This is a genomic window from Thiomonas intermedia (genome assembly GCF_002028405.1).
Taxonomy (GTDB): Bacteria; Pseudomonadota; Gammaproteobacteria; order Burkholderiales; family Burkholderiaceae_C; genus Thiomonas; species Thiomonas intermedia.
Genome location: NZ_CP020046.1, coordinates 2,941,404 through 2,998,038, shown reverse-complemented (window position 1 = coordinate 2,998,038; position 56,635 = coordinate 2,941,404). Strand labels below are relative to the sequence as shown.

Annotated in this window: 48 protein-coding genes and 1 riboswitch (2 of these 49 only partly in view); of the genes, 23 read left to right on the top strand and 25 right to left on the bottom strand. The window is 66.9% G+C overall.

The annotated features are described in order from the left end of the window. Nucleotides 1-399, bottom strand: partial view of an acyl-CoA thioesterase gene (locus BVH73_RS13990; protein WP_079419654.1) — the 5' portion only. It extends 45 nt beyond the left edge of the window; the window shows 399 of its 444 coding nt (coding positions 1-399); its start codon is at nt 397-399; the stop codon falls past the left edge of the window. Nucleotides 400-410: 11 nt separating this feature from the next. Further along, nucleotides 411-1,193: an SDR family oxidoreductase gene (locus BVH73_RS13985; RefSeq protein ID WP_079419652.1), complete on the bottom strand. Its 783-nt coding sequence runs from the start codon at nt 1,191-1,193 to the stop codon at nt 411-413. A gap of 122 nt (nt 1,194-1,315) precedes the next feature. On the opposite strand from BVH73_RS13985, the gene moaA reads away from it, so the two are divergent. The 3 genes from moaA (at nt 1,316) to BVH73_RS13970 (ending at nt 5,534) form a co-directional block, all read left to right on the top strand. After that, a complete protein-coding gene (moaA, locus tag BVH73_RS13980; RefSeq protein ID WP_079419650.1) occupies nt 1,316-2,452 on the top strand; it encodes a GTP 3',8-cyclase MoaA in 1,137 nt (378 codons plus the stop codon). Between the two features lie 86 nt (nt 2,453-2,538). Continuing rightward, complete coding sequence (asnB, locus tag BVH73_RS13975) at nt 2,539-4,455, top strand: asparagine synthase (glutamine-hydrolyzing) (RefSeq protein WP_079419648.1); 1,917 nt, start codon at nt 2,539-2,541, stop codon at nt 4,453-4,455. A gap of 23 nt (nt 4,456-4,478) precedes the next feature. Continuing rightward, on the top strand, nt 4,479-5,534 hold the full coding sequence (locus BVH73_RS13970) for a GNAT family N-acetyltransferase (RefSeq protein ID WP_079419646.1): 1,056 nt from the start codon (nt 4,479-4,481) through the stop codon (nt 5,532-5,534). 219 nt (nt 5,535-5,753) lie between these two features. On the opposite strand, the gene hemH is transcribed toward BVH73_RS13970, so the two are convergent. The 11 genes from hemH to BVH73_RS13915 all read right to left on the bottom strand — a co-directional run bounded on the left by hemH (nt 5,754) and on the right by BVH73_RS13915 (nt 17,207). Continuing rightward, on the bottom strand, nt 5,754-6,866 hold the full coding sequence (hemH, locus tag BVH73_RS13965) for a ferrochelatase (RefSeq protein ID WP_079419644.1): 1,113 nt from the start codon (nt 6,864-6,866) through the stop codon (nt 5,754-5,756). A gap of 25 nt (nt 6,867-6,891) precedes the next feature. Next, nucleotides 6,892-7,812, bottom strand: coding sequence for an adenylate/guanylate cyclase domain-containing protein (locus BVH73_RS13960; protein ID WP_079419642.1), 921 nt, complete (start codon nt 7,810-7,812; stop codon nt 6,892-6,894). A 67-nt stretch (nt 7,813-7,879) separates the two neighbouring features. Continuing rightward, complete coding sequence (rpoD, locus tag BVH73_RS13955) at nt 7,880-10,225, bottom strand: RNA polymerase sigma factor RpoD (protein ID WP_079419640.1); 2,346 nt, start codon at nt 10,223-10,225, stop codon at nt 7,880-7,882. Nucleotides 10,226-10,648: 423 nt separating this feature from the next. Then, nucleotides 10,649-12,529 carry a DNA primase gene (gene dnaG, locus BVH73_RS13950; RefSeq protein WP_079419638.1) on the bottom strand — a complete coding sequence of 627 codons (1,881 nt, stop codon included), beginning with the start codon at nt 12,527-12,529 and terminating at the stop codon, nt 10,649-10,651. Nucleotides 12,530-12,579: 50 nt separating this feature from the next. After that, entirely contained in the window at nt 12,580-13,338 is a 759-nt protein-coding gene (locus BVH73_RS13945) for a 3-hydroxyacyl-CoA dehydrogenase (RefSeq protein WP_079419636.1), read from the bottom strand. A 16-nt stretch (nt 13,339-13,354) separates the two neighbouring features. Then, a complete protein-coding gene (gene adk, locus BVH73_RS13940) occupies nt 13,355-14,005 on the bottom strand; it encodes an adenylate kinase (RefSeq protein ID WP_079419634.1) in 651 nt (216 codons plus the stop codon). 77 nt (nt 14,006-14,082) lie between these two features. After that, nucleotides 14,083-14,880: a 3-deoxy-manno-octulosonate cytidylyltransferase gene (kdsB, locus tag BVH73_RS13935; RefSeq protein ID WP_079419632.1), complete on the bottom strand. Its 798-nt coding sequence runs from the start codon at nt 14,878-14,880 to the stop codon at nt 14,083-14,085. 8 nt (nt 14,881-14,888) lie between these two features. Further along, the gene (locus BVH73_RS13930) at nt 14,889-15,104 is read right to left on the bottom strand and encodes a Trm112 family protein (RefSeq protein WP_079419630.1); all 216 of its coding nucleotides are present in this window, start codon (nt 15,102-15,104) and stop codon (nt 14,889-14,891) included. Next, entirely contained in the window at nt 15,085-16,134 is a 1,050-nt protein-coding gene (gene lpxK, locus BVH73_RS13925) for a tetraacyldisaccharide 4'-kinase (RefSeq protein WP_079419628.1), read from the bottom strand. The genes BVH73_RS13930 and lpxK overlap by 20 nt, the downstream gene beginning before the upstream one ends. Next, entirely contained in the window at nt 16,134-16,553 is a 420-nt protein-coding gene (locus tag BVH73_RS13920) for an ExbD/TolR family protein (RefSeq protein WP_079419626.1), read from the bottom strand. The genes lpxK and BVH73_RS13920 overlap by 1 nt, the downstream gene beginning before the upstream one ends. Nucleotides 16,554-16,586: 33 nt before the next feature. Beyond that, nucleotides 16,587-17,207, bottom strand: coding sequence for a MotA/TolQ/ExbB proton channel family protein (locus BVH73_RS13915; RefSeq protein ID WP_079419624.1), 621 nt, complete (start codon nt 17,205-17,207; stop codon nt 16,587-16,589). A gap of 502 nt (nt 17,208-17,709) precedes the next feature. Between BVH73_RS13915 and xseA the strand changes: the two genes are divergently transcribed. Both xseA and BVH73_RS13905 read left to right on the top strand, forming a co-directional pair. Next, nucleotides 17,710-19,083, top strand: coding sequence for an exodeoxyribonuclease VII large subunit (gene xseA, locus BVH73_RS13910; protein ID WP_245800351.1), 1,374 nt, complete (start codon nt 17,710-17,712; stop codon nt 19,081-19,083). A gap of 74 nt (nt 19,084-19,157) precedes the next feature. Beyond that, nucleotides 19,158-19,739 carry a superoxide dismutase gene (locus BVH73_RS13905; RefSeq protein ID WP_079419620.1) on the top strand — a complete coding sequence of 194 codons (582 nt, stop codon included), beginning with the start codon at nt 19,158-19,160 and terminating at the stop codon, nt 19,737-19,739. Between the two features lie 60 nt (nt 19,740-19,799). Here BVH73_RS13905 and BVH73_RS13900 read toward each other — a convergent pair whose 3' ends face one another. The 5 genes from BVH73_RS13900 to ispD all read right to left on the bottom strand — a co-directional run bounded on the left by BVH73_RS13900 (nt 19,800) and on the right by ispD (nt 25,314). Then, nucleotides 19,800-21,014 (bottom strand): DUF1501 domain-containing protein, encoded by a 1,215-nt coding sequence (locus tag BVH73_RS13900; RefSeq protein ID WP_079419618.1) that lies wholly within the window; start codon nt 21,012-21,014, stop codon nt 19,800-19,802. Nucleotides 21,015-21,025: 11 nt separating this feature from the next. Continuing rightward, the gene (locus BVH73_RS13895; protein ID WP_154048501.1) at nt 21,026-22,729 is read right to left on the bottom strand and encodes a DUF1800 domain-containing protein; all 1,704 of its coding nucleotides are present in this window, start codon (nt 22,727-22,729) and stop codon (nt 21,026-21,028) included. A gap of 565 nt (nt 22,730-23,294) precedes the next feature. Then, on the bottom strand, nt 23,295-23,759 hold the full coding sequence (locus BVH73_RS13890; protein WP_079419616.1) for a DUF192 domain-containing protein: 465 nt from the start codon (nt 23,757-23,759) through the stop codon (nt 23,295-23,297). A gap of 338 nt (nt 23,760-24,097) precedes the next feature. Then, nucleotides 24,098-24,580, bottom strand: a complete 483-nt coding sequence (gene ispF / locus BVH73_RS13885) for a 2-C-methyl-D-erythritol 2,4-cyclodiphosphate synthase (protein ID WP_079419614.1) — start codon at nt 24,578-24,580, stop codon at nt 24,098-24,100. Beyond that, a complete protein-coding gene (gene ispD, locus BVH73_RS13880; RefSeq protein ID WP_079420665.1) occupies nt 24,577-25,314 on the bottom strand; it encodes a 2-C-methyl-D-erythritol 4-phosphate cytidylyltransferase in 738 nt (245 codons plus the stop codon). Before ispD ends, ispF begins: the two co-directional genes overlap by 4 nt. A 43-nt stretch (nt 25,315-25,357) precedes the next feature. Between ispD and mfd the strand changes: the two genes are divergently transcribed. Both mfd and serB read left to right on the top strand, forming a co-directional pair. Then, nucleotides 25,358-28,852, top strand: a complete 3,495-nt coding sequence (mfd, locus tag BVH73_RS13875; RefSeq protein WP_079419612.1) for a transcription-repair coupling factor — start codon at nt 25,358-25,360, stop codon at nt 28,850-28,852. A 69-nt stretch (nt 28,853-28,921) separates the two neighbouring features. Further along, the gene (gene serB, locus BVH73_RS13870; protein WP_079419610.1) at nt 28,922-29,803 is read left to right on the top strand and encodes a phosphoserine phosphatase SerB; all 882 of its coding nucleotides are present in this window, start codon (nt 28,922-28,924) and stop codon (nt 29,801-29,803) included. 205 nt (nt 29,804-30,008) lie between these two features. On the opposite strand, the gene BVH73_RS13865 is transcribed toward serB, so the two are convergent. The 3 genes from BVH73_RS13865 to BVH73_RS13855 all read right to left on the bottom strand — a co-directional run bounded on the left by BVH73_RS13865 (nt 30,009) and on the right by BVH73_RS13855 (nt 33,301). After that, entirely contained in the window at nt 30,009-30,557 is a 549-nt protein-coding gene (locus tag BVH73_RS13865; protein ID WP_079419608.1) for a glycine zipper 2TM domain-containing protein, read from the bottom strand. 173 nt (nt 30,558-30,730) lie between these two features. Continuing rightward, nucleotides 30,731-32,056, bottom strand: coding sequence for a DUF2254 domain-containing protein (locus BVH73_RS13860; protein ID WP_079419606.1), 1,326 nt, complete (start codon nt 32,054-32,056; stop codon nt 30,731-30,733). A gap of 12 nt (nt 32,057-32,068) precedes the next feature. Beyond that, nucleotides 32,069-33,301 (bottom strand): cystathionine beta-lyase, encoded by a 1,233-nt coding sequence (locus BVH73_RS13855; RefSeq protein WP_079419604.1) that lies wholly within the window; start codon nt 33,299-33,301, stop codon nt 32,069-32,071. A 310-nt stretch (nt 33,302-33,611) separates the two neighbouring features. Between BVH73_RS13855 and BVH73_RS13850 the strand changes: the two genes are divergently transcribed. The 8 genes from BVH73_RS13850 (at nt 33,612) to BVH73_RS13810 (ending at nt 42,361) form a co-directional block, all read left to right on the top strand. Then, nucleotides 33,612-34,952 (top strand): hemolysin family protein, encoded by a 1,341-nt coding sequence (locus BVH73_RS13850; RefSeq protein WP_079419602.1) that lies wholly within the window; start codon nt 33,612-33,614, stop codon nt 34,950-34,952. A gap of 338 nt (nt 34,953-35,290) precedes the next feature. Beyond that, on the top strand, nt 35,291-36,190 hold the full coding sequence (locus tag BVH73_RS13840) for an AEC family transporter (protein ID WP_079419598.1): 900 nt from the start codon (nt 35,291-35,293) through the stop codon (nt 36,188-36,190). A gap of 141 nt (nt 36,191-36,331) precedes the next feature. Continuing rightward, nucleotides 36,332-36,823 carry a SixA phosphatase family protein gene (locus tag BVH73_RS13835; RefSeq protein ID WP_079419596.1) on the top strand — a complete coding sequence of 164 codons (492 nt, stop codon included), beginning with the start codon at nt 36,332-36,334 and terminating at the stop codon, nt 36,821-36,823. A gap of 116 nt (nt 36,824-36,939) precedes the next feature. Further along, the gene (locus BVH73_RS13830; protein WP_079419594.1) at nt 36,940-37,737 is read left to right on the top strand and encodes a GNAT family N-acetyltransferase; all 798 of its coding nucleotides are present in this window, start codon (nt 36,940-36,942) and stop codon (nt 37,735-37,737) included. Between the two features lie 116 nt (nt 37,738-37,853). Then, nucleotides 37,854-39,236, top strand: a complete 1,383-nt coding sequence (gene bioA, locus BVH73_RS13825) for an adenosylmethionine--8-amino-7-oxononanoate transaminase (RefSeq protein WP_079419592.1) — start codon at nt 37,854-37,856, stop codon at nt 39,234-39,236. Further along, the gene (bioF, locus tag BVH73_RS13820; RefSeq protein ID WP_079419590.1) at nt 39,202-40,422 is read left to right on the top strand and encodes an 8-amino-7-oxononanoate synthase; all 1,221 of its coding nucleotides are present in this window, start codon (nt 39,202-39,204) and stop codon (nt 40,420-40,422) included. Before bioA ends, bioF begins: the two co-directional genes overlap by 35 nt. Then, nucleotides 40,419-41,138: a dethiobiotin synthase gene (gene bioD, locus BVH73_RS13815; protein ID WP_218919034.1), complete on the top strand. Its 720-nt coding sequence runs from the start codon at nt 40,419-40,421 to the stop codon at nt 41,136-41,138. Before bioF ends, bioD begins: the two co-directional genes overlap by 4 nt. Beyond that, nucleotides 41,135-42,361 carry a cytochrome P450 gene (locus tag BVH73_RS13810; protein WP_079419586.1) on the top strand — a complete coding sequence of 409 codons (1,227 nt, stop codon included), beginning with the start codon at nt 41,135-41,137 and terminating at the stop codon, nt 42,359-42,361. The genes bioD and BVH73_RS13810 overlap by 4 nt, the downstream gene beginning before the upstream one ends. A gap of 15 nt (nt 42,362-42,376) precedes the next feature. Here the strand turns inward: BVH73_RS13810 and fumC are convergent, their stop codons facing one another. After that, entirely contained in the window at nt 42,377-43,810 is a 1,434-nt protein-coding gene (gene fumC / locus BVH73_RS13805; RefSeq protein WP_245800350.1) for a class II fumarate hydratase, read from the bottom strand. A 178-nt stretch (nt 43,811-43,988) separates the two neighbouring features. Next, nucleotides 43,989-44,060, top strand: a riboswitch (Fluoride riboswitch). 42 nt (nt 44,061-44,102) lie between these two features. Here fumC and BVH73_RS13800 point away from each other — a divergent pair. From BVH73_RS13800 to BVH73_RS13765, 8 genes are all read left to right on the top strand, one after another. Next, nucleotides 44,103-45,047: a respiratory chain complex I subunit 1 family protein gene (locus tag BVH73_RS13800; protein WP_079419584.1), complete on the top strand. Its 945-nt coding sequence runs from the start codon at nt 44,103-44,105 to the stop codon at nt 45,045-45,047. Nucleotides 45,048-45,060: 13 nt separating this feature from the next. After that, the gene (locus tag BVH73_RS13795; protein WP_079419582.1) at nt 45,061-45,741 is read left to right on the top strand and encodes a hydrogenase; all 681 of its coding nucleotides are present in this window, start codon (nt 45,061-45,063) and stop codon (nt 45,739-45,741) included. 4 nt (nt 45,742-45,745) lie between these two features. After that, nucleotides 45,746-47,203 (top strand): proton-conducting transporter transmembrane domain-containing protein, encoded by a 1,458-nt coding sequence (locus BVH73_RS13790; RefSeq protein ID WP_079419577.1) that lies wholly within the window; start codon nt 45,746-45,748, stop codon nt 47,201-47,203. Between the two features lies 1 nt (nt 47,204). Beyond that, the gene (locus tag BVH73_RS13785; protein WP_079419575.1) at nt 47,205-48,803 is read left to right on the top strand and encodes a hydrogenase large subunit; all 1,599 of its coding nucleotides are present in this window, start codon (nt 47,205-47,207) and stop codon (nt 48,801-48,803) included. A gap of 14 nt (nt 48,804-48,817) precedes the next feature. Next, on the top strand, nt 48,818-49,645 hold the full coding sequence (locus BVH73_RS13780; protein WP_079419573.1) for an NADH-quinone oxidoreductase subunit B family protein: 828 nt from the start codon (nt 48,818-48,820) through the stop codon (nt 49,643-49,645). Further along, a complete protein-coding gene (locus tag BVH73_RS13775; protein ID WP_079419571.1) occupies nt 49,632-51,647 on the top strand; it encodes a proton-conducting transporter transmembrane domain-containing protein in 2,016 nt (671 codons plus the stop codon). Before BVH73_RS13780 ends, BVH73_RS13775 begins: the two co-directional genes overlap by 14 nt. Nucleotides 51,648-51,758: 111 nt before the next feature. Then, entirely contained in the window at nt 51,759-52,142 is a 384-nt protein-coding gene (gene crcB, locus BVH73_RS13770) for a fluoride efflux transporter CrcB (protein WP_079419569.1), read from the top strand. Continuing rightward, nucleotides 52,139-52,465, top strand: a complete 327-nt coding sequence (locus BVH73_RS13765) for a DUF190 domain-containing protein (RefSeq protein WP_079419567.1) — start codon at nt 52,139-52,141, stop codon at nt 52,463-52,465. The genes crcB and BVH73_RS13765 overlap by 4 nt, the downstream gene beginning before the upstream one ends. An 80-nt stretch (nt 52,466-52,545) precedes the next feature. Here the strand turns inward: BVH73_RS13765 and BVH73_RS13760 are convergent, their stop codons facing one another. The 3 genes in view from BVH73_RS13760 to BVH73_RS13750 are tightly spaced (at most 17 nt apart) and all read right to left on the bottom strand, a layout consistent with a single transcriptional unit that may run on beyond the window. Next, nucleotides 52,546-54,060: a MutS-related protein gene (locus tag BVH73_RS13760; protein ID WP_079419565.1), complete on the bottom strand. Its 1,515-nt coding sequence runs from the start codon at nt 54,058-54,060 to the stop codon at nt 52,546-52,548. After that, on the bottom strand, nt 54,057-55,673 hold the full coding sequence (locus tag BVH73_RS13755; RefSeq protein ID WP_079419563.1) for a MutS-related protein: 1,617 nt from the start codon (nt 55,671-55,673) through the stop codon (nt 54,057-54,059). The genes BVH73_RS13760 and BVH73_RS13755 overlap by 4 nt, the downstream gene beginning before the upstream one ends. Before the next feature lie 17 nt (nt 55,674-55,690). Next, nucleotides 55,691-56,635, bottom strand: the 3' portion of a protein-coding gene (locus BVH73_RS13750; protein WP_079419561.1) for a class I SAM-dependent methyltransferase. 402 nt of this gene lie beyond the right edge of the window; the window shows 945 of its 1,347 coding nt (coding positions 403-1,347); its start codon lies off the right edge, out of view; the stop codon is at nt 55,691-55,693.

Below are 56,635 nucleotides of genomic sequence, written 5' to 3'. Positions count from 1 at the left end.
CATATCGGGCAGCGGGGCGCTCTTGCGCTTGGGAAAATCCACCCACACCACGCGCGACCCGCCGCCGGCGTAGATCGTGTCGGGATCGTCGGTGCGGCTGAGCAGGGTGTAGGTATCGAAACTCGAACGTCCCACGTCGGTGGTGTAAAGCCGCGCCAGCACTTCGCCCGGATACCGCAGCTCCGTCTGAAAGTTACAGAACGCATTGACGATCACCGGTCCCAGACCGTGGGGATTGGCCGGAACGCCGGTTTCGCGCAGCCATTCCAGCCGGATGATCTCCATGAAGCGGAAATAGATCGTGTTGTTCACATGGCCCATCACATCCATGTCGCCCCAGCGGATGGGCATGGTCATGGTGTGGACCAGTTGTTTTTGTTCAGGGATTTCGAATCGCATGGGGATGCCCGTCAAACGCCCATGCCGTCGTCGGCTGTGAGGATGGCGCCGTTGACCAGGCCGCTCTGTCCACTGGCCAGCATGACCAGCAGGGCATCGAGGTCTTCGGGCTTGCCCAGGCGCTTGCGCGGCAGCATCTGCAGCAGCCGCTGGCCGGATTCCGTCTGCCAGTGATGGTGATTCATCTCCGTATCGATATAGCCTGGGCACAGCGCATTCACGTTGATGCCGTACTTGCCCCACTCCAACGCCATGGCCCGCGTCATGTGGACGACGGCCGCCTTGCTCATGGCGTACACACCCAGCTTGGGCATCACCCGCAGCCCCGCGACCGAAGCCACGTTGATGATGCGCCCGCCAGCCCAGGTGCCCGGTGTCACCCCCAGGGAACGCGCCACCATGCGGCGTGCCACCTCCTGCGCCACGAAGAACGCGCCGCGCACATTGGTGCCGAAGACCTCGTCAAAGTCTTCCGGCACGGCATCGAGCAGTTTCTGCTGCGACGAGATGCCCGCGTTGTTCACCAGAATATCGATCGGTCCCATCTCGGTCTCGGCGTGCGCCACGGCCGCCTTGATACTGGCCGTATCGGTGACATCGAGTTCGACCACGTGGGCATCGCCCCCCTCGCCCTCGATGCGCGCGCGCAGTTCCTTCAGACGCTCCATGCGCCGACCACTGAGGACCACCGCAGCCCCGGCCTGCGCCAGCACTTCGGCGAATCGCCAGCCCAGGCCGCTGGATGCGCCCGTCACCAGGGCCACGCGGCCCGAGAGTTCAATTGTGTACGCCATGGATTCTTCCTTGAGGTGGATACGCGAACGCCTGTCCCGGCACGGCCGTCCTGCGCAGAGTCCCCCAATGGTAGGGCCACGCACCTGTCGCAAGGTCGGCGCGCATTGCCGATAATGGCGATATGTCCGAACGAATCATTCCCATCGTCGATCACCAATACGCCGCGAGCGTGCCGCCCGTACCTGCGGACCCTGGTTCGGCGTCCGCGCTGCCGATCGACCGGTTTCGCCGTCCCTTGCACGACCTGCGGATTTCGGTCACCGATCGCTGCAACTTTCGCTGCACCTACTGCATGCCGAAAGAGATTTTCGACAAGCACTACGAATTTCTGCCGCACGGCGATCTGCTGAGCTTCGAGGAGATCACCCGCGCCGCGCGGGTCTTCATCGACCTGGGCGTGCGCAAGATCCGCCTCACCGGTGGCGAGCCCCTGCTGCGAAAAAACCTCGAACGGCTGGTCGAGATGCTGCACGCGCTGCGCACCCCCGAGGGTTCGCCGCCCGAGCTGACCCTGACGACCAACGGTTCCATCCTCGCCCGCAAGGCGCAGGCCCTGAAGGCCGCGGGGCTGGACCGCGTCACCGTCAGCCTCGACGCGCTCGACGACGCCGCCTTCCGCCAGATGAACGATGTGGATTTTCCGGTGGCCGAGGTGCTGCGCGGCATCGACGCGGCACTGGCGGCGGGATTGGGGCCGGTGAAGGTCAATATGGTGGTCAAGCGCGGCACCAACGATGCGCAGATCCTCCCCATGGCCGAGCATTTTCGGGGGACAGGTGCGGTGTTGCGTTTCATCGAATACATGGACGTGGGCAACACCAACGGCTGGCGCATGGACGAAGTGCTGCCATCGCAGCAGGTCATCGACCGCATCCATGCCGTTCACCCGCTGCACCCGCTGGAGGCCCACAGTGTCGGCGAGACGGCCCAGCGCTGGGCCTTTGACGACGGCGCGGGCGAGGTCGGCGTGATCTCCAGCGTCACCCGCGCCTTCTGCGCCGACTGCAACCGCGCCCGGCTGTCGATGGAGGGCAAGCTCTACCTCTGCCTCTTCGCCACCCATGGGCACGATGTGCGCGCCCTGCTCCGCGGCGATCCGCGCAGCGGCCTGGCGCCGGTCAGCGACGCCCAGCTCCGAGCTGCGCTGGCCCAGGTCTGGACCGAGCGCGACGACCGCTACTCCCTGCTGCGCGGCACTGCGGCCGGTGCCGCCCTGCGCACCGAGCGCAGGGTCGAGATGTCCTACATCGGCGGCTAGGATGAAGCCATTCCCGCGCTCGCTGCGCTGGCTGCGGCCCGAAAGGACGGTCAGCGCCTTCGAAACGGCGGGGCGGAGCTGACACCATGTGCGGCATCGCCGGGCGCTTGAACTGGAACGCACCGATCGATCCTTCGCAACTCGCGGCGATGATCGGGCGCTTGCATCATCGCGGCCCCGATCAGCAGGGCTTCTACAACAAGGGGCCGATCGGTCTGGCCCACGCCCGGCTGAGCATCATCGATCTGTCCAGCGGCGATCAGCCGATGTGCAACGAGGATGGCTCCGTCTGGGTGGTCTTCAACGGCGAGATCTTCAATTACGTCGAGCTGCGCGCCGAACTGCAGCGGCGAGGTCATCGCTTCGCCACCCAGTCCGACACCGAAGTGCTGGTGCATCTGTATGAAGACCATGGCGACGCCCTGGTCGACCAGCTCAATGGCCAGTTCGCCTTCGCCCTCTGGGACGTGCCGCGCCAGCGCCTGCTGCTGGCGCGCGACCGCACCGGCATCCGGCCGCTGTTCCACACCCGCGTCCCGGGCGGCCTGGCCTTTGCCTCCGAGGTCAAGGCACTGTTCGCCCTGCCCGAGGTGCCGCGCCGCCTCGATGCGCAAGCACTGGGCGAGGTCTTCACCTACTGGGCGCCGCTGCCGCCGCACGCCATATTCGAGGGCATCGAGTCCCTGCCCCCCGGCCATGTGATGACGGTGGATGCCCGTGGCACGCAGGTTCGCCGCTACTGGGACTGGACCTTTCCGGACGCGCCCATCGAGGCCGATCGCAGTGCAGACGCCTACGCCGAAGCGCTGCGCGACCTGCTGATCGACGCCGTGCGCCTGCAACTGCGCGCCGACGTGCCAGTGGCGGCCTACCTCAGCGGCGGGCTGGATTCGTCCATCGTCACCACCCTGATCCGTCACTACACCGACACGCCGCTTCGCACCTTTTCCCTCACCTTCGACGACGCCGAGTTCGACGAGAGCCCCTGGCAGCAACAGCTCGTGCGCCATCTGGGCACCGAGCACACCACGATTCCCTGCACCCGCGCCGACATCGCCGCCGCGTTTCCGCGCGCCATCGCCCACACCGAGACGCCCATCGTGCGCACCGCGCCGGCGCCGATGATGCTGCTCGCCGGCGGGGTGCGCGCCGCGGGATACAAGGTGGCGCTGACGGGCGAAGGCGCCGACGAAGTCTTCGGCGGCTACGACCTGTTCAAGGAGGCGCGAGTCCGCCGTTTCATGGCGCGGCAGCCTGCGTCGCGCTGGCGCCCCCGCCTGCTTGAACGCCTCTACCCCTACCTCAAGCACTCGCCGGCCGCGGGCCGGGCGATGACCGAGCGTTTCTTCCGCGAGGGCGAGGCCCACTTCCGCGAGCCCTGGTTCGCCCACCTGCCCCGCTGGACCACCACACGGCGCCTGACCGGCTTTCTGTCCGCCGACTGGCGCGCCGCAGCCACCGCTGCCGACCCGGTCCAGGCGATGGCCGCGCAACTCCCTGCCGACATCTCCCGCTGGGAAGCGTTGTGCCAGGATCAATACATCGAAGCGCACACCCTGATGTCGGGCTACCTGCTGTGTTCGCAGGGCGACCGCATGGCCATGGCGCAATCCATCGAGACCCGCTTTCCCTTTCTCGATCACCGCCTGATCGACTTCGCCAGCCGCCTTCCACCCCGCTACAAGCTCATGGGCCTGGTCGAGAAGTATCTGCTCAAGCACAGCATGGACGGCCTGCTGCCCGATGCCTTGCGCCATCGCACCAAGCAGCCCTATCGCGCCCCAGACAGCCAGAGCTTTTTCCAGAACGGCGAGCCCGTCGATTACGTGGCCGATCTGTTCAGCGCGCCGCGCCTGGCCGAGGCCGGTTACTTCGATCCGCAAGCGGCGATCCGTCTGTTCGACAAGGCGCGCGCCGGGAAAGTCATCGGCTTTGGCGACAATATGGCCTTTGTCGGCATACTTTCGACCCTGCTCCTGCACGACCAGTTCATCCGGCGCTGAGCCCCCCTTCCCCGCGCGCTTCCATGACCGCCGCTCCGTCCAGCTACGCCGCGCTGCCTGCCGATCTGCAGAGCGACCGCGCGACCATCGTGTCGCTCTGGGTCAGCAATCTCGGCCATCCCGGGCGGCGCGAAGACAAGTACGACTGGTTCTACCTGCGCAACCCCGCAGGCCCGCCTCAGGTGCTGCTGGCCCGTACACCGGCGGAGGACGGCGTGGCGATCGGTGTCATCGGCCTGGGCACCCGGCAGATGCGCCTGGCCGGCCAGCCCGTCGCAGCGGGCCTTCTGGCCGATTTCGGGGTGGTGGCAGAGCACCGCACCCTGTATCCGGCCATGCTGCTGCAGACCACGCTGCGCGACCGTTTCCTGCCACAGCTAGGCCTGATCTACGGCTTTCCCAATCCGAAATCCGAGCCGGTGGTCAAGCGCCTGGGCTATCGGGTCGCGGGGAGCATGGTGCGCCACGTCCGGGTGCTGCGCAGTGCCAACTACCTGCCGACGCAGATTCCGCATCCGATCCGCCGCATCCTCGGCCACGCGGCAGACTGGTGGCGCCATGCCTTGCGCCGTACCCGGTATGCCCATGATTTCCGAGGCTACCTAGCCCAATGGCTGGACCAACCCGATGCCCGGTTCGATGCCCTTTGGTCCGCGCAAAATGACCCGGCGCTATTGATCGGCGTGCGCGATCGCCGTTATCTGGCCTGGCGCTTCGAGCAGAAGCCCTGGCGGAAATTCCGCTTTCTGGCCCTCAGCGCCCGAAGCGAGGGACTCGTGGCCTACGCCGTCTGCGAAGTCGTCGGCAAGGTTCTGCATGTCCGCGATCTGCTGTGCCACCCCGATCATCCCAACAGCCTGGATCTGCTCTTCGACAGGCTGTTCCGCGATGCCTACGCCGACGGCCGCACCAGCGTGTCGTTCGAGTTCCTCGGCCCGGTGGACATGGTCGAGGCGCTGCAGCGTCTGGGCATGGTCGCCCGCGATGCGCGCAATGTGATGTGCACCATGCCCGAAGCCAGCGCCGAGACCTTGCGCCAAGCCCAGTGGTATCTCACCAGCGCAGACGAGGACTATTAAGAATCCGCCCTGGCGCCGTCATGGCCACTTTCACGGAACTGTCGGCGCGCATCGTGCACTCAATCCGTATCGCCGAGGTGCCGCAGGCACGGCGCAAGCAGGAGAGAAACAATGTCCTTGGCAGAACTGGTGCTCTATCTCTTGGGGGTCGGGGTGATCGGACTGGGTATTGGACTGCTGGTGCAGTTCCGGCGCGATGCACGCCGCTCGGCGCCCGATTCATCCCTCTGAGTTTCCGCCGAGCGAGTCGGCACCCATGGCTTGGGCCAGCGCACGGGTCGATGCCAACGCGCTCGGATCGATCGGCACCGTCGTATCCCAGCCTTGCAGATGCGATGCCAGCAGCTTGCTGAAACCCTGCGCCCAATGAGCGTCGGCATTCAGGCAGTCGATGTAGTGAAAGACCTGTCCGCCGCTCGACAGAAAGGCCTGCTTGCCCTCCATGGCGATCTCTTCCAGCGTTTCCAGGCAATCGACCGTGAATCCCGGGCAGACCACGTCCACCCGCGCCACCCCGTCCCGCGCCAGTTTGCGCAAAGTGGGTTCGGTGTAGGGCTGCAGCCATTCCTGCTTGCCGAAACGCGACTGGAAGGTAACTTCGTATTCCGACGGCTCCAGCCCCAGGCGAGCGGCCAGCAGCCGACCCGTCTTGTGGCATTCGCAGTGATACGGATCGCCCAACTTGAGCGTGCGCGCCGGCATGCCGTGAAAGCTCATCACGAGTTTGTCCGGTCGGCCCTGCTGCTGCCATTGCGTCTCGATCTTGCTGGCCAGCGCGTCGATATAGGCCGGCACATCGTGAAAGTGATTGAGCACCCGCAACTCGGGAACACGGCGACGGCGCCGCATCCAGGCCGACACCGCATCCATCGTCGAGGCCGTGGTGGCCGCGCAGTACTGCGGATAAAGCGGCACCAAGAGAATGCGGGTCACATTCTGTCGGGCCAGATCGTCGAGCACGCTGGCCACTGACGGATTGCCATAGCGCATGGCATAGCGCACCTGGACATGATGACCGGCCCGCGCCATTTCGGCTGCCACCGCCTGCGTGAGATCGGCCGTGCCGGTCTGCAGGGGCGAACCCCGATCCGTCCAGACCGAGGCGTACTTCGCGGCGGATTTGGCGGACCGGATCGGCAGAATGATGCCGTTGAGAATGAGCCACCAGACAGGCTTGGGAATCTCCACCACCCGGGGGTCGCTGAGGAATTCACCGAGGTAGCGCCGCAAGGCCGGCGCGGTGGGGGCATCGGGTGTGCCCAAGTTGACCAGAAGTATGGCTGTTTGCGGGGTCGTGCCGTGCTGGTAGCCAGTGGGATCGGACAGGGACATGAGGAGGAAAGGCAATGAACCGGGTTCAGTGCGGATGGATCTGGAACATCACCGTGGGCGCGGTCGGGTCGGACGGCTTGGCACCGAGCGTGATCTCGCCCTGGCCGTGCAGCACACATTCGTTGCGTCGCAGCGCCAGCGTGGTGTCGTTGCCGGTGTAGCGCACCCAGGTGCCATTGCTGCTGAGGTCGGTCAGCATGAAATAGCTGCCGCGCCAGTCGATACGGGCATGCTGGCGCGACACCCGCAGATCGTTGACGAGAAAATCGGCCCCATTCGTTCGCCCGATCACGATGGGCATCTGGTCGGCGGCATAGTCGACCGAGTCATCGAGCCAGGCGAGGTTGAGCAGTTGACTGCTGTAGTCGATGCGAGAAGGCACTTGCGGCATGGTCTGTCCCATGTCGACGGAGGCCTCCCAATCGACCTGGTGCACCGGAACCGGCACGTCGTAACCCCGAAGAAAGATCGCGCCGAGACTGCGCAGGCGAGCCAGCAATTCGAGCGGCAGCGCCTCCATCACCGCGTCGCCGATGAGAATCTGCCCCGTACCCGCCGAGTCGGACAGCCGGGAAGCCGCATTGACCGGATCGCCAAAGCAGTCGCCCGGCGCCAGGACCACCATGCCGCGGGCAATGCCGATTTTCAGAGGTAGTTTCTGACGGGCGCCGCTGGCATCGACCGCACCCGACGTGGAGCAGGTACGCTGAATGTCGATACAGGCATTGAGCGCAGGGGTGTTGTGCTCGAAGGTGGCCAGAATGCCATCCCCCAGGGTTTTCACCACATCGCCGCCCGCCGCCTTGAAGCTGCGCGCCATGTTCGACACCACCTGCGTGACCAGCCCCGTCGCTTCGGTGTTGCCCAGGGATTGAAACAATGCGGTGCTCCCCACCACATCGGCGAACACGATGGTACGAAGTGCCGTTTTGCGCGCGTTGGTCATGCTGCAAGTCTAACGTGTGCGCTTGCTGGCTGTCTGTCCGACAAACGAGCCAGCAAGGCTCGGGCGCTCACAGCGTATCGAGGAAGCTTCGCAGCTTGTCGGAGCGGGTGGGATGTTTGAGTTTGCGCAACGCCTTCGCTTCGATCTGGCGGATGCGCTCGCGGGTGACGTCGAACTGCTTGCCCACTTCTTCCAGCGTGTGGTCGTTGGCCATCTCGATGCCGAAGCGCATGCGCAGCACCTTGGCTTCGCGTGGCGTGAGCGAATCGAGAATCTCCTTGACCACGTCGCGCAGGCCGGCCTGCATGGCCGCCTCGGTCGGCGCCAGGGTGCCCGAGTCTTCGATGAAATCGCCCAGGTGCGAATCGTCGTCGTCGCCGATGGGCGTTTCCATGGAGATCGGCTCGCGCGCGATCTTGAGGATCTTGCGCACCTTGTCCTCGGGCATTTCCATCTTCTCGGCCAGTACGGCGGCGTCGGGCTCGGTACCCGTCTCCTGCAGATGTTGACGCGAGATGCGGTTGACCTTGTTGATGGTCTCGATCATGTGCACCGGGATACGGATGGTGCGCGCCTGATCGGCAATCGAGCGGGTAATGGCCTGACGGATCCACCAGGTCGCGTAGGTCGAGAATTTGTAGCCCCGGCGGTATTCGAACTTGTCCACCGCCTTCATCAGCCCCACATTGCCTTCCTGGATCAGGTCGAGGAACTGCAGGCCGCGATTGGTGTACTTCTTCGCGATGGAGATGACCAGACGGAGGTTGGCCTCGATCATTTCGCGCTTGGCTTCACGCGCGGCCTGCTCGCCCAGACTCATCTGGGTATTGATTTCCTTCAGGTCGTCGAGCGGCACCACCACCCGGGTCTGGATGTCGATGAGCTTTTGCTGCAGCTCCTTGATGGCCGGCACATTGCGGCCGAGGATGACCGCGTACGGCTTGCTCGAGGCCACATGCTTGTCCACCCACTTCAGATCGAGCTGATGGCCGGGGAAGGACTTGATGAACTCATCCTGCGGCATGCCGCAGCGATCGACCGCATAGCGCCGGATCTCGCGCTCGTAGCGGCGCACCTCGTCCACCTGCGCACGCAGCAGATTGCAGAGCTTCTCGACGGTCCGCGCAGTGAAGCGCACTTCCATCAACGCCGCGGAAATGGCCTCCTGCGCCTTCAGGTAGCTGGCTGAACGGTAGCCGTCCTTGTCGTAGGCGCGGCGCATTTTCATGAAGGCGTCGTGCACATCGGCAAAGGCCTCCAGGGCCTTGCCCTTGAGTTCCTCGAGCTTCATGGAGGTGGCGCCCGCGCCGCCGTCCTCGTCTTCTTCGCCGCTCTCGTCGAGCGAATAGTCGACGTCTTCTTCGGCCACGTAGTCGTCGGATTCGTCGTCCGACACCATGCCGTCCACCACTTCGTCCACCGGCAGTTCGCCATGATGAATGCGCGCCGCCATGGCCAGAATTTCGGCCACCGTCGACGGCGAGGCGGAAATGGCCAGCATCATCTGGCGCAAACCGTCTTCGATGCGCTTGGCGATGACGATTTCGCCTTCGCGCGTGAGCAGCTCGACCGTGCCCATTTCGCGCATATACATGCGCACGGGGTCGGTAGTGCGGCCGAACTCGGAATCGACGTTGGACAGCGCCGCTTCGGCTTCTTCCTCCGCCTCCTCTTCGCTCGACGCGGTCGGGCCGTGCTGATTGAGCAGCAGGGTCTGGGCGTCCGGCGTGGTCTCGTACACCGCGATACCCACGTCGTTGAGCATGGAAACAATGGTCTCCATCAACTCGGGATCAGCCAGATTGTCGGGAATGTGATCGTTGATTTCCCCGTAGGTCAGGAACCCGCGGGTCTTGCCCATCTTGATCAGGCTCTTCAGCCGCGCGCGCCGACGCCCCAATTCCTCGTCGGTGATGTTGGAGTCGTCATAGCCGAACTCCTTGAGCAGCTGTTTCTCGCGGGCACGCGACGCCTTGCGCGTCTTGGGCACCGGCGCGGGTGCGGCGACAACCTCTTCCACCACCTCGACTTCGGCGATCTCGACATCGACCTCGCCGGCTTCGACTTCTTCGTTCAGGTCATCGGCCAGGTCGTCGGCCGCCTCGACCTTGCTCTTGCGGCCCCGACGCGATGCAGGCTGCTCTGTTTCCGCTGCCACGGCGCCCGCCTTGGGCGGACGACCTCTTCTAGGTGCAGGGCTGGTCACCGGCGCGGCCTCGGCGCTCACCGTGGACTGAGCCACACGCTTGCTCGCTGCCTTGGTCGCCTTGATCTCCATGGCAACCGCGTCTTCTGCCGCCGCACGGCGAGCCTTGCCGCGCGGGGCTTCCGCCACGGGACTCGCTTCGGCAAGCTCCTTGCGGGAAGCGCCCCGCTGCGTGGGAGTCTGCGTCTTGGATGATGCTTTTGTCATGGTGGACCTCAACCGACCGATCATTCGGAAGGAAATATAGAAGGGGGATAGCTAGCAGTATGTAGGGTGAATCGCCAAAATTCAAAGAGCGAGGGCCGGACTCGGTATGCGGCGACCATCGCAAGTCTTAAGCGGGCCGGCGCATGGCCACCCACCGCGCCGTCTTTGAACGATAGGGTCTTTACGCAACCAAGATTTCAACGCCACACCATCAGACTTCACGCGCGCCAGGCGGTTCAGTGCCGCGTCTCTGACCATACCTATGGCCATACCTTTTGGGCTGTGGCGTTCGGGCTGTCCCGTTCGGTCTATTCCATTCGGGGGCTCGTCAAGGCCGTGACGCATGGGCCGAACGCGCTGTGCTCGCGTCAAAATTCGGATTTTACAAAAAACCGAGCATTGTCTGCTGGCCAGGGCTGCGCGTCAACCGCGCTGCGCCTGGTCGATTTCCTTGAGGCGAAGCGCAAGACTGCGGTATTCGGTACGGTCGGCATCGGCCACCAAACCCTCGGCCACCAGTGCGTCCTGGCGGCGCAGCAGCGCCGAGCGCTCCAGCCGCAGCAGGATGGCCAGGAGATCCTGCCTGGCCACCGCCTCGTCCAATTCCAAGGGGTCCGGCGATTCGGCCAGAACCTCCTCGGGCGAATGCCCGGCAGCACGCAGTTCCTCCCACAGCGCCGCGGCGGACAGGCCCGGCTGATCTTCCAGGATGGATTCAAGCGCCAGCGCCAGCGGCTGCAGCGGTCCGGGCTCGTGTGAAAGCAGCCCATGTTGGGCGGGACTGATGTCCCACCAGAGCGCGGGCTGCGCGAGCAGCAAGGGAAGCAATTGCCGCAGCGGATCTTTCGGCACTGCGGCAAAGGCGCGTAGCGACTCCCGGCCACCGCGCCCTCGTCGGGCCGAGGCACCCGTCTGCACGCCAAACGACTCCGATGGGGGCGCCGGTTTGCGCACCGGCGCCGACAGCCGCAACACCTCCCGCAATTCAGCGGCCGGCATCGCAAGCTGGCGAGCGAAATCGGCAATCAACTGTCCCAGCAAGGCCGGCGCGGTGATCTGGGAAAACAGCGGTGCCGCCTCATGGATGGCCTGTGCGCGCCCTTCGGCCGTGGCCATCGCCACGCCGTCGAAAAGGCTGGAGAAGAGGAATTCGGACAAGGGTTGCGCCCGAGCGATCTCCCGCTCGAACGCTTCGGCGCCCTTCTCCCGAACGTAAGAGTCAGGGTCGTGCTCGACGGGCAGGAACAGGAATTTCACCACCCGGGTGTCGCTGAGCAGGGGCAGCGCCTGTTCCATCGCCCGTCTCGCCGCGCGGCGGCCTGCCGCATCGCCGTCGAAGCTGAACACCACCTGACCCGTGTGGCGGAACAGCTTTTGCAACTGCTGCGGCGTACAGGCGGTGCCCAGCGTGGCCACGGCATGCTCCACACCGAACTGCGCCAAGGCCACGACGTCCATATAGCCTTCGACGACCAGCGCATAACCCGCGCGCGAAATGGCGCTTCGGGCTTCGAACAGGCCGTAGAGCTCCTCGCCCTTGTGGAACACCGCGGTCTCTGGCGAATTGAGGTATTTGGGTTCGCCCTGGTCGATGATGCGCCCGCCGAAGCCGATGACCTCACCTCGCAGATTGCGAATCGGAAAGGTGATGCGATCCCGCAGCCTGTCATAGCGGCGCTGCGCCGCTGCAAACGATTCGGCCTGCGGATCAAGCGTGTCGCCCGCGGCGTCGCGCGCCACCACCAGACCGGACTGCACGAGGGCGTCCGCCTGGTAGTTCGCGAACGCGCCGGCCAGAGGCTGCCAGTCGTCCGGGGCATACCCCAGCCCGAACCTCTTGGCGATCTGGCCTTGCAGGCCGCGTGCGATGAGGTAGTTCTTGGCCCGGTCGCTGTGGCGCAGGCGGTGCTGATAGAACGCATCGGCCGTCTGCAAGACCTCCACCAGCGCCGCATGCAGGCTGCGCTGCTGCTGGACCTGGCGGAGTTGCTGCGGATCGAGATCGGGTTCGGGCACGGTCATGCCGTACCGTCCTGCAAGATCCTTGACGGCATCGACGAAGCCCATGCCCGCGTGCTCCATCAGGAAGCCAATGGCCGTGCCATGCGCGCCGCAGCCGAAGCAGTGATAGAACTGCTTGCTCGCACTGACCGTGAACGAGGGCGTTTTCTCGCCATGAAAGGGACACAGGCCCTTGTAATTGCTGCCGGTCTTTTTCAGCTCGACCTGCTGGCCCACGACCTCGACGATGTCGGCACGGGCGAGCAGGTCCTGAATGAAGCCGGGCGGAATGCGTTGCTGCATGGATCGGTCATCGCGGGGGTGTCGACCGCGAAACGCCTGGAGCGGAAAGCCTACTTGGGCTGCATGCGGATGGCGCCGTCGAGCCGGATGACTTCGCCATTGAGCATGCGGTTGGTGAGGATGGATTCGACCAGGGCCGCATATTCGTCTGGACGGCCCAGCCGCTGCGGAAACGGCACCATCTGACCCAGCGCCGACTGCACCTCGGCGGGCATGCCCATGAGCATCGGCGTCTCGAAAATGCCGGGCGCGATGGTCATGACGCGGATGCCGTCGCGAGACAGGTCGCGCGCCAGTGGCAGGGTCATGCCGGCAATGCCGGCCTTGGACGCGGCATAAGCCACCTGGCCGATCTGTCCGTCGAACGCCGCCACCGATGCGGTGTTGACGATCACGCCGCGTTCGCCATCTTCCAGCGGGGCCTGCTGCGCCATCGCCGCAGCGGCAAGACGGGCCAGGTTGAAGCTGCCGACCAGATTGATGTTGATCACGCGCTCGAACAGTTCCAGGGCATGGGGGCCTTGCTTGCCCAGCGTCCGCGCGGCGGGCGCAATGCCGGCGCAGCTCACCGCCACCCGCAGCGGACCCAGAGTGCCCGCGGCCTGCACCGCGGCCTCCACATCCTTCGCCTGGGTCACGTCACAAGGCATGAACTGGCAGCCGATCTCCGCCGCGGTCGCACGGCCAGCCTCTTCCTGCAGATCGGCGATGAGCACCCGCATGCCGCGCGAAACCAGCAGGGCGGCGGTGGCCCGGCCCAATCCCGATGCGCCGCCGCTGATGATCGCGCTATGACCGGAGAGTTGCATGCTCGCTCCCGTGCGCTCAGGCCTGCAAGGCGGCAAAGATGCGTTGCTGCACTTCGGCGACGGGACCGACGCCGGAAATCGTGACCAGACGCGGTGCGCCGGGCTGCGCCTGGCGTTCGGCGTAAAACTTCACCAGCGGCAGCGTCTGAGCGTGATAGACCTCCAGGCGTTTGCGCACCGTGTCCTCCTGATCGTCGGCGCGCTGCACCAGGGATTCGCCAGTGAGGTCGTCGATGCCGGGGGTCTTGGGCGGGTTGAAGGCCAGGTGATAGGTCCGGCCCGAAGCCGGATGCACCCGCCGACCGCTCAGGCGTTGAATGATGTCGGCGTCCGGCACATCGAACTCAAGCACCACATCGATGGCCACACCGGCCTTGGCCAGGCCCTCGGCCTGCGCGATGGTGCGCGGAAAGCCGTCGAGCAGAAAACCCTGGGCGCAGTCGGGTGCGGACAGGCGCTCCCCCACCACGCCCAGCATGATCTCGTCGGGCACGAGGGCGCCGGCCTCCATGATTTTCTGCGCCTGTTGACCCAAAGGCGTGCCAGCCTTCACCGCGGCGCGCAGCATGTCTCCGGTGGAAATCTGGGGAATGCCCAGGCGCTCGGTGATGAAGGCGGCTTGCGTGCCTTTGCCCGCGCCCGGCGCACCCAAAAGAATCAATCGCATGAAGGTCTCTCAATCGTAAAAATGCACATTTCAGAATAGCAGACCGATCTGCTGCGGCGCTGACTGGCGGCCCGCGTTCAGCGCGGCCAAAGACCCCGCACGCGTTCGAGGTCGGCCGGCGTGTCGACGCCCGGACCCGGCGCGTCCTGGGTCACATGCACCGCAATGGCGTGACCGTGCCAAAGCGCGCGCAACTGCTCCAGGGCTTCGGCCTGCTCCAGCGGCGCCTCGGCCATCGCGGCATAGTCGCGCAGAAAACGGTGGCGATAGGCGTACAGCCCGATGTGGCGCAGGACCGGGTGCGGCGGGGGCGAGGTCTGCAGCGTCCAGCCGCTGCCGCTGGGCCCCGCGTCCGTGGCATAGGCGTCGCGCTGCCAGGGAATCGGCGCGCGGGAGAAATAGAGCGCCCTGCCCTGCGCATCGGTCACGACCTTCACCACATTCGGGTTGAAGATCTCGCCCTCGTCGGTGATCGGGTGCGCGCAGGTGGCCATCGGGATCGACGGATGCCGCTGCAGCAAGGCCGCGCAGGCGGCGGGCAGCGCCGGTTCGATCAAGGGTTCGTCGCCCTGGACGTTGACCACGATGGCCTCTTCGGGCAGCTCCAGCAGCCCGGCGGCTTCGGCCAGACGGTCGGTTCCGCTGGCGTGATCGACCCGCGTCAGGACGGCGCGCACGCCATGGGCCGCACACGCGCGGGCGATCTCGGGACTGTCACAGGCCACCACCACGTCCCGGGCGCCGCTTTGCGCCACGCGTTGCGCCACCCGCACCACCATGGGCGCCCCTCCGAGATCCGCCAGAGGTTTGTTGGGCAGGCGGGTGGAGGCCAGCCGGGCCGGAATGAGCACCCAGAATGCCGCGTCCCGATCCATGGTCGCACTCAAGCCGCTGGCTCGGCAGGCACCGCGGGCGCCGGTCCGGGATCGGCGGGCAGGGTCATGTCGCGGGCGAGATCGACCAGCATCAGGGGAATGTCGTCGCGCACCGGATAGGCCAGCTTGTCGCGCGGGCAGATCAGTTCCTGCGCGGCGGCCTCAAACTGAAGCGGCCCCTTGCAGATCGGGCAGACGAGTAAATCAAGCAGTCGGGAGTCCACGGGCTTTCTCCAATTGTTGTTGCAGCCAGGGCAGAAGATCGGGAGGCGATTGCAGCCGCAGGCCGACAACCCAGAGGCGCTCGCGCAAAGCAGGCGGCAGAGGCCCGGATTTTATGGCGTCCTTCTCCGTCAGCAGCACCGGACAATCAGGCGGAAATCCTTCAAGGGCGTCTGTCGCCAGCGGTTGATGATCGCCCAGCGCCCGAGTCTGCACCGACAGGCCCAAGGAGTGGAGCATGGCGAAGAACTGGGCCGGATGACCGATCCCGGCCACGGCGCCCAGCGGTTGGCCGCCGAATCGCCGGGCGAATTGCGAGGGACTCAGCGACAGGCCGCTGGTCAGATGGGTGATGTCGCCCAGGCTGCGCACCAGCGCGAAGCGCGCACCGCCGCCGTCGATCTGCCGCAACACGGTCTCGGGGCCCAGCGTGGCATCGCGCCGCCTTGCCGGCGATTCACGCAGCGGACCTGCCGGCAGCAACAAGCCGTTGCCCCAGCGGCGCTGATCGACCACCACCAGTTCGACATCGCGCGCCAGGGCCAGGTGCTGCAGGCCGTCGTCGCTCAGAATCACATCGACGTCGGGACAGGCGGCCCGCAGCTCCAGCGCAGCCTGCGCCCGCCGCCGTCCGACCACAACCGGGCAGCGGGTCAGTCGGGCAAGCAGCACGGGCTCATCACCGCATCTCGCGGGATCGCTTTGCGCATCCACCCGGATCGGGGCGTCGCCCTCCGCAGCGCGTCGCCCATAGCCCCGCGAGACGATGCCCGGCCGCCATCCCGCCTGCTGCAAGCCCTGGGCGAGCGCCACGATCAAGGGCGTCTTGCCGGCGCCGCCCACCGTGAGGTTGCCCACGACGACAACCGGCACGCCTGCCGACTGCTGCCGCAACAGGCCGAGACGATAGAGCCCGCGGCGCAGCGCCGTCAGCCCGGCGAACAGCAGCGACAACGGCCAAAGCATCCAGCTCAGCAGACTGCGGCGCAACCACCAGGCGGGCCAGCCGCTGGGCGCGGTGGATGGCGCCATCAGGAGCCTGGGCTTCTCTGCGTGGCGAAGGTCAGGCGGCTCAAGCCGGCAGCCCGCGCGGCCTCCATCACGTTCACCACCGACTGCTGGGTCGCCTGGGCATCGGCGCTGATGACCACCATGGTGTCGGACTTGCCCTTGGCGGCGTCGAGCAGCGACTGCGTCAGCGCGCTGACCGTGCGGCCCGGCAGAACCTGCTTGTTCACCGCATACTCGCCGCCGCTGCTCACCGCGACGATGATTTCCTGCGGATGGTTCTGCAGCTTCTCGGCATCGGCCGTGGGCAGGGTGATCTTCAGTTCGGTGAATTTCGAATAGGTCGTGCTGATCATCAGAAAGATCAGGATGACCAGCAGCACATCGATCAGGGGAATGAGGTTGACCTCGGGGTCTTCCGTGGTCTGGCGTTTGAAATTCATGGCAGACGGCGCAGAGGGGTGGGCGCAACCAAGTCAGCGGCGCGGCAGGTAGCTTTGCAGATGCGTGGCCAGACGCCGGGCCGCCTGCTCCAGCTCGACCGTGTAGTCGTCCACGCGGCTGCGGAAATAGCGGTAGAAAATCAGCGAAGGCACCGCCACGATCAGGCCCAGCGCGGTGTTGTAGAGCGCCACCGAAATGCCGTGCGCCAGCACCGTCGGGTCGGTACCGGCCGTGCTCTGCGAGCCAAAGATCTCGATCATGCCCACGACCGTGCCCAGCAGGCCGAGCAGAGGCGCGGCAGAAGCCACGGTGGCCAGCGCATTCAGGTACTTTTGCAGACGATAGACCTGATGCCGCCCGGCATTCTCCAGATCTTCCTGCAGCCCCACCGCGCTGGCATGCGGACGCGCCACCGAGCGGAAGCCGCTGGCCAGCACGGCGCCGAGCGGCGAATTGCGTTCGAGCTTGTCGATCACGTCAGGCGCGGGCAACTGCTTGGCCGAGACATTGAGCGCCTCGTCCAGAAGCTTGGCCGGCAGGATGCGGGCACGACGCAGACTGGCCAGCCGTTCAAAAATCACCGCCAACGCGACGATCGAGCACAGAATCAAGGGCCAGATCGGCCAACCCGCGGCTTCCACCATGTGCAACATGTGATGCGTCCTTTGCTTGTCTTTGCGTTGCAGAATCGATTGTCGGATGCTCGCCTTCCCCGCCTCAAACACGGCGCGTCCAGCCTCAAGAGAAAACGCTGGGCCGCCCCGGGTTTTCTCATCCCCTCGGCGGCCCGATGCGAACGCGGCAGGCCTGGGGGCACATTCCGTGGCGCATTATGCCGGGTGGCCAAAGTCGCGGACAATCGGCCAGCCCCCGGCCAGCCCCCTTGCCGCGGCGCCCGCCCGTCACGGACGGCAGAAGTTATCCCATCTTTCTGTGGACAACTCTGTGGGAAACCGCTGAACGGCGTGGCCAAATCGCGCAAAATCAAGCCTCCGGCTTAATGTGACGCTTTTTTAATCAACATTTTATGATTGTTTTTCAACAACTTACCATGTGGATTCGGCCTTTTCCGACACGCCCGGGCGCTGCCTGTATCGGCACGCAAAGTGTGCATATTTCCTTGCGCCACGCTGGCGCCCGCCAAGGAAAACAGCCTTGAATCGGACCACAGAGGGCCCACGAGTGTGGACGGTTTCGGCGCTTGCCCAGGCCTTCTCCGACGCGCTCAACGCCCGCTTCAACAGCCTCACCGTGCGGGGCGAGGTGTCGGGTCTGGTCCGTGCCGCGAGCGGACACCAGTACTTCAACCTCAAGGACGGTGCGGCACAACTGCGCTGCGTCTGGTTCCGCCAGCGGGCGGGGCACGCCGCCATCGCCCTGCGCGACGGACTGAGCGTGCGTCTGCGGGCCACGGTGGCGATCTACGAACCCCGCGGCGACCTCCAGCTCATCGTCGAGAGCGTGCAGCCCGATGGTGAAGGCGCGCTGCTCGAAGCCTTTCTGCGCCTCAAGGCCAAACTGCAGGGCGAGGGCCTGTTCGACGCGGGGCGCAAGCGGCCCATGCCGGTCATGCCGCGCGCCGTTGGCGTGATCACGTCGCTGCAAGCCGCCGCCCTGCGCGACGTGCTCACCACGCTCAGGCGGCGCAGCCCCCAGGTGCGCGTGGTGGTCTATCCCGCCAGCGTGCAGGGCACGGCCGCCCCGGCCGAGCTGCGGGCCGCCCTGCAGCACGCGCAGACGCGGCAGGACGTCGATGTCATTCTTCTGGTGCGCGGCGGCGGCAGCCTGGACGATCTCTGGGCCTTCAACGACGAGGCCCTGGTCCGCGCCATCGCCGCCTGCGCCTTGCCGCTCGTCAGCGGCGTGGGCCACGAGACCGACTTCACCCTGGCCGATTTCGCCGCAGACCTCAGAGCGCCGACCCCTACCGCCGCGGCAGAACTCGCCGTGCCCGCCCAGGCCACGCTGGCCGACGCCCTGAACCATGCCGCGCACCGCCTGGGCAGCGCCATGCGGCGCCAGCTGCAACGCGAGCAGCAGCGCTGCGACCGTCTCGCGCTGCGTTGGCCGCAGTCTGCCGCGCTCCTCGCCGCGCCGCAGCGCCGCCTCGCCCAGCTTCAGTGGCGCCTGCAGCAGGGTTTGCGCGGCCTGCCCCGCCTGCACACCCAGCGGCTGCAACTCCTGCAACAGGGCTTGGCCCGCGCCCTGCGCCAGCGGCTGCCGCAGGAGCGCGAGCGCCTGGACCGCTGGGAACGCGTCCTGCCCGACACCCTGTCGCGCCAGCTCGCCGACGCCGCCCGGCGGCTCGACCGCGCCGCACAACACCTGCAGCTGCTCAGCCCGCGCGCCACCCTGGCACGCGGCTATCTGCTGGGCATGGACGGCAGCGGCCGCGTGCTGCGCGACCTCTCCCAACTCGACCCGCGAGCGCCGCTGCTACTGGCCGACGCCCAGCGCGCGTTGCGCCTGGACATCGCCCGCATCGACGCCCAGCCCCATCCCCTCGGTACGGACATCCCGCCGACCTGAGCAGGCCCGTACCGCTGTTCCTAGAATACAGAGATTCACCACCCTGCCCTAGCCACTCAATCAAGGAGAAGCCCATGCAACACGAACTGCCCCCCCTGCCCTTCGCGCCCGATGCGCTGGCCCCGCACATGTCGCGCGAGACCCTGGAGTACCACCACGGCAAGCACCATCAGGCCTATGTGAACAACCTGAACAACCTGATCAAGGGCACCGAATTCGAAGCCATGGCCCTGGAAGACATCATCAAGAAATCCAGCGGCGGCGTGTTCAACAACAGCGCCCAGGTTTGGAACCACACCTTCTTCTGGAACTGCCTCAAGCCCAACGGCGGCGGCGAGCCCAAAGGCGCCCTGGCCACGGCCATCAACGCCAAGTGGGGCAGCTTCGCCGCCTTCAAGGAAGCCTTCCACAAGTCGGCCGTGGGCAACTTCGGCTCAGGCTGGACCTGGCTGGTCAAGAAGGCCGACGGCAGCGTGGACATCGTCAACACCGGCAATGCCGCCACCCCGCTGACCAGCGCCGACAAGGCCCTGCTCACCGTGGACGTGTGGGAACACGCCTACTACGTCGATTTCCGCAACCGCCGCCCCGACTTTGTCACCACCTTCCTCGACAAGCTGGCCAACTGGGACTTTGCCGAAAAGAACTTCGGCTGATCGCTCTCTCCCCAGAAAAAGCCCGCAACTGCGGGCTTTTTTTGGGCCCGCAGCCCGCCCTCACACCAACTGCAGATCAACCGGTCGGCTACCCGGAAAGACCGCCTCGATCTGCGAAGGCCGCAAGCCCCACAGCCGCTGGAACAGGCCGCCGAGCAGGTCGCGGTCTTCGGTCAGCACCGGATCGTCGCGGTTCTGGTTGAGGGTGGAGGGCGACTGCACGATCTGTTCGCCGGCGATGCGCCCGCCCCGCACCGCGCCGCCCAGCACCCAATACACGGTGCCGTGGCCGTGGTCGGTGCCGCGGTTGCCGTTTTCGCGGAAGGTGCGGCCGAACTCGCTGAGCACGACCACGGTGGTGTGATGCCAGGCGGGGCCCATGGCCTGCGCCAGCCCTGCCAGCCCCTGGCCGAGTGCGGCCAGCTTGTCGGCGAGTTGGCCGCGGGCGCCGTTGTCGGTGGCTTCGTTCACATGGGTGTCCCAGCCACCCACGTCGATGAAGCCGACGTTGAAGCTGTCGCGCATGAGTCCGCCGATGCGCACGGCCTCGGCGACGAAGCCCTTGGGCGCCACCGCGCCGCGGCTGGCGGCGACCATCTCGGCCTGCCAGCCCGAGGCCTGCATGTCCTGCGCCACGGTCTGATGCACGGCGAAGCCTTCGCGCACGGCGGCGCCTTGCGCCGAATGGCTCCACATGCTTTCGATCAGCGCCCGCTGGCGATCGTCGATGCCGGTATGTCCGGCCTGGGCGATGGCGAGGTTGGGCACGCGGTGCGTGCCGCGCAGCGAGAGCGGAAGCTGCGCGGTGAAGGCCATGGGCTGCGCGCGGCCGCCGATCTGCTGCACCAGGCGGTTGAGAAAACCGTCGTTGAAGTCGCGGGTCTGCGGTCCCTGGCCGAGCTCGATGTGGTCCTGGGTTTCGAAGTGACTGCGGGTCATGTCGCGCGTGCCGGCGAAGGGCACGAAGGCCAGTTGCCCGGCCTGCCACAGCGGCAGCATGGACTCGCGCAGCGCGGGATGCAGCGCCCAGTCGGCGTTCAGCGCAATGGCCGCATCGGCGCCCTCGCCCGGCCGGGGCACGGCGATATGCGGACGCGACTCGTAGTAGAAGCTGTTGGCGTGGGGCACGAGCAGATTGGTGGCGTCGTAGGCGCCGCGCAAAAACACCAGGATGAATTTGGGCTGCCCCTGCGCCGCGGGCGCCGCCCAGAGGCGGCTCATGGGCGTGGACAGCGTGGCGGCAGCGGCGGTTTGCAGGAAATGGCGGCGTTGCATGGCAAGCTCCTTCAGGCGTTCATGAATTCCGGTGACGACAGCCACAGCGTGTTCCAGCTCAGGCGGTTGTCGGCCTGCGCCAGCGCCCGCAGGGTGGCGGTGCTGAGCTGGTTTTGTTGCGCCAGATAGACCGCGCTGCGCGCCAGATCGGGCGGCGGGCGGTGCGGCGGTTTGGCCCTGGCGTGGTCGGCCAGCGGCGCGTCCATGGTCTGGGCCATGTCCGCCGTGGCGGGCGGGGCGCTCTGGCGCATGAAGTCTGGCGGCGGGGCGAACAGCGCGGACGCGCCGCCTCCGATCTGCCGCGCCACTTCGAAGCGCGCGGTGAGCTGGCCCGAGCCGTCCCAGGCGCCGGCGTCCAGCGGATAGCCATCAGGGGTCTGGCGCCCGAACAGCGGCTCGCCCAGGCGGGCCAGCATGCCCAGCACCGGCTGCGGGTTGCGGATCGGCTCGTCTCCCAGGCTGGCGCGCAGCGCCGACAGCACATAGCGCGTCGGGTCTTTGAACTGGGGCTGGCGCAGGCTGGCGATGAACGCCGGGCTGGTGAACATCGCCCGCAGCACCTCGGCGATCTGGCCGCCCGTGGCGCGCCAGCGCTGCGTCATGCTCTCGACGAGCGCGGGCGGCGGAGCATCGGCGACGAAATACTGCGCCAGTTGCGTGCTGATGTGCCGCGCCGTGGCGGGGTGATCGGCCAGCAGCGCGATGACCTCGTCGATTTCGTCCAGGCCGCGTCCCTGCAGGGTGTGGCCGAGCACGGTCTTGGGATCGGCGTCGTGCCGTGCGGGGTTGAACACCACCAGCCCCTGCCGCCACAGATCGGCGCGCAGCGCCGGGCGCACCCGCACCGGCTTGTCCAGCAGATCCACCCCCAGGCCGGTGAGCGCGCGCGCCAGGTTGGTCACATCCGCCTGGGTGTAGCCGCTGCCCACGCCCAGGGTGTGCAGCTCCATCACCTCGCGCGCATAGTTTTCGTTCACGTGGCCACGGGCGTTCTGCGCGTTGTTCAGATAAAGCAGCATCTGCGGCGAAAACATCGTGGCGCGCAACAGATCGCGGAACCGGCCCAGCGCGTGCGGCGCGATGACGCGCTGCGTGTAATCGCCCATCATCGGGCCGATATTGCCGCTGCGAAACACGTTGAAGTGATTCAGCCAGAACCAGCTCAGACGCTGCTGCAGCCCGTTCTGCGCATACAGGCCCAGCACCACCTGCTGCGCCGCCGCCTGCTGGGCCAGGTCGTACTTGAAGCGGTTGATCGCCTTGAGCCGGGCCTCGGCGTCGGCCGCGTCGGCCTGCGGGTCGTCCTTGCGGGCCTGGCGGATCGCCCGCTCCTCACGAACGATGGGCGGGATCAGCGTTTCCAGCGGCTGGTTCACCGGCAGCGCGGCGAGCTGCGCCGCCCAGTCCGGCGGCAGGGCCGGATCTGCAGAGGGCTGCAAGAGCTCGTGCAAATAAGCCGTGGCCCCCAAGCGCGCCAACGCCTGCAGCTGACCGGCGCTGGCGCCCCAGCCCACGCGATCGAGAAAGGCCACGGGATCGGCCTGAGCCGCGGCGTCCAGCCTTCCTGCGGGCGCCAGGGCGGCAACATCCGGCGATGCGGCCATCTGGGCCATGGCGGGAGCGTCCAGCACGGCCGTCCCGAAGCCGAGGGCGGCGAGCCTGCCGAGCCAGCGACGGCGCGAAGGATTGCGGGGTGAAGACAGGGCGGAGATCATGGTCGTTGGGGTCGGAAGTCGTGCGAGGGATCAGAAGGTGCGAATGAATCCGGCGTGACCGAGAAGCGCGCCCAAAGCGGATGGGTTCACACCTTCTCAGCACACGCCCCGATGTCCCGGGTGCCATTCACCGTACGGCCCGCGCCAGCCTTGGTGCCAGCAGCCACCGCCCTCCGGCCGTACCACGACCGCGCCCGAGACGCGGGCCGGTGCGATCGGGGCCACATAACAGCCGCCGAGCAGGAGACTGGCCGCAATCGCCAGAGTTGCCAAAGGAAGGCGGCGCGAACGGGCCGCTTGTTTCAGGGCCTTCATTGCGCGATCTCCCGGCTGATGGCGTCTTCCTGACGGTTCAGCGGAGCGGTGAGCACGGCGCTGACGGAGAGCAGCGCGAGCATGGTGGGACGAAGGGGAGCGTGCATGATGGACTTTCTTTGAGTTTCGACAGGGAACACAGCCATGGCAGCCATGTCGAATCAACGAAAGTCCCCCCGCTCCGGCGACATGCGCGCCGCACGGAGATGTCACCAGTTGTGTCGCCCGGGGATCGGCCGGAAAGCGCCGGTCAGCGGCCCGCGGCCGACAGGCCCAGCACACTCATGCCCGGCCGGACGCCGCGCTGCGCGAACCAGTGCAGCGGCGCCTCCAGTGCGTAGCGCACCTCGGTCTGCGCGCAATGCACGTCTTCGGTCTGGGGCTGCATGTCGGCGATGTTGACGATGCGGCCCTGCGCCGTGATGAAGGCGACCGACAGGGGGATGAGGGTGTTCTTCATCCACATGCAGACCGGCTGGGTCTGGGCGAAGACGAAGACCATGCCGTGATTCGCCGCCAGGCTGCGGCGGTTCATCAGGCCGGTCTGCTGCTGCTCGGCCGTGGCCGCCACCTCGGCCGTCAGGGCGTGACGGCCCATCTGCAGGCGCACCTGCGGCAGGCCGGTGTTCACCTCGGTCTGGGCGGCCCACAGCGGGGTCGCGCCCAACAGGCCGAGCAGAAGAAAAAACAAGCGCAGGAAGCGGTGTGGCGTCATGGTCGGCTCCGGGTTCAACCCAGATTTTCCATGATTGATCCGCCACGTTGCGGTTTGAAACGGCTCCCCACCCCAACCCTCCCCACAAGTGGAGAGGGAGCCAACACGCCTCCCCCACAGCGTGGGTGAGGTCGGGAGGGGCTTACGCAGATCACGCGCAGCGCTGTTTACTCCTCCCCCACGATGTGGGGGAGGCTGGGAGGGCTTACGCAGATCACGCGCAGCGCAGTTTTCTCCTCCCCCACGACGTGGGGGAGGCTGGGAGGGGGAGCAAGATGCCGCAAGCGGCCGCCAGGGATCGAGTAGGCCCGAAGGGCCGTCCGATGGAAAATCTGAGTTCAATCGCGCTGCAACAGGCAGACCGCACTGGCGGCGATGCCCTCGCCGCGGCCGACAAAACCCAGACGTTCGGTGGTCTTGCCTTTGACATTGACCTGCTCAAGCTCCACCGCCAGCAGCGTGGCGATGCGCTGGCGAATGGCGTCGCGATGGGGCGCCAGCTTGGGCGCCTGGGCCATCACGGTGCAATCCACATTGACGAGGCTCCAGCCCCGCGCCTGCACGCTTTGCCGCGCCTGCTGCAGCAGTTCGCCCGAATCGGCGCCCTTGAAGCGCGCATCGGTATCGGGGAAATGCTGGCCGATGTCGCCCAGCCCGGCCGCGCCCAGCAAGGCGTCGGTGATGGCGTGCAGCAGCACGTCGGCGTCGGAATGGCCGAGCAGGCCGAGGTGGTATGGAATCGTCACGCCGCCGATGATGAGCTTGCGGCCGGGAACGAGGGCGTGGACGTCGTAGCCCTCGCCTATGCGGATTTGCGTCATGGGCTTGCTCCTGTTCGTGCGGCGAGCAAGGCCTGCGCGAGCTCGAGGTCCTGGGGATAGGTGATCTTGAAATTCCACGACGCGCCAGTGACCAGCAGAGGGTGCGCGCCCTGCCGCTCCATCGCGCTGGCTTCGTCAGTCAGCGCAACGTGATCAGCAAGCGCCGTCTGCAGCGCGCAGCGCAGCGCGCCGATGCGAAACATCTGCGGCGTCTGCGCCAGCCAGCGCCCCTCGCGCGGCTCGGTGCGCGCCACGCGGCCCTGCGCGTCGGCGGCCTTGAGCGTGTCGGGCAGGGGCAGCGCCAGAAGTCCACCGACGTCATCGGGCAGGCAGGCGTCGATCAGGCGGTCGATCAGCTCGGGCGTGATGCAGCAGCGTGCGGCGTCGTGCACCAGCGCCCAGTCGCTCACGTCGGCGCCGGAAGCGAGCAGAGCCTCCAGGCCGCCGAGCACGCTGTGCGCCCGGGTGGCGCCGCCGCGCGGCACCCGTTGCAGCCGCGCATCGGCCTGCAGGCTGTCGGCCGCCCAGGCGTCGCCCTCCTGCACCACCACCGACACCGAGGCGATGCGCGGCGTCTGCAGAAACGCCCGTACCGTGTGCTGCACCACGGCCTCGCCCAGCAGCCGCCGGTACTGCTTGGGCGCGTCGCCGGGCAGGCGCGATCCGGCGCCGGCGCTCGGAATCACGGCGTGGCAGCTGACGGGTCGAACCAGGGAAGCGGGCGGCATTTGCATCACGACACACGGGTGCCCATGACTTTGGGCGAAAATTTGAACAATGTCTATTGTCCATGCCCTGCGCGCCCAAGTGCCCGCGCTCAAGCCCGGCCAGCGTCTGAGCTGGCCGCTTCCCGCAGGCAGTGCCGATGCGCTGCTGCTGGCCGAGTTGTGCGCCCCGCGCGATGATGCGGCGCCCTGGCTCATCGTCACCGAAAGCGCCAGCGACGCCCAGCGCCTGCTCGGCGAGATGCCGTGGTTCGCCCCGCAATTGCGCGTCGGCCTGCTGCCCGACTGGGAAACCCTGCCTTACGACAGCTTTTCGCCGCACCAGGACCTGATCTCCGAACGGCTGGCCACGCTGTGGGCCATTCACAACCGGCAGATCGACGTGGTCATCGCCCCGGCCAACACCGCCATCCAGCGGCTGGCGCCAGCGGAATTCCTCGCGGCCTACACCTTCGATTTCCGCCAGGGCGAGGCGCTGAACGAAGCCGCGCTGCGCGCCCAGCTCGTGCTCGCCGGCTACAACCACGTCAGCCAGGTGATGGCCCCGGGCGAATACGCGGTGCGCGGCGGCCTCATCGACCTGCACCCCATGGGCTCGCCCGTGCCCTACCGCGTGGACCTGTTCGGCGACACCATCGACGCCATCCAGGCCTTCGATCCCGACACCCAGCGCAGCCTCTACCCGGTCAAGGAAGTGCGGCTGCTGCCCGGCCGCGAATTTCCGCTCGACGATGCGGCGCAGAAGCGCTTTCGCGCCCGCTGGCGCGAGGTGTTCGAGGGCGACCCCAGCCGCAGCCCGCTCTACAAGGACATGGGCAACGGCGTGGCCGGGCCCGGCATCGAGTACTACCTGCCGCTGTTCTTCGAGCACACCGCCACCCTGCCCGACTATCTGGGCGAACGCACGCGCGTGGTGCTGCACGGCGACATCGCGCTGGCCATCCAGAAGTTCTGGGCCGACACGCAGGAGCGCCACCGCCTGCTGCGGCACGACCCCGAACGCCCCGCCCTCGCCCCCGACCAGCTCTTTCTGAACGAGGAGGCATTCTTCAGCCGCATCAAGCCTCTCGCCCAGCTTGCGCTGCGCCCGCGTGCCGACGCCGGGCCCTCGCCGGACGCGGCCGACAAACCCACCAGCAGCGCCCTGCCCGACATCAGCGCCGACCGCCGCGCCACGCGGCCGCTGGCGCGCCTGGCGCAATGGCTGGAGGAAGGCCGCGCGCAGCACCGGCGCACGCTGCTGCTGGCCGAGTCCGCGGGACGCCGCGAAACCCTGCGCGAACTGCTGCAGGAGTCCGGGCTGTCGGCCCAACCCGCCGAGAGCTGGGAGGACTTCGTCCAGGGCACCACCGGCTTCGGCCTCGCCGTGGGGCCGCTGGCGCGCGGCTTCTCGCTGCCGGCCGACCGCCTGGCCGTGCTCACCGAGACCGAGCTGTTCGCCCTCAACCCGGCCCAGCGCAGGCGCCGCAAGCAAGAGCAGGCCAGCAATGTCGACGCCCTGATCCACGACCTCGCCGAGCTGCAGCCGGGCGATCCGGTGGTGCATGCCAACCACGGCATCGGCCGCTATCAGGGTCTGGCCGAGCTCGATCTGGGCGACGGCCCGGCGGAGTTTCTGCATCTGGTCTATGCCAACGATGCGGTGCTGTACGTGCCCGTGTCGCAACTGCACCTCATCGGCCGCTACAGCGGCGCGGCGCAGGAAGACGCGCCGTTGCACACCCTCGGCTCGGGCCAGTGGGACAAGGCCCGCCGCAAAGCCGCCGAGCAGGTGCGCGACGCCGCCGCCGAGCTGCTCAACATCTACGCCCGCCGCGCAGCCCACGAGGGCCACGCCTTCCGCTACGCGCCTCAAGACTACGAGGCCTTCGCCGCGAGTTTCGGCTTCGAGGAAACGCCCGATCAGGCCGCGGCCATCCACGCGGTCGTGCAGGACATGATCTCCCCCAAGCCGATGGATCGCCTGGTCTGCGGCGACGTCGGCTTCGGCAAGACCGAGGTGGCGCTGCGTTCGGCCTTCGTCGCGGTGATGGGCGGCAGGCAGGTGGCCGTGCTCGCGCCCACCACCCTGCTGGCCGAGCAGCACTGCGAGACCTTCCGCAACCGCTTCGCCGACTGGCCGGTGCGCATTGCCGAGATGTCGCGCTTTCGCAGCACCAAGGAGATCAGCGCCGCGCTCGACGGGCTGGCCCGCGGCACGGTGGACATCGTCATCGGCACGCACAAGCTGCTGTCGCCCACGGTCAAGTTCGACCGGCTGGGCCTGGTCATCGTGGACGAGGAGCACCGCTTCGGCGTGCGCCACAAAGAGGCGCTCAAGGCGCTGCGCGCCTCGGTCGATCTGCTCACCCTTACGGCCACGCCCATTCCGCGCACCCTGGGCATGGCGCTCGAAGGGCTGCGCGACCTGAGCGTCATCGCCACCGCGCCGCAGAAGCGGCTGGCGATCAAGACCTTCGTGCGCAGCGAAAGCGGCGCCGTGATGCGCGAGGCCATGCTGCGGGAAATCAAGCGCGGCGGCCAGGTGTACTTCCTGCACAACGAAGTCGAGACCATCGAGAACCGCAAGCGCCAGCTCGAAGAACTGGTGCCCGAAGCGCGCATCGAAATCGCCCACGGCCAGATGCCCGAGCGCGATCTGGAGCGGGTGATGCGCGACTTCCACGCCCAGCGCTTCAACATCCTGCTGTGCACCACCATCATCGAGACCGGCATCGACGTGCCCAGCGCCAACACCATCATCATGGCGCGGGCCGACAAGTTCGGCCTGGCCCAGCTGCACCAGTTGCGCGGCCGCGTCGGGCGCTCGCATCACCAGGCCTACGCCTATCTGCTGGTGCCCGATGTGCAGAGCCTGACCAAGCAGGCCGGCCAGCGGCTCGAAGCCATTCAGCAGATGGAAGAACTGGGCTCGGGCTTTTACCTCGCCATGCACGACCTGGAGATTCGCGGCGCCGGCGAGGTGCTGGGCGAGCAACAGTCGGGCAATATGCAGGAGATCGGCTTCCAGCTCTACAACGACATGCTGACCGAGGCCGTGAAGGCGCTGCGCGCAGGCCGCGAGCCCGACCTGCTCAACCCGCTGGGCGTGACCACCGAAATCAATCTGCACGTGCCCGCCCTGCTGCCCAACGACTATTGCGGTGACGTGCATGCCCGGCTATCGCTCTACAAGCGACTGGCCAGCGCCACCCACAGCGCCCAGCTCGACAGCGTGGCCGAGGAAATCGTCGATCGCTTCGGCCGCCTGCCGCCCGCCGCGCAGGCGCTGGTGGACACGCACCGGCTGCGGCTGATCGCGCAGGGCTACGGCATCACCAAGATCGACGCGTCCGAGGACGTGGCCATTCTGCATTTCCGCAAGGATGCCCCGGTGGACGCCGCCCGCATCATCGACCTCATCCAGAAGAACCGCCACATCAAGCTCACCGGCAACGACCGGCTGCGCATCGAGCGCCCGACCAAAGACGCCGCGCAGCGCGCCCAGCTCATCCGCGACACGCTCAAACAACTGGGCGCGCCCCGGCCCGAGGTGGCGATCGTCTGAGGCCGGGCGTAAAGTTCGACGCAAACCTCCAACGCCAGCCTCTGCACTCCACAACTCCCGAAGCCCATCATGTACCACCTCGTCGTTCAGCGTCACACCTCCGCGCTCTCCCAGGACAACCTCGACCACCTCTGCCACATCGCAGCCCCGGTCAGCCTCGAAAAATTCGCCGATGACCACGGCCCCAACCGCGGTCACAACGCCGCCCGGCTGCGCGACATCCGCAGTGCCGGCCCCGGCATGCGCCGCACCCTCGACAGCTATTGCCGCGAGCACCACATCGACTGGGCCATCGTCCCCGCCGGGCTGCACCTGGGCGACTTCAAGCTGCTCGCGATGGACATGGACTCGACGCTGATCAACATCGAGACCGTCGATGAAATCGGCGCCGCCGTGGGCAAGAAAGACGAGATCGCCGCCATCACCGCGGCCGCCATGCGCGGCGAAATCACCGACTACGCCACCAGCCTGCGCCAGCGCGTGGCCCTGCTCGGCGGCGTGCCGCTCACCGCCCTCGACAAGCTCTACACCGACACCCTGCGGCTGAATCCCGGCGCCGAAACCCTGCTGGCCGCGGCCAAGGCCGCCGGGCTGAAAACCCAGCTCGTCACCGGCGGCTTCACCCACTTCACCGACCGGCTGAAACAGCGCCTGGGCTTCGACCGCGTGGCCGCCAACGTGCTGGGCGTGAAAGGCGACGCCCTCGACGGCACACTCAACGGCGACATCATCGACGGCGAAGCCAAGAAAAAGGCCGTGCTCGCGTTCTGCAGCGAGCTGGGCTGCGACCCCGGCGAAGTGCTCGTGCTCGGCGATGGCGCCAACGACCTGCCGATGATGCACGCCGTCGGCTTCAGCGTGGCCTACCACGCCAAACCCAAGGTACGCGAAGCCGCCACCGCCGCCATCGACCATGGCGGCCTCGACAGCCTGCTGCACTGGTTCGAATAAGCGGCCACGGGCCTCTCAAGGAAACGCCGGGGCGCTCAGCAGCCCCCGCCCCACTCCCTGCGGGAGAGGGAACAAAAAGGCCGTGAGCGTTGATCGATCTTCTCCCTCTCCCTCAGGGAGAGGGCGGGGTGAGGGTGGCCGAGATTGATAAAAAACCCCGCTGGGTCGCAAAAATGCCGGAAACCCCGCTCGGCCCCGCACCGGCTTACGGCAGACCGACCGCCGGATACTGCGATCCCGCCATCGCCCCCACAGCCGCGCCAAGCGCCGCCGCCGCCGTCTTGCCATTGCCGTGGCCGAAGCGTGAACCCACCAGCCCACCGACCACCCCGCCGATCACCGTGCCCGGCGTGATCTGCGTGGCGTAGGGATTGGCCGCATTGGCCCCCACCACCGCGCCCAGCGCGGCCCCCGTGGCCGCCATGGCCGTGCGGCCGTTGCCCGCCCCGAAGCGCGAACCGACCAGCCCCCCTGCCACCGCCCCCAGCGCCGCACCCGGCAGAGCCGATTGCGCCACCGGCGCAGGGGCGTAGCCCGGCTGCGGCGCGTAAGTCGGCGGCGGCTGCACATAGGTCGGCGGCGGCGCATAAGCGGGCTGCGGTGCATACGCTTGCGGCTCCGCCACATATACGCCCGCATAGGCAGGCTGCTGTGGCACCGCATACGCCGTGGGCGCAGGCGGCGGCACCACGGCGCAACCACCCAGCACGACCATCATGGCAACACCCCCCAGCAAACCAATACGTCGAATCATGACGCTTCTCCTTGGAGCGATAGACACTGGTCCGACAACGCACCTCGCCCAGACTTTGACGACAGCCGCCGAGGTAACCCGCGGTCTGTGTCGTACGCAGATGTAACGACGGTTGTCGTAGTCCAAGCAAGGGCTGGGGCGCCCTGGAAACCGGGCCGCCTCAGGCACGTCCGTCAGCCTGCGTCGGTTGCGGTGCGAAGCTCGCGGGCCAATGTGGCGATCTGGGCCTTTTCGCTATCCAGGTCCAGCCGCACGGCGGCGTACTCGGCAGCCAGGGTGGCCTGTGCGATGGCCTGTTGCCGCAGTTTGCCGCCGGTGTTCAGCGCCACGGCTGCGAGAGTTTTTTGCAGCCGGGTCGCCACTTCCAGCAACCCTGCTGCGTCGCGCGAGAGCGGGCCGAAGGCGTCCTGGATGAAGTCGGCCTCGTCGATGGCGGGAACGGTCACGCGCGGATAGCGCGGCGGCTTGCCGTCTTGCGGGGTGGCGCCGGCCTGGGGTGGGTGCGCGATCAGCACCCGGCCCAGCACGCCGAGTATGGCGATGCCGGTGCCCGGATCGTTGACGGCGGGCGACAGGGCGCGCAGCGCAATCTCGCTGAGCACGATGAGGCCGTGCCGCGGGTCTTGCAGCATGTCGCGTTCTCGGGCCACGTCGAAGGCGGCGCGCAAGTCTTCCAGGGCCTGGCGGTCGGGTGAAGCGCCGCTCAGCACGGCAAGGGGCCGCGCGGGATGGGCGTACACGCCGGGCCTTTCGCGCAGGTGCACGGTGCCGCCCAGGCGCTCGGCAACGCGGTCGAGCGCCGCCATGTCCACGCTGCGCAGATAGCCGACCGAGGCGGCCGTGATGACCACGCCCGCAGGTGAGGCTCCGGGCTGTGCCAGCACGCCGCCCATGGCCGGATCGGCGCGGTATTGCGCGTATGCGGCGTCTGCGGCCTGCTCGACGGTCTGCATGGTGTGCGACAGGCGCCCGATTTGCGAGAGGGTGTTGACCCAGGCCAGCAGCCGGAAGATCAGGTGGGCGAGGACGGCCAGCGTGACCAGCAGCAGCACGAAGCGGCCGGCCGAGCCGTAGTAGCCGATGCCCAGCGCGGTGAGCGCCACGACCGAGTAGATGAAGGTGGAGAGAAAGGCGGCGATGGCGGTCTGCGCATCGTCGTTGGCGCGCACCAGCCGGGTGGCCCGCGGCGTGGCGCCCGACGAGGCCGAGGCAAAAGCAGACACCAGGATGGAGAGCGAAAACGTGCTGACCGCAAGCATGCTGCTGGCGATGACCGTGAGGATGGTCTTGAGCGCCGAGGGGTCGATGCCGGGGACGAAGCGGTCGGGCAGCAGATGGTCGGCGGCCGAGGCCAGCAGGGCCACCACCACTGCCAGCGCGCTCCACCAGGCGGGGCGAAACCAGAGCTGCTCGCGCAGGCGCGCACGCCAGAGGGCGAGGCGGCGGGGGTCCCAGTCGGGTCGCAGGCGCTGCCAGAGGGCTGGCTTCGGGGTCGACATGCGTGCGGCTGGTCAGGACGCCATGCCTGCGGCGCCGAGGGCGCGGGCCAGGTCGTCGATCAGGTCTTGGGGGTCTTCGAGGCCGATGGCCAGGCGCACCAAACCGCCGGCATGCGGCCAGTGCGACGAGGGGCGCATGAGTTGCACGTCGTAGGGCACGGCGAGGCTGACCGGGCCGCCCCAGGAGTAACCGATCTTGAAGAGCTTCAGGGCATCGACGAAGGCGTCGATCTGCGCCGAGGGGTGGCGCGCATCGAAGACGACGCTGAACAGCCCGCCGGCGGCGGTGCAGTCGCGCTGCCAGTGGGCGTGCCCCGGGCAGCCCGGCAGCGCGGGATGGAGCACCTGCGTCACGGCGGGCTGGTCCTGCATCCACTGGGCGATGCGCCGCGCGCTGGCGTCATGCGCGGCGTAGCGCAGGGGCAGAGTGTGCAGGCCGCGCAGCACGCGGGCCACGTCGTCTCCGCTCACGCCCAGTCCGAGCCGCATGTGGGTGAGCAGCAGGCGTTCGTGCAGGGCGTCGTCGCGGGTGGTCACGCTGCCCATGAGCACGTCGGCGCCGCCGCTCTGGTATTTGGTGAGGGCCTGCATCACCACGTCCACGCCGAGGTCGAAGGGCTGCAGGGCGATGCCGGCGGCCCAGGTGGCGTCGATGGCGGTGCGCACGCCATGCTGCCGCGCCACGCCGATGAGGCCGCGCAGATCGGGCATCTCCATGGTGACGGAACCTGGCGCCTCCAGCCAGAGCAGCTTGGTCTGCGGTGTGATGAGCGCCGCGAGTTCGTCCGGGGTGCAGGTGGCGTCGTAAAGCCGGTGCTCGATGCCCCAGGTGCCGAGGAAGCGCTCGGCCATCTCGCGGCTGGGGCCGTACACGTTCGACGGCAGCAGCACGGTGTCGCCCTGTTGTAGCAAGGCCAGATCGACCAGCGCGATGGCCGAAAGCCCCGAGGGACAGAGCACGCAGTGACGCCCGCCGTCGAGCGCGGCCAGACGTTCTTCCAGCACGAAGGTGGTGGGGGTGCCGTGCAGGCCGTAGGTGTAGCCGGCCTTGCTGCGCCAGTCGCGCGCGCGCAGGGTCGCCACGTCTGGAAAGATCACGGTGGAGGCGTGGTGCACGCCCGGCTCCACCGCCTCGAAACCGGCCGGCGCCTGATACGGGTGGTGTTGCAGCCGGGTGGACAAAGTGAGCTTCTCGGAGGGCAGCAGGGGTTTTTGGTCTAATTGGGACTCTTGTTGACTCGACATGGAATGGGCTCCGGGCAGTTTCGATCTTGTTTTCGTGGCCTCGCGCGGGCCGTCACGACTCGCGCAAGACAGTGAGAAGCATAGGCCGATTGCCCGGTCCGTTCCGCCATCCCTCCTTGGACCCTGACCCTGCGTCTTTGTTGCCCGGCCACGCTGCCGGGTCTGCCACCCCCGCCCTGCGCCCTGCACTCTCCTCGCGCCTTGGCCGCTTCGCCTTCTCGATCCCCTCCCGGGGTTCTGCGTGTGCCCGCCGGGCCGCCATGCCGCCGCCTCGTGTTTTCCGTGTTTCGTCCGCTCTGGAGCGCCCGTCATGGAAGTGCTGATTCTGTTCGGCCTGATTCTGCTCAATGGTCTGTTCGCCATGTCGGAGATCGCGCTGGTCACGGCGCGCCGCGCCCGTCTCACCGCGCTGGCGGAGGCGGGCAACGACAACGCCCGCACCGCGCTGCATCTCTCGGAGCAACCCACGCGCCTGCTCTCGACGGTGCAGATCGGCATCACCTCCATCAGCGTGCTCAACGGTATTTTGGGTGAGGCGGCGTTTTCCGCGCCGGTGGCCGACTGGCTGGTCTCGCTGGGCATGCTGCCCAAATTCGCCGGTGTCACGGCCACGGCCATCGTGGTGCTGATCATCACCTTTGCCTCCATCGTGATCGGCGAGCTGGTGCCCAAGCGGCTGGGCCAGCTCGCGCCCGAACGCATCGCCATGGTGATGGCGCGGCCCATGACCTGGATCGCCCGCGCGGCCTCGCCCTTCGTCAAGCTGCTGTCGATCTCGACCGACCTGCTGCTCACCCTGCTGCGCGTGCGCCACGACACCATGCCGCAGATGACCGAGGCCGAGATCAACGAGGTGCTCGAAGAAGGATCGGACGCCGGGGTGATCGAAGAGCAGGAACACGAGATGGTGCGCAATGTGTTCCGCCTCGACGACCGGCAGATCGCCTCGCTGATGACGCCGCGCAACGAGATCGAGTTCCTCGACGTCGATCAGCCGCTGAGCGAAAACCTGAACAAGATCGCGCAGTCCACGCATTCGCGCTTTCCGCTGGTCAAGCGCGGGCTGGAGGAAGTGGTCGGGCTGGTCTCGACCAAGGAGCTTCTGGGCCGTTTCATCCGCCGCGAGGGCATCGACGATCTGAGCAAGGCCGCCATTCCAGCGACCTTCGTGCCCGAAAGCCTGACCGGCCTGGAACTGCTGCAGACCTTCCGCCAGAGCGCCGAACACACCGCCATGGTCATCGACGAGTACGGCCAGACCATGGGCATCGTCACCGTGCAAGACCTCATGGAAGCCATCGCCGGGGAGTTCAAGTCGCATCCGTCCGAAGAACCCTGGGCGATGCAGCGCGAGGACGGCTCCTGGCTGATGGACGGCCTCATCACGGTGGACGATCTCAAGACCCGCCTGAATCTCGCCCACCTGCCCGACGAGGAAAAGCAGCGCTACAACACGCTCTCGGGCATGTTGATGCTGCTGCTCGCGCGCCTGCCCGCCACCGGCGACATCGTGCACTGGGGCGACTGGACTTTCGAGATCGTCGACATGGACGGCAAGCGCATCGACAAGGTGCTGGTGCAGCGCAAACCGCCGGAGGCAAGGGACGAATTCTCCGATGCGCCCGAAGGGCGCGAATCGCGGCCCTATTGATCCTGCCTTGAGAAGAACGAACGGGTCATGGGCCGCGCCATGCAAGCGTCTCCCCCTCCCAACCTCCCCCACGCTGTGGGGGAGGAGAAGACTGCGCTGCGCGCGATCTGCGTAAGCCCTCCCAACCTCCCCCACGTCGTGGGGGAGGAGAAAACTGCGCTGCGCGCGATCTGCGTAAGCCCTCCCAACCTCCCCTACGTCGTGGGGGAGGCGTGTTTGCTCCCTCTCCACTTGTGGGGAGGGCCGGGGTGGGGTTCAAACGTCGGCCTGCCGAATCCATGTGACGCCGTGACGACGCTGAACAAGCCCCGGCGCGGCCGCGCCCCCATTCACTGACCATGCTGCACGACGCCCTGCTTCTCCTGCCCGACTTTCTGCTGATCGTGCTGGGACTGGCGCTGGTGCGCCTCACCGCGCTCAACCGCAGCGTGTGGGACGGCGTGGAACGCCTGGTGTACTTCGTGCTGTTTCCGGCGCTGCTGTTTTCCACCACCAGCCGCGGCCATGCCAGCCTGGGCGACACCCGCGATCTGGTCATGGCCGACGCCGCCATGCTGCTCATCGGCATCGCGTTGGCTTATGCCGCGTTCTGGGCGCGCAAGGCCGACCGCCGCTGCGTGGCCAGCGGCGTGCAGACGGCCTTCCGCTTCAACTCCTATATCGCCCTGGCGGTAGCCGACCGCGTGGGCGGACCGCCCGCGGTGTCGCTGGTCGCGGTGCTCATCGCCCTGGGGGTGCCGCTGTGCAATGTGGCGGCCGTGTGGGCGCTGGCGCAGCATGCGCAGAGCAATGTCTGGCGCGAGTTGCTGCGCAACCCCCTGCTCATCGCCACGCTGTCCGGCCTGACCGTGCATGCCCTGGGCTGGACTCTGCCCGAACCCATCGTGCCGGTGCTCGATCGGCTGGGTCAGGCGTCCATCGCGCTGGGGCTGATGACCGTGGGCGCCGGCCTGCAGTGGCGCGGGCTGCATCGCGAACTGCCGGTGGGGCTCTGGTTTCTGTCCATCCGGCATGTGCTGCTGCCCCTGGTTGCGATGGCGCTGAGCTGGGGCCTGGCATTGCCGCCCCTGCAGGCGCTGGTCCTGGTGCTGTTCGCCGCCATGCCCACGGCATCGAGCGCCTACGTGCTGGCCTCGCGCATGGGGGGCGACGGCCCTTACGTCGCCGGTCTGGTCAGCCTGTCCACCGTGCTGGGCGCCATCTCCATTCCGCTGTTTCTCGCCGTCATGCGGCACTGAGCCGACGACGGGGCGACCCGGGCCCAGTCGCTGCGTCTGCGCACGACGCATACTGCCTGTTTCGGTGTGGATTACATCGAAGTGACATGCGGTCCATGTATCCTGGCAAGCTCTTACAACACACGCACTTTCCTGCCTAACATGCCGAATTTCCATGTCATTTTCTGGCGACACGCCGAGGCCGAGGAGGCCCCCGGATCGGTGCAGGGCGACGAGGCCGACCTGCGGCGCAACCTCACCAAACAAGGCCGCCGCGACGCCGCCCTGGTTGCCGGCTGGATCAAGTCGCAACTGCCCAAACCCTGGACGGTGATCTCCAGCCCGGCGCAGCGCGCGCGCCAGACCGCGCAGCATCTCAACGACTATGCCGGTACCGATCCGCGACTGCGTCCCGGCGCGGCGATGGAAGACCTGCTTTCGGTCGTGTCGGAGTTTCCCCGCGAAGGCGGAGCGCTGATCGTGGTCGGCCACCAGCCCACCCTGGGCCGCGCCGGGCTTTACTGGATCACCGGCTGCGACCAGCAGTTCTCGATGCGCAAGAGCGGCCTGCTCTGGGCCGTGGAGCGCAGCCGCGAGGCCGGCATCCAGCGCAGCCTGCGCGCCTGCATCAGCGCCGATCTGCTCGACAACTGAAGACGTCGATCACAACTCGTCAGCTCGTTTGCACAGTCACACCAAATTCACAAGACCTTCACTGAACTGTCACGCGGCTTTTCTATCTTTCTTCCAGATACTCTGGAGGAAAAACCATGTTCGATGACGAACACCCGCATCCGGTGGCGATGCGGACCCCGTACAACCCGGCCCTGACCAGAGCCGGTGCAGCGAAAACCCAGTCCAACGTCACGGTGGCCTGGGCGCGCCATGCCGACGAGGTGCGCGAGGCCCAGCGACTGCGCTACAAGGTGTTCGTCGAGGAGATGGGCGCGCAGATCAAGACGCCCGAGCCGGGGCTGGACATCGATCTGTTCGATGCCTACTGCGACCATCTGCTGGTGCGCGACGCCGAAGGACGCCTGATCGGCACCTACCGCGCGCTGCCTCCGCACCAGGCCAAGCGCGTGGGCACGCTCTACACCGAAACCGAGTTCGATCTCACCCGCCTGCACCACCTCAAGCCGCGCTTGCTGGAAATCGGTCGTTCCTGCGTGCACCGCGACAACCGGACGGGCGCGGTCATCATGGCGCTGTGGAGCGGCATCGCCACCTATATGAAGCGCCAAGGCCTGGACGCGCTCATCGGCTGCGCCAGCATGTCCATGCACTGCGGCGGACACACCGCCGCCAGCCTCTGGGCCCAACTGCAGCGCAGCCATCTGGCCGCCATCGAAGACCGGGTGCATCCGCGCCTGGCGCTGCCGGTGCAGCACCTGCGACAAGACCTCGCGGTGGAGCCACCGCCGCTGCTCAAGGGTTATCTGCGCGTCGGCGCCAAGGTGTGCGGCGCCCCCGCCTGGGACCCGGACTTCGGCGTGGCCGACTTTCCGGTGCTGCTGCGCCTGAGCCAGGTCAACCAGCGCTACGCGCGACACTTCCTCGGCGGCTGAAACACACGGGCGTCGTTGTAACATGCGCGCTTTCGCGGCGAAGCCACTGCCTGCCCACGGCAGAGACGCAGGCTACAGAGTGCGGCGCGCACCGCGACAACCGCCATCCGGTGTCCATGCCCGACTCCCTCACACAACGCAGTCTGCAAGCCGTCTGGCATCCCTGCACGCAGATGCAGCGCGCTGTCCACGCCCCGCCTCTGGGCATCACACATGGCGAGGGCCCCTGGCTCTTCGACGAAACCGGTCGCCGCTACTTCGACACCAGCAGTTCGTGGTGGGTCAATCTTTTCGGCCACGCCGACGCCGGCATCAATGCCGCCCTGAAAGACCAACTCGACCGCCTGCCCCACGTTATGCTGGCAGGCTGCACGCACCCACCTGTAGTCGAGCTGGCTGAACGCCTGTCGCGCCTGACCGGCGATGTTCTGGGGCATTGCTTCTTCGGCAGTGACGGTGCATCGGCAGTGGAAATCGCGCTGAAGATGAGCTTCCACTACTGGCGCAACACGGGAAAGACCGACAAGCAGGAATTCGTATGCCTGCGACAGAGCTATCACGGCGAAACCCTGGGTGCGCTAGCGGTCACCGACGTAACCGTGTTCCGGGACGCCTACGACCCGCTGCTAATGCGTGCGCACTTCGTGATGTCGCCCGACGCACGACAGGCCGAGCCAGGCGAGACCGCCGCCGACGTGGCGCAGCGCGCGGCAACGGCCTTGCGCACGCTGCTGGAAGCCCGCGGTGATCGCATCGCCGCCGTCATCCTAGAGCCGCTGGTGCAGGCCGCCACCGGCATGGCGGTATACGACCCCCTCTACCTGCGGCAGGTCCGCGCGTTGTGCGATGCGTTCCAGGTGCTGCTGATCGCCGACGAAATCGCCGTGGGCTGTGGGCGCACTGGCACGTTCTTCGCGTTCGAGCAAGCCGTACTGCCCGGCGAAGCGCCGATCTGGCCAGATCTGCTGTGCCTGTCCAAGGGCATCAGCGGCGGCTATCTGCCTCTGTCCGTGGTGTTGTCACGCCCGGCGCTCTTCGCCGCCTTCCTCGACGACGACGTGGCACGCGGTTTCCTGCATTCGCACTCCTATACCGGCAACGCGCTGGCCTGCCGCGCTGCGCTCGCAGTGCTCGACCGCTTCGACAGCGCCAACGTGCTTCAGGTCAACCGCCAGCGCGCCTCGCAGCTCTCCCGGGCCCTGGAGCCGCTGCATGACGATTCGCGGCTGGAACACTTGCGCCAGATCGGTATGATCTGGGCCTTTGACGTGCGCGAGCCCTTTGCCGGGCCGCGTTTTGCCGAGCGTTTTCACCTTGCTGGCCGAGAGCGCGAACTGCTCATTCGCCCCATCGGCCGCACCGTGTATCTGATGCCGCCCTATGTGCTCGATGCTTCCCTATCCGACTGGCTGGCGCAGCAACTGCGTGCCACGCTGAACGACGTCATTCAACAAACCCGCCCCGGTGCTGATCGACCATCTGAGCCAACAATTGCTTGAGCGCTCTGCGGCGGGCCTGCGACGACGACGACGCACGGCCGCGACGGCCTGCGCGCCAAGGCAACAGGTGAGCGACGACAACAGCACGCCGCCACGCGCCATGCTCGGCTTCTGCAGCAACGACTACCTTGGGCTGGCCAGTCATCCGACCCTGATTGAAGCCTTGGTCGAGGGCGCCCACCGCTACGGCGCCGGCAGCGGCGCCTCGCATCTGATCAGCGGTCATGGCGAGGCGCATGCCGCCCTCGAGGACCTACTGGCGCACTGGATGACTTCGTCTATTCCCCATGCGCGCGTGCTCACCTTCAGCACCGGATACATGGCCAATCTGGCACTGCTCACGGCGCTGGGCGATTCCAGCGCCACGGTGTTTTGCGACAAGCTCAACCACGCCTCGCTAATCGACGGCGCCCTGCTGGCCAAAGCCCAGGTACGGCGCTACCCCCACTGCCATCTGACGACGCTCGAGCGGCAGCTGAAGGTCTGCGCCACGCCGATTCGGCTTATCGTCACCGACACCGTGTTTGGGATGGATGGCGACCAGGCCGACCTCGCGGCCCTTCTGGCACTGGCCGAGCGGTACGACGCCTGGTTGATCCTCGACGACGCCCACGGCTTCGGCGTGCTCGGCCAGCATGGCCATGGCAGCCTGGCGCAGGCAGGTCTGCGCAGCGAGCGTTTCATTCTGATGGGCACGCTGGGCAAGGCCGCAGGCGTCAGCGGCGCGTTCATTGCAGCCCACCCTGTCATCATCGAATGGCTGCTGCAGACGGCGCGCACCTATGTGTTCACCACGGCAGTCCCTCCCGCGCTGGCCCATGCCCTGCGCACCAGCCTGCAGCTCATTGCCGGCGATGAAGGCATGCGCCGCCGTGTCTTGCTGCGCCAGCACATCGCCCAATTGCGCAGCGGCTTGCAGGATCTGATTGACGCTTATCCTGCAGCAGGCTGGGTACTGGGCGCCTCCGACACGGCCATCCAGCCACTGATCGTGGGTGACAACGCCAGGGCACTTGCGCTGTCCGACAGGCTCGACACCCAAGGGATGTGGATTCCCGCCATTCGGCCGCCAACCGTGCCCACGGGCACCGCCCGCCTGCGCATCACCCTGAGTGCCTCCCATACAGCGGATGACGTGCAGTGCCTGCTGGCCGCGCTGCATACCGTGGCAAAGGAATGGACATGACACCGCCCCTCGCCGCGCGCGGCTGTTTTGTCACCGGAACGGACACCGAAGTCGGCAAGACCCGCGTCAGTGCCGCGTTACTACGCTGGTGCGCCGATCAAGGCTGGCGCAGCGCCGGGTTCAAGCCCGTGGCCGCAGGGCTTGAGCAGGTAAACGGCCAGTGGTGCAACGCCGATGTTCAGACGCTGCAGCAGGCCAGTTCGGCATCGCTCACCGACGCGCAGGTCTGCCCCTTCTCCTTCGCCGCAGCCTGCGCTCCGAACATCGCGGCCGATCTCGAGGGCCGCAACATCGACTTCGACAGCCTGCTATCGGCCGCCCACGCACTGAGCCTGCGGGCCGATGCACTGGTGATCGAAGGCGTGGGCGGATTTGTCGTTCCCCTCAACGCCCAGCACGACACCGCCGATCTGGCCCAAGCGTTCGGACTGCCCGTCGTGCTCGTCGTCGGCCTCCGTCTGGGCTGTCTCAACCATGCCCTGCTGACTGCTGAAAGCGTGCATGCGCGTGGTCTGCGGCTGGCCGGATGGGTCGGCAACACGGTGGATGCCGCCATGCCCTGGGTGGAGGCCAACCTTGCCACCCTGCGAGAGCGACTGTGGACGCGCTATGGCGCCGTCGATCTCGGCCACGTCCCGCGCCTGCCCGATCCCTGCCCTCAGGCGCTTCTCGCCCACCTCGATCCCGCCGGGTTGCGGCGGCTGTTCGCCCAGTGAACACCGTACTCGTTCCGGGAAGCTCTGATGCCCCGTTTCTGAGGAATCCCTATCCGACCTATCAGGCGCTGCGCGACGCCGGGCCGCTGCACTGGAGCGAGGAGTTTTTCGGCGGCGCCTGGCTGTTGACCCGGCATACCGACGTCGAAGCCGTGCTGCGCGATCCACGCTTCTCCGCCCAGCGCACCGGCGGCTGGATCAATGACGTAGAGCTGCAACGCGGCGAATTCTCGCGCTTTCAACACCTGTTCTCGCGCGCCCTGCTGTTTCTCGATGCGCCTGAGCACACCCGAGTGCGCGGGCTGATGCAGCCCGCCTTCCGCCCCGATGCCTTGGCGCTGCTGCGGCCACGCATCGAGCACATCGCCGACACCCTGCTCGACGCCATCGACCCCGATGCCTCGTTCGACTTCATGGCCAGCGTGGCCAGAGTGCTACCAGTACGCGTGATCTCGATGCTGCTGCTGGGCACGGCACAGGCCAACAGCGAGGATCTGTTGCGCTGGTCGGACGATCTCGCCGCCTTCATCGGTGCGCCTCAGCCCACGCGCGCCCTAGCGCAGCGCGCGCAGACCGGCGTACTAGCGTTGACGCGCTTTTTCGCCCGGAAACTCGACGAGCCGGACGACGCCGAGCCGCCAGCCCTGCTCGGCGTGCTGCGGCAGGCGCGCTCGCGGGGCGCGCTGAAGGACGATGCCGAACTGCTCGCACAATGCGCCATGCTGTTGTTCGCCGGGCACGAAACCACCCGCAACCTGCTGGGCAATGGCCTGCTCGCCCTGCTCACCCATCCCGACCAATGGCAGGCCTTGCTAGACGACCCCGAACGCACGCCCGGTGCGGTACGCGAACTGCTGCGCTACGACAGCCCGGTGCAATACAGCGGCCGCCGGGTAACCACGGCGCTGACCCTGCACGGCAGACAACTCAAACGTGGTGATCTGGTGCTGCCGTTGATCGGCGCGGCCAACCGCGATCCGTCCCGCCACCCGGACCCCGACCGGCTCGACATCCTGCGCCCCGACCCGGGCTCGCTGTCCTTCGGCTCCGGCATGCACACCTGTCTGGGCGCTGCGCTCACCCGTTTGGAAGCCGACATCGTGCTGCGGCGCCTGCTGCCGCGCTGGCCACGGCTTCGGCTGGCGCTGCAGCCGCAGCATTTGCAATGGAGCGCCAACCCGGCGTATCGAGGCCTGCGAGCCCTGCCGCTACTCGCCTGTTAAGCCCGCTGTGCGGCCTCACTCCGCGTTGCGCACCATGCTCTGCGGTCGCACCCAGCGGTCGTAGTCTTCGGCACTCACCGAGCCCGAAGCCAGCGCGGCTTCGCGCAGAGTGATGCCATGATGATGCGCCGACTTGGCGATGGCCGCGGCCTGGTCGTAGCCGATATGCGGTGCCAGCGCGGTCACCAACATCAGCGAGCGCTGCATCAACTCGGCAATACGCGGCCGGTCGGCCTCGATGCCGCGCGCCAGGTGGTGATCGAAACTGGTCATCGCATCGGTGAGCAGACGCAGGCTCTGCAGCACGTTGTGCGCGATCAGGGGCTTGAACACATTGAGTTCGAAATTGCCCGAGGCTCCGCCAATGTTGATGGCCACATCGTTGCCGAACACCTGGGCGCACACCATGGTGAGCGCCTCGCATTGCGTGGGGTTGACCTTGCCGGGCATGATGGAGCTGCCCGGCTCGTTCTCGGGAATGCGGATCTCGCCCAGGCCGCTGCGCGGTCCGGAGGCCAGCCAGCGCACATCGTTGGCGATTTTCATCAGCGCGGCGGCCAAGGTCTTGAACGCCCCATGCAGAAACAGCAAGGCTTCGTGCCCCGCCAGCGCGGCGAATTTGTTCTCGGCACTGATGAACGGCAATCCGGTCTGCCGTGCCAGTTCGGTGGCCACGCGCACACCGAACGAGGCATGGGTGTTGAGCCCGGTGCCCACGGCGGTGCCGCCCACGGCCAGGGCATAGACCGGCCCCAGCGCCGCGTCGATTGCGCGACGCGAGAGATCGAGCTGGGCCACATAGCCCGAGAACTCCTGCCCCAGGGTGAGCGGCGTGGCGTCCTGCAGGTGGGTGCGGCCGATTTTCACGATTTCGGCAAACGCATCGGCCTTGCTCTGCAGGGTGGTCCGCAGGGCGATGAGGGCGGGCAGCAGATACTGAGCCGTCTGCGTCGCGGCGGCCACATGCATGGCCGTGGGGAAGATGTCGTTGGACGACTGCCCCTTGTTGACCTGATCGTTCGGATGCACATTGCGCGCCAGACCCACGCTGGCACCGAGCAGCACCGAAGCCCGGTTGGCCAGCACTTCGTTCATGTTCATATTGGTCTGCGTCCCCGAGCCGGTCTGCCACACCGACAGCGGGAACTCGCCCGGATAGCGCTCGGCGATGACCTCGTCGGCCGCTTCGATGATGGCCTGCGCGGTGCGCAGATCGAGCTTGCCCAGTTCGGCGTTGACCCCGGCGCACGCGCGCTTGACCAAGGCCAGCGCGCGGATGAACTCCCGCGGCATCTGCTCGGTGGAAATGGCGAAATGCTGCAGCGAGCGCTGCGTCTGCGCGCCCCACAGATGCGCCTCGGACACTTCGATGGGGCCGAAGGAATCCGTCTCGATCCGCATGCCCGCACCGGGTTCGAGGTCCGGCTGCGCGCCAGTCGCTTGGTTCATGGGTCTTCTCCCGCTTGTTTTCCCGATGTTGTAGTGCCTGCGGCGCAACCTTGCCACCGACGCAGTTGTGACCGCTTCATTCCATGGTCGGCGATGCGTCATGCCTCGTCATGCTGTTTGCACCTGGATACTGATGTCAGCTTGACCCGCCTTGGCCCGAACTCCTAGACTGGTCCCCAAGAACAAAGGCGATGGAGTTCGCCCAAACCGCGCGGGTCCGCTGCCCGAAGCTGATGACTCCTACCTGCCGCAAGCCGCTGTGCCGACTTGCGAATCACGACAGGGAGGAACCATGCGCGGTGACGTCATCTTGCAGCAAGTGTGTCAGGTCCTGGCCATCGCGCTGCTCTCTCCGTTGCTGCACGGCTTCATCGCCGCGATGGAAGAGAAGGTGCAGCGAGGCTATGGCCCCAGCCTCTTTCAGCCCTACCGCGATCTGTTCAAGCTGTTCCGCAAGGAAATCGTGGTGCCCCAGACTGCGTCATGGGTGTTCTGGGCCGCGCCGGTGGTGGCCTTCGCGTGCATGCTCACGGTGCCCTTCCTCATCCCGGTGCTGACCAACTATCCGCTGCCCTTGTCCGACATGGGCGACATTCTTGGCGGTGGTCTCATCCTCACCCTGGGCGGCTTCGCCATCCTGCTCGCCGGGCTGGACAGCGGCCACCCCTACGGCGGCCTGGGCTCCAGCAGGGAGGCCATGCTCGCCATCCTCGCCGAGCCCACGCTGATCATGGTGTTCGTCGGCATCACCCTGCTGGCGCAGGCCATGCTGCCCTTCGTCGTCAACCATCTGCTGGTGGCGCAGCCGGCGGTGTTCTGGAGTCCGGCCCATCTGTTCCTGGTGGCGGCCTTCTTCATTCTGCTGACGGTGGAGACCGAGCGCCTGCCGATCCATTCGAGCATCCACTACGAGATCTACATGATCGGCGAGGCCCGCATCCTCGAATACTCCGGCCCGCTGCTGGCGCTGCTGAAGTGGGCCTCCTGGATGAAGCAGGCCATTCTCTACACCATCTTTCTCAACGTGCTCACCCTGCCCTGGGGGTTGTCGATCGAGGGCACGGCGCTGGGCATTCTGGGCGCCACCGTGGCGCTGATGGCCAAGTGGGCCGTTGTGGGTCTGATCATGGTGTTCGTGGACACCGCGCAGTCGCGCCTGCGCTTCTACCGCTATCAGGAGCCGCTGGCGCTGTCCTTCCTGATGGCGATTCTCGCCATCGTGGCGCGGCAAGTGTGAGGAGCCGGGTGCCATGCTGATCTTTCACCTCGGCGGCGTGCAGGCCTCGCTGTTCAGCCTGCTGACCATCATCGCCCTCATCCTGGCGTTCGTCATGCTGGGCTCGCACTGGATCAAGAATCACATCCTGGCCTTCGCCGCGGAGTCCTGGGTGATTGCGGCGCTGTCGGCGGCCATCGGCCTCAGTGGACATTACCCCGAGCTGGTCTTCATCGCGGCGCTCACGGCGCTGTTCCGCGGCACGCTGCTGCCCTATCTGCTCGTGCGCATCGTCAACGGCCTGGGGCAGAACCGCGAGTTCACCCCGTTGCTGCAACCGGCGTCGAGCGTGGTGCTCGGCGGCTTTCTGGTGCTGTTTTCCTACGCCGTGGCCGAGAAGTTGGGCGTGCGCATGAATCTGATGGACAGCATCGCGGTGCTCGCGCTCACGGCCATGTTCTCGCTCAAGCTCATCGGTTTTCTCATGCTGGTGCTACGGGCCGAGGCGGTGAGTTCCATCCTCGGCCTGCTCGTGATCGAGAACGGCATCTTCCTCGGCTCGCAGATTCTGGTGCCGGGCATGCCCCTGCTGCTGGAAATGGTGATCCTGTTCGACCTGCTGATCATCGTCTCGACGTTCGGCATGCTGATTCGCTACCTGCACAAGGAAGTGGGCTCGACCAGCAGCCGCGACCTCACAAGGCTGGTGGGGTGAAGCCATGATCTGGAATGTCCTGTATGCCATCTGGATCATCACCGCGCTGGCCATGGTGGGCAGCTGGATCTCGCGCCGCAGCCGTGTGGCCGAGGGGCTCAATCTCGCCGCGGCGGTGATCGACTTCGTGCTGGTCGTCGTGCTGCTCATCGCCACGCCGGGCCACCCGATCACCGCGTTGAACCACTATTTGCTGCTCGACGACTTCGGCGTATGGGTGATGTTCTGCCTGGCCATCGTCTACCTGCTGGCCAGCCTCTACGCCATCGGCTATATGCGCTGGATGCACGGCGAAGAGACGCGGCTGCACCGCTTCTACGCGCTGTTCGCGGCGTTTGCACTGACCATGTTCTTCGCCCCGGCGCAGAACAACCCCGGGCTTTACTGGATCGCCATCGATCTCACCACCATCGTCAGCGCCTTCCTGGTGGGCTTTCAGCGTGCGCCCGAAAGCATCGAGGCGGCGTGGAAATACATCGTCATCGTCTCCGCCGGCCTCGGCCTGGCGCTGCTGGGCACGGTGCTGTTTTACTGGGCCGGCACTTTCATTCTCGGCCCGGTGTACGACATGACCTGGGCCAATCTCGCGCTCGTCGCGCCCAAGGCCGAGCCGCTGTTGTTGCTGCTGGCCTTCCTGCTGGTGCTGGTGGGTTTCGGCACCAAGGTGGGCCTGGCGCCGATGCACACCTGGCTGCCCGACGCGCACAGCGAAGGCCCGGCCCCGGTGTCGGCCATGCTGTCGGGCGCCTTGCTCAACTGCGCCATGCTGGGCATCGTGCGCTATCTGCAGATCATCGAACACACCACGATCGAGGCTACGGCGCGCACCGCGCTGGTGGTGCTGGGGGCCTTCAGCCTGCTGGTGGCGGCGCTGTTCATCAGCCGACAGACCATCATCAAGCGCCTGGCCGCGTATTCGAGCGTGGAGCACATGGGCGTGATCGCGCTGGGCTTCGGCTTCGGCGGACCGCTGGGCGTGATCGGCGCGCTCTATCACATGCTCAATCACTCGCTGACCAAATCGCTGGTGTTCTTCGGCGCCGGCAACATGATGCATGCCTATGAGAGCAAGGAGATCGCCCGGATTCGCCGCGTGCTGCGCTTTTTCCCGCGTAGCGGCGCGCTCTGGCTGGCCGGCGCGGTGGCCATCACAGGGGCGCCGCCGTTCGGGCTGTTTCTGTCGGAGCTCACCATCCTGCGCGGCGGCATGCAGAGCGCCAACCCCTGGGCGGTGTGGTGGATGGCGGTGCTGCTCATCGTCATCTTCATCGGCTTTCTCAACCACTTCCGCGCCATGTTCTTCGGGCCCCGGCCGGAGCATGCGCCGCATCTGAAACTCAGGTTCGTGCATGTGGCGCCCATGGCCGTGGCGCTGGCCGCCATCCTGCTGCTGGGCCTGTGGTGGCTGCCGCCGATCTGGGCCCATCTGGCGGCCATCGCCACGCAACTGGGAGGAGTGTGAGATGCGCCATTGCGATACTGCGCGACTGGATCCGCCCGACCTGCTGCCCGCAGCCGACGGCCTGCTGACCGAACTGGGCGACTCGCCCAGCGCCCACGGCCGCATGCAGATGGCCTATGCCTGCGGCTGTGCCGAAGGCGGCATGGACGTGATCTACATCAGCAGCGCCCCCACGCCGCCGCAGGCGTCGCCCGCCCCCCAAGGGAGCGAGCGGACCTTGGGGCGGCCCGGCGGCTTGCTCAGCCAGGGCGCCAATCGTCCCTACAAGCTCTGGCGCGTGCGGCCCGACAGCCACACTCTGCCCTCGCTGGCGAACAAGCTGCCGCTGCTGGGCTGGTACGAGCGCGAAATGATGGATCTGTACGGCCTGCGCTTCGACGGTCACCCCGAGCCCAACCCGCTGGTGCTGCACGAAGGCATGCCGCGCGAACCCGCGCCGCTGGCCGCGCACTTCGACGTGAACGCCGCCGCGCTCGACTTCTCGCCGCAGCCGCCCATCGTGCCCCAGGTGCTCGGGCCGGACATCCAGCGCCTGCCGTTCGGGCCGGTGCGGGCCGACATTGTCGAGTCGGCACAGTTCCTGTTCTTCTATATCGGCGAGGGCATCCTGCACTATCACCCGCGGCTGTTCTACAAGCACCGGGCCATGGAGGCGCGCTTCCAGGGTGTCGCGCTGGCGGCGGGCGCGGTACTGGCCGAACGCGTGAGCGGCATCGACTCCGTGGCGCACGCGCTGGCCTATGCGCAGGCGGTGGAGGGGGCGATGGGTTGGCGCGCGCCCGCCCGCGCACGCTATCTGCGCGTCATCCTGGCCGAGCTGGAGCGTCTGTACAACCATCTGCACTACCTCGGTCATCTGTCCAAGACCACGACGCTCAAGGTCGGCGAGGCCGAGGGGCATCTGCTCGAAGAGCGAATCAAGCAGATCAACGCCCGGCTGACCGGCAGCCGCTTTCTGCGCGGCCTCGTCACGCCGGGCGGCCTGCGCCGCGATCTCGACATCTCCGGGCTGGACAAGGCGCTCGACGCCATCAACGACGAGATCGACCGCTACCTGGTGCGCCTGGAGTCCACCCGCAGCCATCTCGACCGGCTGATGGCCACCGGCATCCTGCCCCGCCAGGTGGCATTCGACCAGGGCGCCACCGGCCCGATCGAGCGCGCCAGCGATCTCGACCGCGACCTGCGGCGCGACCATCCCTATGCCCATTACGAGAAGGTGCGCTTCTCGATTCCGGTGCAGCAGGGCGGCGACGCCCACGCGCGTTCGCTCGTGCGCATGGAAGAAATCCGCGAATCGCTGGCCATCATCCGCCAGACCATCGGCCGCACCAAACCGGGCGACGTACTGCGCCTGGACGTGATGGAAGACCCCGACCCGCAGGGCGAAGGCCTGGGCTGGGTGGAAGCCGCCCGCGGCGGTCTGCTCTACGCCGTGCATCTCAGCGAAGACCGCACGCGGCTGCTGCGCGTGAAGATCAAAGAGCCGTCGTTCTCGAACTGGCGGGTGTTTCCGTTCACGGTGGAGGACAGCAACATGATGGATTACGCCATCAACGAAGCCAGCTTCGGCCTGTCCATCGCGGGCGCCGATCGCTGAGAAGGAGAACGACCATGCCTGTCTGGACCTGGTTTGGCCTCCAAAAAGGCCGCGCCACCACACCCTGGCCCGAGCACCCCGGCCCCGATGGGCAGGAAGGCGTGCTCGGCCTGCCGCGATTCGACGCCGCGCGCTGTTCGAGCGCGCAGACCGGCTGTACCGACTGCGTGGCGGCCTGTCCCGCCTCGGCCATCTCCGCCAACGCGGCAGGGGCGGTGCGGGTCGACTACGCCCGCTGCGTGGGCTGCCAGCTCTGCACCGAAGTCTGCCCGGAAGGTGCGTTCACCGTCAGTCACGACTGGGCCTTCGGCGTGCGCGACAAGGCCGATCTGGTGAACCGTGGCAACGCCATCGTTCCGACCGCAACACCGCAAACCGCCAACGAGGCCGAGCTGGCGCAGGAACTCAAGGCCTTCGGCAAGAGCCTGCACATCCGCCATGTGGACGCCGGTTCGTGCAACGGCTGCGAAAGCGAACTGCAGGCCCTGCTCAACCCGTTTTACAACCTGCACCGTCTGGGCCTTTTCTTCACGCCCTCGCCGCGTTTTGCCGACCTGCTGCTGGTCACCGGCCCGGTGACCGCGGCGATGCGCGAGCCGCTGCTGCGCACCTACGAAGCCATGCCGCAACCGCGCTGGGTCATGGCGGTGGGCACTTGCGCCACGAGTGGCGGCGTCAGCGGCGGCGGCTATGCCTGCCATCAGGGGCTGCAGGGCATCCTCCCCGTGGATGTGTGGCTGCCGGGTTGCCCGCCCAATCCCGCCGCACTGATCGAGGCGCTGCTTCTGCTGCTGCGGCGGCGTTCCCAACGGGTACACGGAGGCCAGTATGAATCTGCCTGATGGCATCGCCAGCTTCCTTGCCCTCACCGCCTTCGGTCTGGCCGCTGCTTGCTGGGTGCTGGCGCTGCTGGCCGATCTGTTCCTCGGCTCGGCACTGCCACGCGGGCTGCTGGCACTCGGCTGCGTTCTGGCAGCCGTGGGCGCGTTGTGGGGCCTGCCTTCCGGCAGCGTCGGCCAGACGGTGCTGGTGCTCGGCGATGCCGCGGTGGTGTTCCATCCCGATGCCGCCGCGCTGTGGCTCATGCTGCCCGCGCTGCTGCCCGCCTTCTTCGCCAGCCTGCTCGGCGGCACGGCACACACTCGCGGCTGGGCCGCGGGCGCGGCTCTGTCGCTGCTGGGCGCGCTGGGGGTTTACGGCCTGCAGGACGGCGCGAGCTTTCTCATCGCCTGGGAGGTGATGGGATTCGGCGGCGCGCTCATGCTGCTGGCCGACCACCGCAGCGTGCAGGCCGGCCATGACAACCTGTTCATGCTCGCCCTGCTTGAAGTGGGCGGCGTGGCGCTGCTGCTGGCGGTGCTCATGCTCGGCCAGAGTCTGGCCTTCGGCACTTACGCGCTTCAGTGGACACAATGGGGGGTGGCCTCCGCCTTTTTCCTCGGGCTGCTGTGGCTGGTGGGCTTTGGCGCCAAGCTCGGGCTGCTGCCGTTCTACGAGTGGTATCCAGGCGCCTACGGCAGCGGCGGTGGCGCCAGCGGCGCGCTGATGTCGGGCGTGGTGATGAACGCAGCCTACTTCGCCCTCGGCCGCGCCCTGCTGCAATGGATGGGCAACCCGCCCTGGCTCGCCGACTTCGGTGTGGTGGTGCTCATCGTGGGCACGTTCACCGCCATTCTTGCCATCCTCTACGCCTTCCAGCAGAGCGACTGGCGGCGGCTGCTGGCGTTTTCATCCGCCGAAAATGCCGGCGTGGCCGTCACGGCGCTGGGAGCCGCCCTCGTCTTTCGCGCCGGGGGCGAAGACATGCTCTCGGCCCTGGCCTGGACGGTGGGCATGCTGCACCTCATGGGCCACAGCCTGGCCAAAGGCACACTGTTCCTCAGCGCCGATGCGGCGGCCGCGCTGCAGGGCAATCATCATCTGCGGCAGAGCGCCATCCTGCGTCATGCGCCGCTCACCCTCGGCCTGGGCGCGGTATTCGGCGCCATGAGCCTGGCGGCCATGCCGCCCACGGCCGGCTTCGTCAGCGAGTGGTATCTGTTCCAGAGCCTGTTCCACGATTTCACGCTCAAGACCGATGGCTCGCGCATCGCCCTGGCGCTGGCCGGTGCCGGCATGGCACTGACGGCGGCCATCGCGCTGGCGACCATGGTCAAGGTGTTCGGGGTGGGACTGCTGGGGCAGAACGAAGCCCACACTGCGCATCACCGCAAACACCAGGCCACGCTCACGCCCCTGCAGCGCTGGTCGATACTCATCACCGGGCTGGCCGTGCCCGCGTTCGCGGTGAGCCTGGTGTTCTGGCTGCCCGAGATGGGAGCCGCGGCCTGGACCGCGACGCAAACACCGGGGCAGATGACGCATGACGGCTTGCTGGTGCCGCTGTCGGCCGGGTTCGCCTTCATCTCGCCCACGATGCTGGTGATCGTCGTACCGCTGCTGGCGCTCATTCCGCTGGCGCTGGTGTGGGGTCGCAGGCGCTTTCCTGTGCGCCGCGCGCCGCTGTGGTGCGGCGGCGAAGACTACGCCGCCCATGCCGGAGCGACGACGGCGCTGTCGTTTTCCAACGCGCTGCGGGTGTTCTACAACTTCGTTTACCGTCCGCGCAACGCCGTGGCGCGGCAGTTCGAAGGCAAGCCGTATTTCCTGAAAGAATTGCAGTTCGACTATTCGCAGGCGCCGTTGTTCGGCCCGCTGCTGTTCACGCCCTCGGTCAACGCGGTGCAATGGCTGGCGCGCAGGCTGCGCTTCCTGCAGAACGGTCTGATGAACGCCTACCTGGCCTATATCGGCATTCTGCTGGTCGTGATCTTCGGCCTGGTGCTGGTATGGCCAACCGGCTGAGCGCACGGGAAGACTACAGGGAGACCGCAACACGACTTCATCGCCATAACGACCTGACCGGCCGCCTCCGCGCGGCAGCTTCTTCACTTCCAACCTTTTTGGATGTACCGAATGACCTACGTTTTCATCGCCATCTTCGCCATCATCGGCGCGTTCGCGCGCTACGGCCAGAGCATCGTCGTTCAAAGCGTGCTGGGGCGCTCCTTCCCCTTTGCCACGCTGTCGATCAACATTCTCGGTTCGTTCCTGATGGGCTTCCTGTTCTTTGAAACCCTGGAGCGCATCAACCTCAGCCCTGAACTGCGTACCGGCATTCTCACGGGCGGCCTGGGGGCCTACACCACCTTCTCGACCTTTTCGCTGGAATCACTCAATCTGATCGAGAACGGCGAGATGGTGAAAGCCGGGCTGTACATCGGCGCCTCCGTGGTGCTGTCCATCGCGGCCGCCATCTTCGGCGCCTATCTGTCACGCAATATGGGAGTCTCGACATGAGCACCAAATCCGTCACCATGGTTCGCATCTACATCAAGGAGGGCGACAAGGACATCGATCACCACGACCTCATGCGCAGCCTCTTCAAACTCTTGCACGAACAGCACAAGGTGCACGGCGTCACGGTGTTCCGCGGCGTGGCCGGTTTTGGCAGCAAGGGCGAAGTGCATGCCGACGATCTGCTTCGGCTCAACGTCCACCTGCCGCTGGTGCTGGAGTTTTTCGACGAACCGGAAGTCGTCGAGTCCGTGCTGCCACGCATTCAGGAGATGGTGCCGACAGGACACGTGGTGTCCTGGTCTGCGCAGTGCGGCTGTAACTGATGCCGGCTTGATGGCGGCTGCGCCGACCCACTCCTCGCCCTGCGCCACACAACACCGGGCACGTTCTGGATCAGGTCGTTTCAGTCGGCGCCGGTCCCGAACACCTCGCCGTACAGATCGGCACCAAAGCTGGTCTGCAGCGCCTCTCCGGCTTCGAGTTTGAAGCTGCGACTGCCATCGTCCCGACGCCCGGCGCGCAGCATCAGCACCTGTTCGGCGTGCTGCTGCGGCAGGCGCCGGGCCGCCTCGAACAGATGCGTGACGAGCGCCACTTTGATGCCGCGCTGGCGTAGAGCATCGGCGACCTGCAGCAACAGTTCGGAGCCCTCGCGCTCATTGGTCGAGGCGAAGGATTCATTCGACAGCCACAACGCGCCCGGCCGGATGAGCTCGGCGATCCCGCGCATGCGGGCGAGTTCTTCATCGAGTTTGCCGCCCTGCAGACCGGCGTCTTCCTCGCGCTTGTAGTGGGTAAAAAGGCCGCTGGCGAGTTCCCCGGCATAGCGCTCGGCAGCCACGAACATGCCCGCATGCAGCATGAGCTGCGCCAGCCCGACCGAACGCAGGAAGGTGGACTTTCCGCCCTGGTTCGCGCCGGTAACAGCCACCATGTTCCTGCCCTTCGCCGCCAGCACATTGCTGACGGGTGCGCGCTGCAAGGTGAGCGCGAGCGTGGGATCGCACAGCGCCTGCGCCTCAAGCCGCAGGCTGCCCATGGGATGACACTCGGGCAGGCATCGCGCCACGCCAAGTTCGCTCAGCGTGCCGTGCAGGTTGAGACAGGCGACGTAAAACCCGAGTTCGGCGCGCAGCAGCTCAAAGAAACTCAACACATGGTCGGTGGCCTGCGCCATCGCGCTGGCGACATCGTTGATGCCGCGATCCACCAGTTCGGACAGGGCCTGGGCGCCGGCCTCATCGCGCTCGGCCAGCCGAAAGGTGTATTGCGGCGGGGTCTGATGCAGCAGACGTGCGAGCCAGCCGGGGCGGCTGCCGTTGCCCGCGTGAAGCACATAGCCGCTTCCCGCATTGCCCGGTCCCAGCCCGGCACTGAGGAGCACGCCGTGGCGAAAGCGCAGCGTTTCCAGATGCTCTTGCACGGCGTCGAAATAGTCATCGTCGATGTCGCGCTGCAGGCATGCGAACAGGGTGCTGAAGGCTTCCGAACGGAAACTGCCAGCCAGGCTGTCGGCCTGCTGGCGCAGACGGCGCAGGTACTGCACGAAGGTCTGCAGCAGTTCCACCGCACCGCGCAGATTGAAGCTGGGATAGCGCCCGAACAGCCCCATGCCGAACAGGTGCTTCTTGCGGCTTTCGATGGCTTCGACGACCAGGCCGTAGAGCGCCCGCACCTGCTCGGGATGGTCGAGCGCATCACGCACTGCGGCCTGCCGATAAGCGATGACGCGGCCATCGCCCGCGCCGCAAGCCGCCATCAGGGTGCGCGCGGCGACATCGAGCAGAAAGGCGTCGTCCTGGGCCATGGCGGCCAGGAGGGTATCGACCTCCAGGTCTTGCGCCACGGCGGGCCATTGCGGCGGCGGATCGGCCTTGAGATCGACATCGCGATCGGGATACAGCAGATGGGCCTTCATGCGGGAATTCGCTCCAGCAATTGCTGCCGCGTGACGCCGAACTTCTGCGCCAGCGCCATGGCGTACGACTGGCCATCGGCCGCGCGGCGCACCACCTTGAAGGTGCGCAGGGTCGGATCGTGCGCATCGACGGCGCCCACCATGCTCACCGTATGTGCATCGAAAGTGGAAAGCTCGTCGAGGAAGGTGACGAACACGCAGGCCGCGCCGATGGCCGAGAGCTGCGCCATGATGCGCCGCGCCAGCCACAGCGCGTCATCGAGGGTGGTGGACGAAAAGATCTCGTTCATCAGCACCAGGCTGCGGGGCGTGGCTGCCGTGAGGATGTGATGCATGCGCACCAGATCGTCCTGCAGCTTGCCGCGCTGGCTGCTGATGTCCTCCACTCGCTCGAAGTGGGTGAACATCTGGTCGCACAGCAGCAGCGTGGCGCTGCGCGCCGCCACCGTCAGGCCCAGTGCGGCGAGGTGATGCAACTGTCCGAAGGTGCGGGCCAGCGTGGTCTTGCCGCCGTGGTTGGGCCCGGTGACCACGATCATGCGCTCGTCACCCTGCAGCGCCACGTCGTTGCACACCACCGCAACCTGCCCGTCCAGACATTGCCAGGCCAGCGCCATGTCGAAGGCCTCGCCAGCGTCGATAGTCCCCTGCTCGGGCGTCAGCTCGGGAAAGCACACAGCCAGCCCGCCCCGCTCGAAACGCTGGGTGTAGTCGATCCAGCACAGATACCACGCCAGCTCCCGGTCGAGTCGCAGCAGTCGAGCATCGGCAAAGGTCTGCTGGGCCTCGCAGAACTGCGCCAGACGCCCGAAGACCTCGGGATGCAGCATGGCCACGCGGTCGAGGATCTGCCCTTCCACCGGGTTGAGCCCGGACCCCGGCGTGAACTGCACCCGGTAGTCCTTGACCTCGCCTTGACGAAAGCGGGAGAACGCTTCAGCGACGGTGACGCTGTAATCGGGCTCGTGCGGGTCTTGCAGCACCGACACGGTCGTGCCGTCGATGCGCACGGCGTAGCGCAGTTGGGCCATCGCATCGATCAGGGCCCGCGCTTCACTCGTTCGCGCCGTCTGCTCGGCTGAGGTCTGCAGCGCGGCGGCATGCTCGCGCAAGGCCTGCAGCGCCTGCGACGGCAGTTCGGCTGCGGCCAGCATGCCCTGCAGGGCGTCGAGCGTCTGACCGTAGATCAGCACTGCGTCCACGAACCAGCGCTGCCCTTCGATGGCGTTGAACGCCTTCTCGCTGCGCCGCAGCGACTCGCGCATGCGGCGCATGCCCTGCTGAAACGCCTGCATCCCCTTGTTCACAGACGCCTGCTGCAGATCGCGCAGCGCCGCCTGGCGGTACTGCACCACGCTTGCGTCGTGCAGCGGCGTGCCAAACAACGCCTGCAGCAAAGACAGGACCTCGGCGCGGAACGGCGCTTCGTCATCGGTGCGGTTGACCACATACAGCGCGGGCTTCTCACGCGGCATGAAGCCGCCGTAAGCCGCCGTGAACACCGCATCGAGAAACAGATCGTGAAACACGTCGCGCAGATCGGGGCGCGGCCCCGCGGGCTCATGCGCCTCGTTGGGAAAGACGATGCTGTGGAACCCTGGGGCTGCCGTCATGCCAGCACCCCTCGGGCTCAAAGCGGCTGCGATTCCGCCGCGGCGGAAGGCGCTGCGGACGATGCAGCGTCTGCCTTGCCTGCGTATTGATACGCCCGCGTGAAGGGGTACTCGCTCTGCCGCGCGCGCAGCACCCGGTTGCAGTCCACCCGTTCTTCCACCAGGCCATTGGGCCGACTGCCCAGCATCTGGAACAGCGAGATCCAGCCCTGTTCGAAGCCCATGGCCGAACCCGCGAGGTACAGGCGGTAGGCGCGCAGCGTCTTCTCGGCCTTGTCGCCCAGCACGCGGCGGGCTTCGTCGAGATGACCTTCGAGCCCGTCCACCCAGTACCACAGGGTCTTGGCGTAATGCGGCCGCAGGCATTCCATGTCCAGCGGCTCAAGGCCGCCGCGGGTCATGGTTTCGGCCATCACGCTGACGTGCACGAGCTGCCCGCCGGGGAAGATGTATTTTTCGATGAAGTCGCCCATGCCGCCGGCAAGCTGGCTGTTGTCCACGCCGCCGGCGGTAATGCCGTGGTTCAGCACCAGCCCGCCCGGCTTGAGCAGACGGCGGATCTTGTCGAAATACAGCGGCAGATTGGGACGGCCCACATGCTCGCACATGCCCACCGAGGCCACTTTGTCGAACGGCTGCGACTCATCGACGTCGCGGTAATCCTGCAGCAGCATGCGCACCCGGCCCTGCAGCCCCTTCTCGACAATCAACCGGTTCACATGGTTGTATTGGTTCTTCGACAGGGTGATGCCGGTGGCGTCCACGCCGTAGTGCTCCGCAGCCCACAGCAGCAGCCCGCCCCAGCCCGCGCCGATGTCGATGAAACGCTCGCCCGGCTTGAGCATGAGCTTGGTGCAGATGTGGTCGAGCTTGGCCTCTTGAGCCTGCGCCAGCGTCATGGAGGGCTGGGCGAAATACGCGCATGAATACACCCGGCGCGGATCGAGCCACAGCGCATAGAA

What these genes read in the sequence shown, in the direction of transcription:
- ispD (WP_079420665.1), bottom strand. Translation starts at nt 25,314, where the DNA reads ATGCAAATGCCGCCCGCTTCCCTGGTTCGACCCGTCAGCTGCCACGCC.
- BVH73_RS13850 (WP_079419602.1), top strand. Translation starts at nt 33,612, where the DNA reads ATGGAAGTGCTGATTCTGTTCGGCCTGATTCTGCTCAATGGTCTGTTC.
- dnaG (WP_079419638.1), bottom strand. Translation starts at nt 12,529, where the DNA reads ATGCAGCAACGCATTCCGCCCGGCTTCATTCAGGACCTGCTCGCCCGT.
- BVH73_RS13960 (WP_079419642.1), bottom strand. Translation starts at nt 7,812, where the DNA reads ATGACCAACGCGCGCAAAACGGCACTTCGTACCATCGTGTTCGCCGAT.
- BVH73_RS13760 (WP_079419565.1), bottom strand. Translation starts at nt 54,060, where the DNA reads ATGAAGGCCCATCTGCTGTATCCCGATCGCGATGTCGATCTCAAGGCC.
- BVH73_RS13905 (WP_079419620.1), top strand. Translation starts at nt 19,158, where the DNA reads ATGCAACACGAACTGCCCCCCCTGCCCTTCGCGCCCGATGCGCTGGCC.
- bioD (WP_218919034.1), top strand. Translation starts at nt 40,419, where the DNA reads ATGACACCGCCCCTCGCCGCGCGCGGCTGTTTTGTCACCGGAACGGAC.
- adk (WP_079419634.1), bottom strand. Translation starts at nt 14,005, where the DNA reads ATGCGATTGATTCTTTTGGGTGCGCCGGGCGCGGGCAAAGGCACGCAA.
- BVH73_RS13970 (WP_079419646.1), top strand. Translation starts at nt 4,479, where the DNA reads ATGACCGCCGCTCCGTCCAGCTACGCCGCGCTGCCTGCCGATCTGCAG.
- mfd (WP_079419612.1), top strand. Translation starts at nt 25,358, where the DNA reads ATGTCTATTGTCCATGCCCTGCGCGCCCAAGTGCCCGCGCTCAAGCCC.
- serB (WP_079419610.1), top strand. Translation starts at nt 28,922, where the DNA reads ATGTACCACCTCGTCGTTCAGCGTCACACCTCCGCGCTCTCCCAGGAC.
- BVH73_RS13895 (WP_154048501.1), bottom strand. Translation starts at nt 22,729, where the DNA reads ATGATCTCCGCCCTGTCTTCACCCCGCAATCCTTCGCGCCGTCGCTGG.
- BVH73_RS13920 (WP_079419626.1), bottom strand. Translation starts at nt 16,553, where the DNA reads ATGAATTTCAAACGCCAGACCACGGAAGACCCCGAGGTCAACCTCATT.
- rpoD (WP_079419640.1), bottom strand. Translation starts at nt 10,225, where the DNA reads ATGACAAAAGCATCATCCAAGACGCAGACTCCCACGCAGCGGGGCGCT.
- kdsB (WP_079419632.1), bottom strand. Translation starts at nt 14,880, where the DNA reads ATGGATCGGGACGCGGCATTCTGGGTGCTCATTCCGGCCCGGCTGGCC.
- BVH73_RS13840 (WP_079419598.1), top strand. Translation starts at nt 35,291, where the DNA reads ATGCTGCACGACGCCCTGCTTCTCCTGCCCGACTTTCTGCTGATCGTG.
- fumC (WP_245800350.1), bottom strand. Translation starts at nt 43,810, where the DNA reads ATGAACCAAGCGACTGGCGCGCAGCCGGACCTCGAACCCGGTGCGGGC.
- BVH73_RS13785 (WP_079419575.1), top strand. Translation starts at nt 47,205, where the DNA reads ATGCGCCATTGCGATACTGCGCGACTGGATCCGCCCGACCTGCTGCCC.
- BVH73_RS13900 (WP_079419618.1), bottom strand. Translation starts at nt 21,014, where the DNA reads ATGCAACGCCGCCATTTCCTGCAAACCGCCGCTGCCGCCACGCTGTCC.
- hemH (WP_079419644.1), bottom strand. Translation starts at nt 6,866, where the DNA reads ATGTCCCTGTCCGATCCCACTGGCTACCAGCACGGCACGACCCCGCAA.
- BVH73_RS13890 (WP_079419616.1), bottom strand. Translation starts at nt 23,759, where the DNA reads ATGACGCCACACCGCTTCCTGCGCTTGTTTTTTCTTCTGCTCGGCCTG.
- BVH73_RS13945 (WP_079419636.1), bottom strand. Translation starts at nt 13,338, where the DNA reads ATGCAACTCTCCGGTCATAGCGCGATCATCAGCGGCGGCGCATCGGGA.
- BVH73_RS13765 (WP_079419567.1), top strand. Translation starts at nt 52,139, where the DNA reads ATGAGCACCAAATCCGTCACCATGGTTCGCATCTACATCAAGGAGGGC.
- BVH73_RS13790 (WP_079419577.1), top strand. Translation starts at nt 45,746, where the DNA reads ATGATCTGGAATGTCCTGTATGCCATCTGGATCATCACCGCGCTGGCC.
- BVH73_RS13775 (WP_079419571.1), top strand. Translation starts at nt 49,632, where the DNA reads ATGAATCTGCCTGATGGCATCGCCAGCTTCCTTGCCCTCACCGCCTTC.
- crcB (WP_079419569.1), top strand. Translation starts at nt 51,759, where the DNA reads ATGACCTACGTTTTCATCGCCATCTTCGCCATCATCGGCGCGTTCGCG.
- BVH73_RS13830 (WP_079419594.1), top strand. Translation starts at nt 36,940, where the DNA reads ATGTTCGATGACGAACACCCGCATCCGGTGGCGATGCGGACCCCGTAC.
- BVH73_RS13855 (WP_079419604.1), bottom strand. Translation starts at nt 33,301, where the DNA reads ATGTCGAGTCAACAAGAGTCCCAATTAGACCAAAAACCCCTGCTGCCC.
- BVH73_RS13755 (WP_079419563.1), bottom strand. Translation starts at nt 55,673, where the DNA reads ATGACGGCAGCCCCAGGGTTCCACAGCATCGTCTTTCCCAACGAGGCG.
- BVH73_RS13985 (WP_079419652.1), bottom strand. Translation starts at nt 1,193, where the DNA reads ATGGCGTACACAATTGAACTCTCGGGCCGCGTGGCCCTGGTGACGGGC.
- BVH73_RS13780 (WP_079419573.1), top strand. Translation starts at nt 48,818, where the DNA reads ATGCCTGTCTGGACCTGGTTTGGCCTCCAAAAAGGCCGCGCCACCACA.
- BVH73_RS13800 (WP_079419584.1), top strand. Translation starts at nt 44,103, where the DNA reads ATGCGCGGTGACGTCATCTTGCAGCAAGTGTGTCAGGTCCTGGCCATC.
- BVH73_RS13795 (WP_079419582.1), top strand. Translation starts at nt 45,061, where the DNA reads ATGCTGATCTTTCACCTCGGCGGCGTGCAGGCCTCGCTGTTCAGCCTG.
- BVH73_RS13865 (WP_079419608.1), bottom strand. Translation starts at nt 30,557, where the DNA reads ATGATTCGACGTATTGGTTTGCTGGGGGGTGTTGCCATGATGGTCGTG.
- BVH73_RS13860 (WP_079419606.1), bottom strand. Translation starts at nt 32,056, where the DNA reads ATGTCGACCCCGAAGCCAGCCCTCTGGCAGCGCCTGCGACCCGACTGG.
- BVH73_RS13915 (WP_079419624.1), bottom strand. Translation starts at nt 17,207, where the DNA reads ATGTTGCACATGGTGGAAGCCGCGGGTTGGCCGATCTGGCCCTTGATT.
- ispF (WP_079419614.1), bottom strand. Translation starts at nt 24,580, where the DNA reads ATGACGCAAATCCGCATAGGCGAGGGCTACGACGTCCACGCCCTCGTT.
- moaA (WP_079419650.1), top strand. Translation starts at nt 1,316, where the DNA reads ATGTCCGAACGAATCATTCCCATCGTCGATCACCAATACGCCGCGAGC.
- BVH73_RS13835 (WP_079419596.1), top strand. Translation starts at nt 36,332, where the DNA reads ATGCCGAATTTCCATGTCATTTTCTGGCGACACGCCGAGGCCGAGGAG.
- bioA (WP_079419592.1), top strand. Translation starts at nt 37,854, where the DNA reads ATGCCCGACTCCCTCACACAACGCAGTCTGCAAGCCGTCTGGCATCCC.
- lpxK (WP_079419628.1), bottom strand. Translation starts at nt 16,134, where the DNA reads ATGGCGCCATCCACCGCGCCCAGCGGCTGGCCCGCCTGGTGGTTGCGC.
- asnB (WP_079419648.1), top strand. Translation starts at nt 2,539, where the DNA reads ATGTGCGGCATCGCCGGGCGCTTGAACTGGAACGCACCGATCGATCCT.